Source organism: Mesorhizobium sp. L103C131B0 (assembly GCF_000502275.1).
Taxonomy (GTDB): domain Bacteria; phylum Pseudomonadota; class Alphaproteobacteria; order Rhizobiales; family Rhizobiaceae; genus Mesorhizobium.
Genome location: NZ_AYXC01000025.1, coordinates 1 through 54,656, shown reverse-complemented (window position 1 = coordinate 54,656; position 54,656 = coordinate 1). Strand labels below are relative to the sequence as shown.

Below are 54,656 nucleotides of genomic sequence, written 5' to 3'. Positions count from 1 at the left end.
AAATAGGGCGCCAGATCCTCGAAACAGCCGAGCACAAGTTCGCCCCCGACATCGGCGTCGCGCGTCCCGAGCCCAACCAGTTCGTCCGCTTCGGCCAGCACCTGCTTTGCCTTCGCCACCGCGCTGCGGCCGAACGAGGTCAGCGCGATGCCGCTGCCGCGCTGGCGCACGAACAGTTTCTGGCCGAGCGTCGCTTCGACATTGTCGATCGCCACCGAGATCGACGGCTGCGAGACGTTCAGCATCCGCGCGGCCGCGGTGACGCTGCCATGCCGTGCGACGGCGACGAGGTAACGCAGCTGGGTGAGGGTCAGATTCATAGTCTAAAACTATAAGAGAGATGAGAAGTTATTATTTTACGCGATGTGCGGCGGCTGCGATAGTCGGTCATCGAAACAGGGAAGACATGAGATGGCCGCCAGACATATTGATGCCGCAGCGATTGCCGACTACCAGCGCGACGGCGCGGTCTGCATACGCGGCGCCTTCAAGGACTGGGTCGGCACCATCGCCGCCGGCATCGAGCGCAACATGCAAAACCGCAGCGCCACGGCTTCGGACATCGCCAACGGCAAGGGCAGCTTCTTCGACGATTACTGCAATTGGGAGCGCATTCCCGAATTCGTCGACGTGGTGCGCAATTCCCCGGCCGCGGAACTCGCGGCAGCGGCGATGCAGTCGCGCAGCGCCCAGTTCTTCCACGACCATGTGCTGGTCAAGGAACCGGGCACGCAAAAGCCGACGCCTTGGCACCAGGACATCCCGTATTACTTCGTCGATGGCACCCAGACCGTCAGCTTCTGGATTCCGATCGATCCGGTCAAGGAAGCGACGCTGCGGCTGATCGCCGGCTCGCACAAATGGGACAAGATGATCCTGCCGGTGCGCTGGCTCGATGACAGCAATTTCTATGCCGGCGAGGGCGACTACCTCCCCGTGCCGGATCCAGACAAGGACCCGTCGCTGAAGGTGCTCGAATGGGAGATGGAACCGGGGGACGCCATCCTGTTCGACTTCCGCACCGCGCATGGTGCGCGCGGCAATCCGACCGCGGCGCGGCGCCGGGCGCTGTCGATGCGCTGGGTCGGCGACGATGCGCGCTATGTCGAGCGCCCCGGCCGTACCTCGCCGCCCTATCCCGGCCATGACATGAAGCCCGGCCAGAAACTGCGCGAGGACTGGTTTCCAGTGGTCTTCCAGAGCTGATACCGGCCGGGGACGCCGTGCTCTCGGCGCGACGTTCCCGTGCGCAACCGGTATGGCGCAAGGTAAAACTCTTGACCCGCGCCGCCCGGGGCAATAGCGCAGTCCCTGTCGTGAAATGACAAGGGACATCGGCATGCGCGTTTTTTTGATCGGCTCCGGCGGCCGCGAACATGCCCTGGCCTGGAAGATCGCGGCCTCGCCGCTTTTGACCAGGCTCTATGCCGTGCCCGGCAATCCGGGCATCGCCCACGAGGCCGAACTGGTCAAGCTCGACATCGCCGACCATGCCGCTGTTGCCAGCTTCTGCCAGGACAACGCGATCGATCTCGTCGTCGTCGGGCCGGAAGGGCCGCTGGTCGCCGGCATTGCCGACGATCTGCGTGAGCAGGGCATCCGCGTCTTCGGCCCGTCGAAGCGGGCAGCGCGGCTCGAAGGCTCGAAAGGTTTTACCAAGGACCTTTGCGCCAAATACGGCATCCCGACCGCCGCCTATGGCCGCTTCACCGATCTTGCCTCGGCGAAAGCCTATGTCGAAAAGGTCGGCGCGCCGATCGTCATCAAGGCCGACGGGCTTGCCGCCGGCAAGGGCGTCACCATCGCCATGACGCTGGACGAGGCGCGCGCCGCCCTCGATGCTTGTTTCGACGGCGCATTCGGTGACGCCGGCGCTGAGGTAGTAGTCGAGGAATTCATGACCGGCGAGGAGGCGAGTTTCTTCTGCCTGTGCGACGGCACGACCGCACTTCCCTTTGGCACCGCGCAGGACCACAAGCGCGTCGGCGATGGCGATACCGGCCCCAACACCGGCGGCATGGGCGCCTATTCGCCGGCGCCGGTGATGAGCCCCGAAATGGTCGAGCGCACCATGCGCGAGATCGTCGAGCCGACCATGCGCGGCATGGCCGAGCTTGGCGCGCCGTTCGCCGGCATTCTGTTTGCCGGGCTGATGATCACCGACAAGGGGCCGAAGCTGATCGAATACAACACCCGCTTCGGCGATCCCGAGTGTCAGGTGCTGATGATGCGGCTGAAGGACGATCTGCTGGTGCTGCTCAACGCCGCCGTCGACGGCCAGTTGGCGCACAGTTCGATCCGCTGGCGCGACGATGCCGCGCTGACCGTGGTGATGGCGGCACAGGGCTATCCCGGGACGCCGGAAAAAGGCTCGGTCATTCGGGGTCTCGACGAAGCCGCTGGCGAAGGCGTTGAGATTTTCCATGCCGGCACTGCCATCAATGGCGGCGCGCTGGTCGCCAATGGCGGCCGCGTGCTCAACGTCACGGCATCAGGCAAGACGGTGGGCGAAGCGCAAAGCCGCGCTTACGCCGCGCTCGACCGTATCGACTGGCCGCAAGGCTTCTGCCGCCGCGACATAGGCTGGCAGGCGGTGGCGCGGGAAAAGGCCAGCGCCGCCACATAAGCCTCAGCGCTCGCGAACCAGTTCCGTCGAAGCGGTGCTGACCGGGTCGGCGGCCTGCGAGAAGGCGGCCTCGAGCAGAGCCTCCGAACTATACGTGGTCCGCTTCCAGGCGACATACTCGGCAATGCCGAAGCGCGCGCGGCGCGGCACCGTCTTGACCACCGGCATGCGGAAGGCGGCGCGGAATGTCTGCCAGCGCGCGCCGAGCACCGCCACCATTTCCTCGACCGTCGGTGGCGTCGCCACATCGGCGTATGTGATGGTGACTTTGCCGGCGAGCCCGGCCGCGCGCGACACCGGCACCGGTATTGAGGCGAGGTAGTCGGGCGGCACGTCGATCAGGCCGCCGAAGGGCCATTGCTGGCGCAGTGCCGCCGCGTCCATCGGCGCGACGTTGACGTCGATGTCGTTGGGCGTGCCGGCGACGCGGTAGGGGCAGCGCAGGCGCCCGCAATTGGCCTGCGCCGAGAACTGCCACAGCGCATAACCCTGCCAGTTGCCCATCGGAAAATGCACGTCGATGTCGGGCTTGTAGCGCGCATACCAGAGCGGCAGCCGCGACAGCAGACGGTATTGGTAGCGGTTGTCGGCGATGTACTGGGCGGTCTTGCCGTTGGTGTAGAGGATCGGGAAACGGCCGAGCCGCCGGTGCACCTGGCGCACGAATTCCTCGGCATCCTCGAGCGACATCCATTGCGAGGGGTCGTTGCCTTCGAGATCGAGGGCGAGCAGATCGTCAGGGGCTGGCTCGGCGAAATCGATGAAACTGTTGGCCTGCTCGAGCGGATTGCCGGGGCGGGCAAGATGATACGCGCCCCATTTCAGGCCGAGCGCCTTGGCCACCACCTTGCGCGTCTGAAACAGCTCGCGCGTCACCGCAAAGCGTTTCCACAATGTCTTGCAGAGTTTGACCGTAGGCTCGTCGCCGTAGCAGAAATAGGGCGGCGGCAGCCCGTCGGAGGCCTTGTTGATGAAGCCGACAATGCGCTTGTCGGTGGCAAGCTGCGCCCAGTCGACGGAATTGTATTCATAGGCGTCGACCACCAGCGCGCGGTCGCCATCCCGCCAAGGCTCGGAAAAGTCCGAGGCTGTAGCCGCTGACGTCAGCGCCATCATCGCCGCGAGAGCGATCGCTGAGCGGCGAAGAAGATGCGCCGGCGTTTTCAAACAGGGGACCCCCGCTGACCAAACACCGATGGTGGACCGGTATGGTTAAGGAAGCGCTTTCGGGCAGGAGTCCTGTCGCTCTCGCGACTTCTTCATTCTATGGCGAAGCAAGGAGCGAAGCGACGCGGCGCGGACCATAGTATGCATTCCGCGACTTCGAAGCGTTGCCACGGCGCAGAATTCTGCACCGTTGCGCCCCTAGCGCGAGGTCGCGACATGGTACTCGGCGTCCGCTACGCTCCCGCTCCACCCGTGGACGACGGAGTTCGCTACAAATCCGCGTGACAAAGTTTGACGTTTACGTAAAAAAAGGTCGGAGGCCGCCCAGAGGCGGATGGTTTTGCATCGGCCCGGGTCCTAGGATCGAGCGATCGGAGCAGCGGAGGAGAAGCGGCATGTACAAGGCCCCGGTCGACGACATTTCGTTCACGCTCAAGCATGTCGCCGGGCTCAAGCCGGCACTCGACAGCGGCGCGTTCGGGGACCTCGGCGAAGACCTTGTCGACGCCATCCTGTCCGAGGCCGGCCGCTTCGCCAGCGAGGAAGTGGCGCCGCTCTACAAGATCGGCGACGAGCACGGCGCGGTGCTGAAGGATGCAGCCGTGACCACGCCGCCCGGCTGGAGGGCGCTTTACCGCAGCTGGATCGGCGGTGGCTGGAACGCGCTGTCCGGACCGGAAGAATTCGGTGGCCAGGGCCTGCCGACCATGCTCGGCGTTGCCGCGCTCGAAATGTGGAACTCCGCCGCCATGGCCTTCGGCATCGGCCCGACGCTGACCATGGGCGCCGTCGAGGCGCTGGACAAGCATGCCTCCGAAGCGCTGAAGGCAAAGTATCTGGCAAAGCTCGTCTCCGGCGAGTGGATGGGGACGATGAACCTGACCGAGCCGCAGGCCGGTTCCGATCTCGCCGCTCTGCGCACCCGCGCCGAGCCTGCCGGCGACGGCACCTACCGCATCTTCGGCCAGAAGATCTTCATCACCTATGGCGAGCATGATTTCACCGACAACATCATCCATCTGGTGCTGGCGCGGCTGCCGGATGCGCCGGCCGGCACGCGCGGCATTTCGTTGTTTTTTGTGCCGAAATTCCTGGTCAATGATGACGGCTCGCTCGGCGCCCGCAACGACGTCTTCTGTTCGGGCCTCGAGCACAAGCTCGGCATCCNACCATGATCTATGGCGACGGGTTCCAGGGTGCTGCGCCCGGCGCCATCGGTTGGCTGATCGGCGAGGAGAACAAGGGGCTCGCCTGCATGTTCACCATGATGAACAACGCGAGGCTTTGCGTCGGCATGCAGGGCGTGGCAGTGGCCGAAGCCGCGACGCAGAAGGCGATCGCCTATGCCAATGAGCGCCGCCAGGGCAAGGCATCGGACTTTTCAGGCGCCGGGATGGCGCCGATCGTCCATCACCCCGACGTGCAGCGCAATCTCTTGACCATGAAGGCTTTGACCCAGATCGCCCGCGCCATCTCGTATTCCTGCGCCTATGCCATCGACTTCGCGCGTGTGTCGACAGGCGAGGAGGCCGCGCATTGGCGCGATCGCGCCAATCTGCTGACGCCGCTGGCCAAGGCCTTTTCCACCGATATAGGCGTCGATGTCGCATCGCTCGGCGTCCAGGTCCACGGCGGCATGGGCTTCATCGAGGAGACGGGCGCGGCCGCGCTCTATCGCGACGCCCGCATTGCGCCGATCTATGAAGGCACCAACGGCATCCAGGCGATCGACCTTGTAGCCCGCAAATTGCCGCTTGGCGGCGGCGAGCATGTGCATGGCTATATCGCCGAACTGAAGGCCATCGCCGACGAGGTGCGGACCTCGAACCTGCAGGGCTTCGGCCGCACCGCCGAAGCGCTTGACCAGGCGTTCGACGATCTCACCGAGGCGACGCGCTTCCTGCAGAAGCTGCTGGCCGACGGCCGTCTGGACGAAGCGCAAGCCGGTGCGACCCCCTATCTCAGGCTGATCTCGCTTGCTGCCGGCGGCGCTTATCTGGCGCGTGGCGGACTTGCCCAGCAGAGCCGCATCGCCCTTTGCCGCTTTTTCGCCGAAAACCTGCTCGGCGAAGTCAGCGCCTTGAAGGAACGCGTCATCGATGGCGCCGAGAGCCTCGCTACCGCCGGCAAGGCGCTGATAACGGCCTGAATACCAGAGCGCTCACCAGGGAAGAATGACCGTGACAGACCATATCCTCGTCGAGCGCCAGGGCGCCATCCAGATCATCCGCATGAACCGTCCCGACAAGAAGAACGCACTGACGCGCGCCATGTACGCGACAATGTCCAAGGCGCTGGCCGATGGCGATGCCCACCCGGCGGTTCGCGTCCATGTCTTCCTCGGTGTGCCTGGCGCCTTCTCTTCCGGCAACGATCTCGCCGATTTCCTGGTCATCGCCACCGGCGGTGAGGGCGGCAACGAGGTCTGGGACTTCCTGATGGCGCTGGCCAAAACGGAGAAGCCGATGGTCTCCGGCGTCGACGGCATTGCGGTCGGCATCGGCACCACGCTCAATTTGCATTGCGACCTGACTTTCGCTACGCCGCGCACTGTGTTCCGCACACCCTTCGTCGACCTCGGCCTGGTGCCGGAGGCGGGCTCCAGCCTGCTGGCGCCGCTCATCCTCGGCAGGCAGGGCGGCTTCGCGCTGCTTGGGCTCGGCGAAGGTTTTTCCGCCGAACGCGCCAAGGCCGCCGGCCTGATCTATGAGGTGGTCGAGGAGGACGGGCTAGAAGCCGCGGTACTCGCAGCGGCCGGCGCGATCGCCGCCAAGCCGCCGCAGGCGCTGAAGATCGCTCGTGACCTGATGCGCGCCCCGCGCGACGAGCTTGTCGCCCGCATCAAGGTGGAGAGCGAGCATTTCTCCGAGCGGCTGAAGTCCGACGAAGCGCGCGCCGCGTTGACGGCCTTCATGACACGCAAGAAGGCCTGAACCTCTCCTCAGGGATAAAGCCGTGTCTTGTCCCAGCCGCCTTCGGCGTTGCGCGAAAAGACCAGCCGATCGTGCAGCCGGAACGGCCGGTCGTGCCAGAACTCGATCGCCTGCGGCACGATGCGGAAGCCCGACCAGTGCTTTGGCCGCGGGATTTCGCCGATAGGGTAGCGCGCCGTGTATTCGGCCACCGCCTTCTCCAGGGCAAAGCGGCTTTCCAGCGGCCGCGACTGTTTCGAAGCCCATGCGCCGATCCGGCTGCCGCGCGGCCGCGTCGCGTAATAGGCGTCGGCTTCAGCGTCGCTGACGATCTCCACCGGACCGCGTATGCGCACCTGGCGGCGCAGCGATTTCCAGTGGAAGCACATCGCCGCCTTCATGCTGCCAAGAATCTCGCAGCCCTTGGCGCTCTCGAAATTCGTGTAGAAGACAAAGCCGCTTTCATCGAAGCCCTTGAGCAGCACCATCCGCACATCCGGCATGCCGTCGGCATCGACGGTTGCAAGTGCTACGCCGTTGGCGTCGTTGATTTCGCTTTTCTTGGCGTCCTCCAGCCACTCAGCAAAGAGCCGGAACGGCTCGGCGGCTTTGGTAAAGTCACTACTTGTTAACTCAGTGTCACTCATAGTTTTTCTCAAATTGTCTCGAGCTTCAGGAGGTTGCCGATTGTCGCGTATCGCGCAAGCTTTTGACAGCGGGCAATGGAGCGTTATCGCTTCGGCCAGTTCGAAAGCCGTGATCGTGATTATCGCACTGCCGCTTGCCGCCTGCGGCGCCGGCGGCTTCAGCCTAGAAAAGGCCGAGGTCGATCGTTCCATCGTCACCTCAAGCGCGCCGGCCAGGGTGACATCGACGGACGCCGACAGCGCTTCCGACCAGACCACGATCGGCAATGCGGTGTCTTCGGCCGACATCGAGGAGCTTCGCGGCCAGGCCGTGCCGTGGGCGAATGCCGACACCGGCTCGCGGGGCTCCATCACCGAACTCGCCGAAGTGCAGGACAACGGCCAGGCCTGCCGCAGCTTTACCGCCTCGCGCGAAAGCTTCGACGGCGTCGCTTTGTTCAAGGGGCAATTGTGCATCGCCGCGGCCGGCGGCTGGCACATGCAGGACTTCAAACCGCTCTGATTTTCGAGGTTTGCGGGCATCGCAATTTCAACCCTCGATAAGCCTGCGCGCCACTGGAATTTCTTCCTATGGGAGCGCATATAAGGGCCAACGTGGATTTAACTCATTTTCCAGGGCAGGACGCATGCGCGACCCCTATGAGGTGCTGGGCGTTGCCAAGAACGCATCGGCCAAGGACATAAAATCGGCTTACCGCAAGCTCGCCAAGAAGTATCATCCGGACCAGAATCCGAATGATCCCAAGGCCAAGGACCGTTTTGCCGCCGCCAATCAGGCCTATGAGGTCGTCGGCGACGAGAAGAACCGTGCGGCCTTCGACCGCGGCGAGATCGACGCCGACGGCAAGCCGAAATTCCAGGGCTTCGAGGGCGCAGCCGGCGGCGGTGATCCGTTTGGTGGCTTCCGCCGCCAGCAGGGCGCCGGCGGCTCGCGCTTCGAATTCCGATCCGGGCGTCCGGGCGGCGATCCGTTCGACGGCAACAGCGATATCTTCAGCCAGATTTTCGGCGACGCCTTTTCAGGCGCGCGTGGCGCCGGAACAGGCGACCGCCGCCAGCAGGCGACCGCCGCCGATCTGAACGTCACGCTCGACGTCACCATCGAAGAGATAGCGACCGCCGAAAAGGTGACGGCGATGTTCCCCGACGGCCGCAAGATTGCGGTCAAGCTGCCGGTCTATGTCGAGGACGGACAGACCATCCGGCTGAAGGGCCAGGGCGAGCAGGGGCCGGGACAGCCGGGCGATGCGCTGGTCAAGATCCGTATCCGCAGGCACCCGCGCTACCGCATCGAGGGCCGTGACTTGCATGCCGATCTGGAGGTAGCGTTGGCCGACGCGGTGCTGGGCGCCAAGGTGCCGGTCGACACGCCGACCGGCAGGCTGGCGGTCAACATTCCGGCCTGGTCGAGTTCCGATAAGGTGCTGCGCCTGAAGGGCAGGGGCTTGCCGGAAAAGGCCGGCGGCCATGGCGATCTCTACGCCCATGTCCGCATCATGCTGCCGGAAGGCGGCGACAGCGAACTCGAAGCGCTGATGCGCAGCCGCAAAGGCTGACGCGGCTCGACTTCGCTGGCTAACTGCCGGGCGCCACTTCCTCCATCCGCCGGATGGTTTCGCCGAAGCGGCGCAGCGCCTGCCGTACCGGGACATGCGGGCTCTCGATCTCCAGCAGGATCATCGTCTCGCTGCCGAGGAAGGCGGCGCTGACCAGGCTGGTCACTTCGGCGGCGGAGAATGGCCCGAGGCCGCCGAACCGCCGCTCCGCCTCTTGCGCCAGTCCGTCCAGCAGTTCGAACCAGCCGCGCAGGTCGCGGCGCACCGCCTTGGCGATTTCGGGGCTCGACAGGCTTGCCGCGATCATCTCGTGCAGGATCCGGACATAGCCGGACGCCAGATCATCGTCGAGGAAATCGCAAGCGCGCTCCCAGCGTTGCCACAGCGGCATAGGTGCCGCAAAAGTCTCCGCCTGGCGCTTCAGCAGGCCCTCGTTCAGATGGTCGAGCAGCGCCAGGAACAGCCGTTCCTTGGAGCCGAAATGGTAATGGATCTGGCTGAGCGGAACGCCGGCGATCTCGGCAACGCGGCGCGTCGACAGATCGGCATAACCGCCTCGATGGAGGCATAACTCGGCAGCCGAAATCAGTTCGGCGCGCGTGTCGCGCTTTTGCTTGTTCTGCGGCGGGGTAACGGCTTGGGCAGCGTCCGTCATGCGGCGTGGCTGCCGCTGGTAGCGGTGCAATCTGGGCGGATCATAGCTTCTCCTGTCCGGGGCTGGACGTCCCTCCACTCTATCTCGGTCGAGCGACCGATCAAGTTGACTCGCTAGAAAATTTATGGTTTTTGACGCTGAATTCGGTCGACCGACCGAATCCTGATGCTTGCATGGAGGGGCAGTCATGGCGGGCGTAATCACCCTTATCTACGGCGTTGCCGCATACCTGATTTTTCTCGGTTCGTTTCTCTATGCGGTCGGTTTCGTCGGCAACATGGTCGTGCCGAAATCGATCGATTCCGGAGTCGCTGGAAGTCCGGTCGAAGCCGTCATCGTCAATGCACTGCTGCTCGGCCTTTTCGCCGCCCAGCACAGCATCATGGCGCGACCGGTTTTCAAGCGCTGGTGGACACGGATTGTCCCGCACGCGGCCGAACGCAGCACCTATGTGCTTTTGGCCAGCCTCATCCTGCTGCTGCTCTACTGGCAATGGCGGCCGATTCCCGGTCTCGTCTGGACGGTCGAGAACCCGGTCTGGGTCGCCGTCATCCATGGCGTGTTCTGGCTCGGCTGGGCGGTATTGTTGACCAGCACCTTTCTGATCAACCATTTCGAACTGTTCGGCCTGCGCCAGGTTCTCGCCGCTTTGCGCAAGAGCGAACCGGCGCCGCCCGTGTTCAGGACGCCACTGTTCTACAAATGGGTCCGGCACCCGCTCTATGTCGGCTTCCTCCTGGCCTTCTGGGCGACGCCGTCCATGACATGGGGCCATCTCCTGTTCGCGGCGGGCAGCACCGGCTACATCTTGCTCGGCATCTTCCTCGAGGAACGCGATCTCGTCGCGATGTTCGGCGATCAGTACCGAAGCTACCGCAAGCAGGTGGGAATGCTCATTCCCTGGCGCAAAATGGCTGGATAGGGCCGATGCGTTGCCGGCCAGCCGATTCGGCTGGTCGGGCGGGCCTGGGCCATCAAGGCGCGCTGGCCGCAGTGAGGCGTTCAAATCTCACAACAACGTTATTATCCCCCATTCGTTGTCACGCCGAGTGTCTGAATTGAACGCGCGCCCCGTCTGCGCTTGATGCGCCTTTCTGCCTGTGCGATAGGCACTCCAAAGCAGAAAATCTTTCGGAGAGCGCTGACATGGCGGGTGGACAGGGCCTTATGGCCGGCAAGCGCGGCCTTATACTGGGCGTCGCCAACAACAGATCGATTGCCTACGGCATCGCCAAGGCCTGCGTCGACCATGGCGCCGAGATCGCGCTGACCTATCAGGGCGAGGCGTTCAAGAAGCGCGTCGAGCCGCTGGCTGCGGAATTGGGCGCCTTTGTCGCCGGTCATTGCGATGTCACTGATCCGGCGAGCCTCGACGAGGTGTTTGCCAATGTCGCCAAGCATTGGGGCGGCAAGCTCGACTTCCTCGTCCATGCCATCGCCTTTTCCGACAAGGACGAGCTGACCGGACGCTATGTCGAGACGACGCGCGACAATTTCCTGCGCACCATGGACATTTCGGTCTATTCCTTCACCACCATCGCCAAGCGCGCCGAAGCGTTGATGACCGATGGCGGCTCGCTGCTGACGCTGACCTATTACGGCGCCGAAAAGGTCATGCCGCATTACAACGTCATGGGTGTCGCCAAGGCCGCGCTCGAAGCCAGCGTGCGCTATCTCGCCGTCGACCTCGGCGGCAAGAAGATCCGCGTCAACGCTATCTCGGCCGGGCCGATCAAGACCTTGGCTGCTTCGGGCATCGGCGACTTCCGCTACATCCTCAAGTGGAACGAATACAATTCGCCGCTGAAGCAGACCGTCACCCAGGAAGAAGTCGGCGATTCCGCCGTCTATTTCCTGTCGGACCTGTCGCGTGGCGTCACCGGCGAGGTGCACCATGTCGATTCCGGCTATCACGTCGTCGGCATGAAGGCGGTCGACGCGCCGGATATTTCGACCGTCAAGGAATAGTTCTGCCGCGGTTTCCGCCCGCCTGTCCTGATTTCCGGAAGACCTGATGGTTCCGCTCGTCTACATCGTGCGCCATGGCCAGACGCAGTGGAATGCCGAGTCGCGGCTGCAGGGCCAGGCCGACACCGATCTCAACGCGCTCGGCCGCGAGCAGGCGACCCGCAATGGACGGCGGCTGGCCGAACTGATCCAGAATCCTGAGGATTTCGACTTTGTCGCCAGCCCGATGAAGCGGACGCGCGAGACGATGCAGCGGCTGCGCTTGGCGATGCAGCTCGATCCCGATGCCTACCGCACCGACCCGCGTCTGGTCGAGGTGCACTTTGGCGACTGGCAGGGCTTTACCTATGCCGAACTCGACGCGCGAATGCCGGGCTCGGCGAAGGCGCGACGACGCAACAAATGGAATTTCCAGCCGCCGGGCGAGGGCGCCGAAAGCTACCAGATGCTGCTCGAACGGGTGAAGCCGTGGTTCGAGGCGCTCGACCGCCAGACGGTCTGCGTCACGCATGGTGGCGTCGTGCGGACTCTGTTTCGGATGGTCGAAGGTGTTTCCGAACATGAAGCGGCAAACCTGGAAGTGCGGCAGGACCGGGTGCTCAGGCTGCAGGACGGGCGTCTGGATTGGCTTTAGGTTCGAGCAGATAAAAACAGGACGACCGTCCTGTTTATCCGGGCAGGGCTCCGCCGAGCGGCAAGACCCTGTTCGGCGTCGGTGTTACTCGGTGTCGGGCAGTTCCATGTCGGTGACGACGTTCTCGCCATTCGTCACGTCATAGGCAATGACGATATCCATGCCCGGCTTCAGCGAATCGAGATCGGTCTCGGCGTTGAGCTTGAAGGACTTGCCGTCCTCCAGCGTCAGCGTCAGCGCGTCCTTGTCGACCTTCTTGATCAGGCCTTCGGTCTGGCCGGCATAGGCGGCGGTGGAAATCAGCAACATGGCGGCAGCAGCGCCAATCAGGGTACGCATCGTCGTCCTCTTTGTCATTGCGCCTGCACGGATGGCGGCGAGCTTTCAACGGGCGGATGGAAGAGAGCAGAAACCAACCGAATGTGTCAAAACTAAAACCGCCGGATCACAGTTTGACCGCTGTGGAAAACGCCAATAGAACGCACCTTTGATCCGGTCCGCTGCCGGGCAGGGCTAAAATTCATGTCTCACAACACGTTCGGCCATCTGTTCCGCGTCACCACCTGGGGCGAAAGCCATGGCCCGTCGCTCGGCTGTGTCGTCGACGGCTGCCCGCCCGGGATCCGCTTCACACGGGCCGAAATCCAGGCCGAACTCGACAAGCGCCGTCCCGGCCAGTCACGTTTTGTGACCCAGCGCCGCGAGCCGGACGAGGTGAAGGTGCTGTCCGGCTTCATCCTCGACGAGGACGGCGAGACGATGATCACCACCGGCACGCCGGTCTCGATGCTGATCGAGAATGTCGACCAGCGCTCCAAGGACTATGGCGAGATTGCCCGCCAGTACCGTCCCGGCCACGCCGACTACACCTATGAAGTCAAATACGGCCTGCGCGACCATCGCGGCGGCGGTCGTTCCTCGGCGCGCGAGACGGCCGCGCGTGTGGCCGCCGGCGCGCTCGCCCGTAAGGTGGTGCCCGGAATGGTGGTGCGCGGCGCGCTGGTCTCGATGGGCGAAAAATCGATCGACCGCGCCAACTGGAACTGGAATTTCATCGGTGACGTCGAAAACCCGTTCTTCACCCCCGATCCGGCCTCCGTTCCGGTCTTCACCAGCTATCTCGACGGCATCCGCAAGTCCGGCTCCTCGGTCGGCGCGGTGATCGAGATCGTCGCTGACGGCGTGCCCGCCGGCCTTGGCGCGCCGATCTACGCCAAGCTCGACCAGGACATCGCGTCCGGCCTGATGTCGATCAACGCCGTCAAGGGCGTCGAGATCGGCAACGGTTTTGAAGCCGCCCGCATTACCGGCGAACAGAATGCCGACGAGATGCGCATCGGCAATGACGGCAAGCCGGTCTTCCTGTCCAACAATGCCGGCGGCATTCTGGGCGGCATCTCGACCGGCCAGGCGATCGTCGCCCGCTTCGCCGTCAAGCCGACCTCGTCGATCCTGACGCCGCGCAAATCCATCGACAAGGACGGCAACGACGTCGACGTCATGACCAAGGGCCGCCACGATCCCTGCGTCGGCATCCGTGCCGTGCCGATCGGCGAAGCCATGGTTGCCTGTGCCGTCGCCGACCATTATCTCCGGCACCGGGGACAGACAGGCCAGGGATTAGGCAGTAGGGATTAGGCAATAGGCCAGCCCATCCTTCCTTCCCTAACTCCTACTGCCCAACCCCTATTCCCTGCGAGCGAAGCGAGCCAATGCCATACGATCAGAAGAAAATCGTCGAAGCCATCCGCGCCTTCGAGCGCGGCGAGATCGTCGTCGTCATGGACGATGACGGGCGTGAGAACGAGGGCGACCTGATCGTTGCCGCCGTGCATTGCAGCCCGGAGAAAATGGCCTTCATCATCCGTCACACCTCCGGCATCGTCTGCACGCCGATGCCGCGCGAGGAGGCCAAGCGGCTCAATCTGCAGCCGATGGTCGCCGACAATGATTCCGCCCACACCACGGCCTTTACCGTCAGCGTCGATTTCAAGCATGGCACCACCACCGGCATTTCGGCCGAGGACCGCACGCTGACCGTGCGCAACCTGGCCAACGGCAATGTCGGCGGTTCGGATTTCGTGCGGCCCGGCCACATTTTTCCACTGATCGCGAGGGAAGGCGGCGTGCTGATGCGTTCGGGCCATACCGAAGCCGCCGTCGACCTGTGCAGACTTGCCGGCCTGCCGCCGGTTGGCGTGATCTCGGAGCTGGTCAATGACGACGGCACCGTCAAGCGCGGCCCGCAGGTTGCGAGCTTTGCCGAGGAACACGGCCTCAAGCAGGTCTCGGTCGCCGACCTCATCGCCTACCGGCAGCGCAAGGAAACGCTGGTCGAACGCGTCGCCTGCTCCGAAATCGACACACTCGGCGGCAAGGCACAGGTCTTTACCTACACGCTGNACGCGTCGCCTGCTCCGAAATCGACACACTCGGCGGCAAGGCACAGGTCTTACCTACACGCTGCCCTGGGATTCCATGCACCATGTCGCGGTCGTTTTCGGCGACATCCGTGACGGCGAGGACGTGCCGGTGCGGCTGCATTCGGAGGATGTGGTGACCGACGTGTTCGGCACCAGCCACCGGCTCGACGCCATTATGAAGGCGATGGGCGAACGCAAGCGCGGCGTCATCGTTTACCTCCGAGAGGGTTCGGTCGGCGTCGCCCATCAGGAGCGCAACCGGCCGATGAGTGCCGACCGTGAGGACCACGAAGAGGCCCGCCGCCGTGAGAACGAGTGGCGAGAAATCGGCCTCGGCGCGCAGATTCTCAAGGATCTCGGCATCTCCTCGATCAATTTGATCGCCTCGCGCGAACGCCACTATGTCGGGCTTGAGGGCTTTGGCATTCATATCGCCAAGACCGAGATTTTCTAGGGGACAGGGGGCGGTCGGATGAGCTTCGAGGCCTATCTCAATTGCTTTGAAGATGGCGAAGAGAGCTACTTCCCCACATCGATCGTCGAGGATGCCTTCGCGCCGTTCGTCACCAGGCGTGAACCTGAATTCACCTGCTGGGTCGTCGCCTATGACGATGCGTCGTCGGCCGACCTCTATCTCAATTTCGACCCCGGCGATGCCTCGCGATGTTCAGGCTTCACCGTCGCGCGGCCGCCCGACGATCCGCGCCTCTACGAAGCGCTGTGGAAAATCCTGCGTGTCACCAGCTCGGTCGTGTATTGCGCCGGAGAATGTCCGCCGATGGTCGGGCGCGCTGAAACCATACCCCATCTGAACCCGGATATGGTTGAGACACTGGGAAGTCCTGTTGTCGTTCTCGATGGAAACGAGATCCGCAAGAGGCTTGAACAGTCGTAGGGAGCCGCGCTCCTTTGGAGAAGCTGCGTCCGATCCGCGTTCCCGACCGGACGCTTGTGCGTTTATTCCGCGGGAACGGCGGCTGCACCGCAGCCGTCCAGCTCGCAGGCGCGGGTGGCCAGGCTGCGCTGGCCCACCAACACCGTGACCAGTGCGATAGTGCCTGAAACCACCGAGACCCAGAACCCGTTCCTGGCGCCGAACTCATCCACCACCGCGCCGGCGGCAAACGAACCCAGCGCCATGCCGATGCCGATGCCGGTCATCACCCAGGTGATGCCTTCGGTCAGCATCGCTTCCGGCACGTGGCGTTCGATCAGGCCGAAGGCGGTGATGAAGGTTGGCGAGATCGCCACGCCGCTGATGAAAACGGTCAGCGCCAGCAGCGGCACCGTGTCGGCGGTGAGCGGCAGCAATGTGCCGAGCGCAACGAGGGCGACCGCGAGGGCCAACTGGCGCTGCAGCGGCGCTTTCAGGTTGAGCGCACCGACGACGAGGCCGAGCACGAACGATCCCAGCGCATAGACGCCGATGACGAGGCTGGCGGCGCCCGGCTGGCCGAGTTCCTTGGTGATCGCCACCGTGCTCACTTCCGTCGTCGCGAAGGTGGCGCCGACGAAGATCAGGGCGAAGGTGATGATCTGCACCGGCCTGAGCCGGATTGCCGAGCCGCTCGAGACATGATTCACCGGCCGCACTTGTGGTTCGGTCGAACGCTGCAGGATGAAGGCTGCCGAGCCAAGGGCGAGGAATAGCGTGCTGACCAGGACACCGGCTTCCGGGAACAGAGCGGCACTCAAGCCCACCGACAGCGATGCGCCTGCAATGTAGACGAGTTCGTCCGCCGCCGATTCGAAGGCGAATGCGGTGTTCATCTGCGGCCGGCCGCGAAAAATCTCGGTCCAGCGCGCGCGCACCATCGCCGGCATGCTGGGCATGGCGGCGGCCGCCAGTGCCGACACAAACAGCGTCCACACCGGCCAGTCCTGATTGGCTGCGGCAATCAGCACCGCGAAGGCGAGCACGGTGAGGATGGTGGTCGGAATCACGATCCGCGTCTGGCCGAGGCGATCGACCAGCCGTGATATCTGCGGCGCCACGAAAGCGTTGCTCAGCGCGAACGTCGCCGAGACAGCTCCCGCCAGCCAGTATTCGCCACGTGTCTGCGACAGCATGGCCACGATGCCGATCGGCGCCATGGCGATCGGCAGCCGCGCGAGGAAGCCCGCGGCGGCAAACCCCTTGGCTCCAGGGGCACGAAAGATTTCCGAGTATGGGTTTTGCATGGCTGGTTCCTCGACAAAGGCCAATTCGACAATTACATACGGTGCGTATGAATATAGGTAGTCGATACGCCGCGTATGTCAATTGGCATACGAAGCGTATGTGAATAAGGCCAGAACCATGCACAGACCCCGCAAGGAGATGATTGCCGAAACGCGCGCCAAGCTGATCACGGCGGCCCGCCACGCTTTCGGCACGATCGGCTATGCCGACGCGTCGATGGACGACTTCACCGCCTCGGCCGGGCTGACCCGCGGCGCGCTCTACCATCATTTCGGCGACAAGAAGGGCCTGCTGCAGGCTGTCATCGCCGAAATCGATGGCGAGATGGCCGTCCGCATCCATGAGATTGCGTCGCGGGCGCCAAGCCGCTGGCAGCGTTTCGTCGACGAATGCACGACCTATATCGAGATGGCGCTGGAGCCGGAAATCCAGCGCATCATGTTTCGCGACGGTCCGGCTGTGCTCGGCGATCCGGCGCAATGGCCGAATGCCAATGCCTGCGTCGGTTCAATGACCGATCATCTGACGGCTCTGCAGCAGGAGGGGGTGGTCGTCCCCGGCGTCGACCCCGAAACCGCCGCCCGGCTGATCAACGGCGCCAGCAGCCAGGCGGCACAGCGCATCGCCAATTCGAACGACCCCGAAGCCACGTCGAAGACCGTGGTGGCGGCCTTCCAGCAGTTGCTTGAAGGCTTGCTTAAAAAGCAGGATCCGCAGCCGGCCTGAAATCTGGTCGGCCGAGACCCGGCATTTGCCGAGATTGACAATTCCCGGCCCGGGTTCATCCTCGCCGTCCATCTCTGAGGGGAGATTCGGGCGCATGTGGGATTTCGAAATCGGCAGGTCGGTGTCCATCATGATCAGGACATGGCCATTCATCGTCTTTCGCATGATCGTCTATTTCGGCATCACGCTCGCCTATATCGTGGCGACCGGCAGCGGCGCCTCGGTCGGCTATGGCGTCGGCCATATCTCCACCGATCCCGACGGGCCGCTTTCCTTTGCGCTCTGGGGCGGCATCGTCGGCATCGGCGTCGTTTCGATCGCGCTGTACTGGATCCGCGAATACATCCTCTATGTCGTCAAGGCCGGCCATATCGCCGTCATGGTGCATCTGATCGACGGCCGCGAGATTCCCAATGGCCAGGACCAGATCGCCTACGCCAAGGATGTGGTGAAGGAACGTTTCGCCGAGGCCAACATCCTTTTCGTGCTCGACCAGCTGGTCAAGGGCGCCATCCGCGCCATCACCGGCCTGATCGGCGGCATCGCCGCCTTCCTGCCCATTCCGGGCCTCGGCGGCCTGGTCGCTTTCATCAATACGGTGATCCGCCTGTCGCTGACCTATGTCGACGAGATCATCCTCGGCTACAATATCCGCATCAACTCGTCCTCACCGTTCGAAACCGCCCGGCAAGGCGTCGTGCTCTATGCCCAGAACGGCAAGACCATGGTCAAGAACGCCGTCTGGCTGGCGGTCATCATGTGGGGTGTGTCCTTCGTCATCTTCCTTTTGATGCTGGCGCCGGCCGCCGCCATCATGTGGTTCATACCGGGGCAGCTCGGCGGCTGGGCCTTCGTGCTCGCCATCCTCCTTGCCTGGGCCTTCAAGGCGGCTTTCATCGAACCCTTCGCCATCGCCTGCCTGATGCAGGTTTATTTCAAGACCATCGAAGGCCAGGTGCCGAACGCCGAATGGGACCAGCGGCTGGCCGAGGCGTCGTCCAAGTTCAGGGAACTCAGGGACAAGGCGGTGGCTTCCTTCGGCGGCTCGCGCTGGACGCAGCCCGCGCCCGGGGTGTAATCCCTGTTGAGCGTCGGGGCGGTGCGGCGTCAAACCATGGTCAAAGCGGCCGGGCGCGCCTATATCGGGTCATGGTCACCAGGCTCTATACCCATCCGATCTTCCTCGAACATCTGACGCCCCCCGGTCATCCGGAGCGGCCGGACCGCTTGCGCGCTATCGAGCGCGTGCTCGACGACGAGGCCTTCACCGCACTCGATCGGGTAACGGCGCCGCAAGGCGACGAGGCCACCATTCTCTACGCCCACCCCGAGGATTTCGTCGCCCGCGTCCGCGCCGCGATCCCTGAGAGCGGCATCGCCTCGATCGACGCCGACACCAGCGCCAGCCCGAAAAGCTGGCAGGCGGTGGTGACCGCCATCGGTGCCGCCAACGCCGCTGTCGACGACGTGTTCGAGGGCCGCGTCGCCAATGCCTTCGTCGCCTCACGTCCGCCAGGCCATCATGCCGAAAAGACCACGGCGATGGGCTTTTGCCTGTTCAACACCGCCGCAATCGCGGCCCGCTATGCGCAGAAGAAACACGGCGCCGAGCGTGTCGCCATCGTCGACTGGGACGTGCATCACGGCAACGGCACGCAGGACATTTTCTGGGATGATCCGTCGGTGCTCTATTGTTCGACGCACCAGATGCCGCTCTATCCCGGCACTGGCGCCAAGACCGAAACCGGCGCCGGCAACATCGTCAACGCCCCTCTGGCGCCGCAGACCGGCTCGGACATGTTTCGCGATGCCTTGCTGTCGCGCGTCCTGCCGGCGCTCGACAATTTCGCGCCCGATCTGATCATAATTTCCGCAGGCTTCGACGCTCACCATCGCGACCCGCTGGCCGAGATCAACCTCAGCGAGGACGATTTCGACTGGGCGACAGGCCAGTTGCTGGAACGCGCCGGGCGCCACAGCGGCAACCGGCTCGTCAGCCTGCTCGAGGGCGGCTACGATCTGCAAGGACTGGCATTTTCGGTGGCCGCCCATGTCGGGCGGCTGATGAAGGGGTAAAGTATGGCTGGCGAAGCAAATGAAGACGTCAAGGCGATGAGCTTCGAGCAGGCACTCGACGCGCTGGAGAAGATCGTCGATGATCTCGAACGCGGCGACGTGCCGCTCGACCAGTCGATCAAGATCTATGAGCGCGGCGAGGCGCTGAAGGCCCATTGCGACCGGCTGCTGAAGGCGGCCGAAGACAAGGTCGAGAAGATCAGGCTGTCGCGTGATGGCAAACCGGTGGGAACGGAGCCGCTCGACGCGGAGTAGTGGAATGGGGCGGGCATAAAGCAGATAGGAGTTCAAGCATGTGCAGAAACATCAAGACCCTGTTCAATTTCGAGCCGCCGGCGACCCATGACGAGATCCGCGACGCCGCCCTTCAATTCGTGCGCAAACTGAGCGGAACGACGCGGCCCTCGCAGCGCAACCAGGCGGCCTTCGACCGTGCCGTCGAGGCGATCGCCGAATCGGCGCATGAATTGCTGCATTCGCTGGAAACCACGCATCATCCGCGCAATCGCGAAGAGGTGGCGGCCAAGGCAAAAGCCAAATCGGCGCTCCGCTTCGCCTGAGGACATCCAGATGAGTTTCTTCCCCGGCAAGGACCCTGAGCCTGGCGATGCCTTCGCCAGCGACCAGATCGAGCTCATGGTCATTCCAAACGCCAAGGATATTGGCGGCTTCCAGGTTCGCCGCGCTCTGCCGACGGCAAAGCGGCGGCTGGTCGGTCCCTTCATCTTCTTCGACCGCATGGGGCCGGCGATCTTGCGCGCCGGCCAGGCGATGGATGTGCGCCCGCACCCGCATATCGGGCTTTCCACCGTCACCTATCTGTTCGACGGCAATATCAGGCACCGCGATTCGCTCGGCACCGAGATGGTCATCCAGCCCGGCGACGTGAATTTGATGACCGCCGGCCGCGGCATTGTCCATTCCGAGCGCACGCCCGAAGAACTGCGCGGCGCGCCGATGTCGGTCTCCGGCCTGCAGACATGGCTGGCTTTGCCCGACGGCAAGGAGGAAGTGGCGCCGGTGTTCGAGAACACGGCCGCGCTCCTTCTGCCCGAGATCGACGCCGAAGGTGTTTCCGGCCGCGTGGTGATCGGCGATTTCCAGGGACTGCGCTCGCCGGTAAGAGCCGACACCGAGACGCTCTACGCCGATCTGAGGCTGGCGCCCGGCGCCAGCGTCAAAATTCCCGCCGACGCCGAGGAACGCGCCATCTACACGCTGGACGGCGATGTCTCAATCTCGGGCGACCGTTTTCCGGCCGAACGGCTGCTGGTGTTCCGGCCTGGCGACGAGATCGTCGTGTCGTCCGAGCGCGGCGCCCATTTCATGCTCTTCGGCGGCGCTTCGCTCGGCTCCCCGCGCCACATCTGGTGGAACTTCGTCTCGTCGTCGAAGGAACGCATCGAACAGGCCAAGCAGGAATGGAAGACGGGCCGCTTCGATATCGTTCCCGGAGACGAGGAAGAGTTCATTCCGTTACCGGACAATTAACGTCAGCATCACCCGCGTCACTGACACGCATTTACATTCCGGCGACGCAGGCATATTTCGCCATGATCGACGCGCATCATAGCTGAGCAGGCCCTTTACCAGTGAACGCAACGCTGCATACGCCGCTTCTCGACAAGGTCCGCATTCCAGCCGACCTGAAGAAGCTTGACGAAAGCGAGCTGCCGCAGCTGGCCTCGGAGCTGCGCGCCGAGCTGATCGATGCCGTCTCGCATACGGGCGGGCATCTCGGCGCCGGCCTCGGTGTCGTCGAACTGACGGTGGCGCTGCACTATGTCTTCAACACGCCGGAAGACCGCGTGATCTGGGATGTCGGCCACCAGGCCTATCCGCACAAGATCCTGACCGGCCGCCGCGACCGCATCCGCACGCTGCGCCAGGAGGGCGGCCTGTCCGGCTTCACCCGTCGCGCCGAGAGCGAATACGACCCGTTCGGCGCCGCGCACTCCTCGACCTCCATTTCCGCTGGCCTCGGCATGGCCATGGCGCGCGACCTCTCCGGCGGCCACAACAATGTCATTGCCGTCATTGGCGACGGCGCCATGTCTGCCGGCATGGCCTATGAAGCCATGAACAATGCCGGCGCGCTCGATGCTCGCCTGATCGTCATTCTCAACGACAACGACATGTCGATCGCGCCGCCGACCGGCGCCATGAGCGCCTATCTGGCGCGGCTTGCCTCTGGCAAGACCTATCTTGGCCTGCGCGACTTCGGCAAGAAACTGACCTCCTATCTCGGCAAGCGTGCCGATCGCGCCATCAAGCGGGCGGTCGAGCATGCGCGCGGCTACGTCACCGGCGGCACGCTGTTCGAGGAGCTTGGCTTCTACCATATCGGCCCGATCGACGGCCACAATCTCGAGCATCTGATCCCGGTGCTGAAGAACGTCCGCGACCATGCCGACGGTCCGGTGCTGATCCATGTCGTGACCCAGAAGGGCAAGGGCTACGCGCCGGCCGAGGCTGCGGCCGACAAATATCATGGCGTGAACAAGTTCGACGTCATCACCGGCGCGCAGACCAAGGCCCCGGCCAATGCGCCGGCCTACACCAAGGTGTTTGCCGAAAGCCTGGTCCAGGAAGCCCGCCTGGACGACCGTATCGTCGCCGTCACCGCCGCCATGCCGAACGGCACCGGCCTCGATTTGTTCGGCGAAGCGTTTCCGACCCGGACCTTCGATGTCGGCATTGCCGAGCAACATGCCGTGACCTTCGCCGCCGGCCTCGCCAGCGAGGGCTACAAGCCCTTCGCCGCCATCTATTCGACCTTCCTGCAGCGCGCCTACGATCAGGTCGTCCATGATGTGGCGATCCAGAAACTGCCGGTGCGTTTCCCGATCGACCGCGCCGGTTTCGTCGGCGCCGACGGCGCCACTCATTGCGGCGCCTTCGACACCACCTTCCTGGCGACGCTGCCGGGCTTCGTGGTGATGGCGGCCGCCGACGAGGCGGAGCTTCGCCACATGGTGCGCACCGCCGCCTATTATGACGAAGGCCCGATCGCCTTCCGCTATCCGCGCGGCAATGGCGTCGGCGTCGACATGCCGGAGCGCGGCTCGGTGCTCGAAATTGGCAAGGGCCGCATCGTCAGGGAAGGCACCAAGGTGGCGCTTCTGTCCTTTGGCACAAGACTGCAGGACTGTCTGCTGGCGGCCGAGGAACTCGGCGCGGCAGGGCTTTCGACGACGGTTGCGGACGCCCGTTTCGCCAAGCCGCTGGACGAGGATTTGATCCGCCGTCTCGCCCGCTCGCACGAAGTGCTGGTGACGGTGGAAGAGGGGGCTGTCGGCGGTTTCGCCAGCCACGTGCTGCAGTTCCTCGCCCATGAAGGCTTGCTGGAAAGCGGTCTGAAAGTTCGGCCGCTGGTGCTGCCGGACGAGTTCGCCGACCACGCCAAGCCGGAAAAAATGTATGCCGATGCCGGGCTCGACGCGGCCGGCATCGTGCGCACCGTGTTCGTCGCGCTCGGCCATTCCGCGCGCGCGCAGCGCGCCTGAATCAAACCTCACGCAGCTGAAGCAGTTGCCTGTGCAAGCCTGACACTTTGTTAACGCTTCTCTTTGGCGTTTCGCTTACCGTCTCTTTTGGCCGTTTTTCAACGCCGCCCTGCTAGAACTGCCTCCAGGCAGGGAGTTAAAAACAATGCGAACGCTTCTGTGCGGCGCGGCCCTTTTGGCCGTCATCGCCGCGCCGGCCATGGCCGAGACGCGCTATGACAGCAAGCTCGAACAGGCGGTGGCAGGCATCGTCGCCCGCAAGATGGGCGATATCAGGGGCGCTTTTTCCTACAAGCAGGTGCCGCAGCTTGTCGTCGTGCCGGACGCACCAGTCGTTGCTGTCGAGCGCCCGCGCAAGCAGGCTTCAGATGACGGAAGCGACGGCCTGATGCCGGCCGTTGAACGGCAGGTCTCACGGACGATCTTCTAAAACCACATATCGCGCACGCAGCGCCCATCGCGCGGCAGGTCGTCATAAGTGTCCAGCCCGTCGAAATGGTCGATCGGCAGGTCGGCGACCGCCTCCGGCGGTGCCAGCCTGACATTGACGGCGATCCGCGTGCGGCCGCTGTCGCTGCGGCGCAAACCGCGCCAGGCAAGCACACAGGCACATGTCGGGCAAAACAGTATTTCCAGCGACGGCGTCTCCTTGCCAGCGCGGGTGTAGGACTGCACAGGCCCCACAAGCCGGATACGCTCGTCGACAAAGTCATAGGCCCAGAGTGTGCCATAGCGGCGGCAAAGCGTGCAATTGCAGGCCGTGATCGGGCCGGGATCGCCTTCCAGGGTCCAGTGGGCGGCGCCGCAATGGCAGGTTCCCGTCAGCATTCGTCTTCCTCCGCATTGCCTGAGCCTCTACATCTTGCCGGACTGGCTGCGCTATTCAACCGGGCGGACTGGCTTGCGGCCCGGGTCTCGACGTCCTCCTATGCCAATGTCCTTGCCTTCGCGGCCGGCTTTCGCCATGAAGGCCGATGAACTCCCCTCTGCCAGCCAGCACACGCCAGCGGCTCGACGAATTGCTCGTCCAGCGCGGCCTGTTTGCGAGCCGCTCGCGCGCCCGCGACGCGGTCGAGCGCGGCACCGTGACGGTCGACGGCGTGGTCGCCCGCAAGCCCGGCCAGACGGTTCTGCCGCACTGTCTCATCGTCATCGACGACCCGGCGCAGGGTTATGTCTCACGCGCGGCGCTGAAGCTGATCGCCGGGCTCGACCATTTCAGTCTCGATCCCGCGGGCAGTGAAGCCCTCGATATCGGCGCCTCGACAGGCGGCTTCACCCAGGTGCTGCTCGAACGCGGCGCGGCCCATGTCACTGCCATCGATGTCGGCCACGGCCAGATGCATCCCGGTGTCTCGTCCGACCCGCGCGTCACCGTGATCGAGGGCCTCAACGCTCGCGAGCTCGCGGCTGCCGATCTCGGCGGCCGTATCCCCGATTTCATCGTCTCCGATGTAAGCTTCATCTCGTTGAAACTGGCGATGCCACCGGCGTTGGCATTGGCACGGGACGGCGCTCGTGCGGTGTTTCTGGTCAAGCCGCAATTCGAGGCCGGCCGCGAGGCGATCGGCAAGGGCGGTCTTTTGAAAGACCCTTATGACGCCGCCCGTGTGGCCGGCTTGCTGCAGGAATGGCTCGAAGGCGTCCCTGGCTGGCGTACATTGGGCTTGCACATGTCGCCGATCGAAGGCGGGGACGGCAACCGCGAATTCCTGCTTGCCGGGATCAAGGATGCCGGGACCAAGGATGCCGGGACCAAGGACCGATGAGCACGGGCTTCACCATCAAGAGACTGGGTTCGCAGGGCGACGGCGTCGCCGAGACGGAAACCGGCGAGCTGTTCATTCCCTTCACCCTGCCCGGCGAGACCGTCACCGCCGCGCGCGAGAGGGATCGCGCCATGCTGATGGCGGTATTGGAGACGTCGCCGCTGCGTATCGATCCGGCCTGCCGGCATTTCACCGAATGTGGCGGCTGCGCCGTCCAGCATCTGCAAGCCGACGCTTACCAGCAATGGAAACGCGACAAGGTCGTGCATGCCTTGAAAGGCATTGCCGGCGACATCGGCGCCCTGGTGCCGTGTGCGCCACACACACGCCGCCGCGTCGTGCTTGCCGCCAGGCGCGCCGACACAGGCATGCTGCTTGGCTTCCATCGCCATCTGTCGCCGGAAATCATCCCCATCGAGGAATGTCCGATCTCGCTGCCGGAGATCGTTGCCGCGCTCGATCGCTTGAGGTCGGTCGCCGACCTGGTTTGCGCCACCACCAAATCGTTCCGGATGGCGGTCACTGTGACGGGCTCGGGGCTTGACGTCGCTGTCTATGAGTCGGGCAAGCTGGGCGAGAACCAGCGCCGGGTCGCCTCCAACTTCATCATGGCCAATGGCTTTGCCCGGCTTTCGATCGACGACGAGATTGTCATCGAGCCGAAAAAGCCGGTGGTCATGTTCGGCACCGTCGCTGTCGCCATACCGCCTGGCGCCTTCCTGCAGGCAACGCAAGCCGCCGAACAGACGATGGCCGATCTCGTTGGCGGACATCTGAAGCGTGCCAGGAAAGTCGCGGATCTTTTCGCCGGCTGCGGCAGCTTTGCGCTTCGGCTGGCGGCCAAATCCGAAGTCCACGCGGTCGAAGGCGACGCGGCAGCCCTTTCGGCGCTCGACCGCGGATCGCGCTTCGCCACCGGCCTGAAGCGGGTAACCGGCGAACGCCGCGACCTGTTCCGGCGGCCGCTGACGTTCAAGGAACTGAATGCTTTCGATGGCGTCGTCTTCGACCCGCCGCGCGCCGGCGCCGAGGACCAGTCGAAGCAGATCGGCCGCTCGGATGTGCCGTTCGTCGCCGCCGTCTCCTGCAATCCGGTGACGCTGGCACGCGACCTGCGCATCCTGATCGACGGCGGCTACATCTTGAAGAGCGTCACGCCGATCGACCAGTTCCTGTGGTCGCCGCATGTCGAGGCCGTGGCGCTGCTGGAGAAGCCGAAACGGCGACGTTAATCCGCCGATTTTCACAAGGCCGTGCTTGAGTTTGCCGCCCCCCGCAAGACGTAGCCGGCGGGCAAACTAGCCTTCGCGAACGCTTTCGTACCCTGCCGCTTGTGCGGCCTTGATGAACTTACGGTCGAAGGACACAAATGCTGAGCAGTGCGAGGACTTGCCCAGATGGAGCGCATCGGCGAAATCCATTCCCGTCTCGGCTAGATCGACCGCGGAAGAGACGATAGCAGCATCCTCTATCTCGACAGTGGGAAGCCCGCCGAACACCCGCAGTGCATTGACGATCGAGGCCTGATCATAACCATAGCCGCTGCGCAGCACCCACTCAGCCTCCAGGATCACCGTGACGGCGACGAAAACGGGCTGACCGTCGATCAGCCGCCGGGCTCGCGGGGACTGCTCGGGATCGTCGTTCGTCAGATACCTGACGACAACGTTGGTATCAATCGCGAGCATGGCGCCGCCGTGCTTCAGCAAGGACGGCCGCGTCCATCTCCTCCAAGGTCTTCGGTCTGCCACTGTGCGGCAGGACACCAAAGACATCTTCTGGTCGTGTCGGGGCAAAGGCAGGCGCCGGTCTCAAAAGTACACCGTCCGGTGTGTCTTCGACCTGCAGGCGCGTGCCCGCGCCCCAGTCCCTCCGTTTGCGGATAGCGCTGGGCAGGATGACTTGTCCCTTGGTCGAGACGGTCGTTATAAGCTTTTCTATTGCACCCATTGCGGTATTACCCTTGTGTAAGACAAAGGTAAGATATCCCTGTGAGGGGAACTATTCAAGCCCGCCGACGTCTCCTCGCTCAAACCCTGGTGCCGCCGACGGTCATCTGGTTCATCCTGAGATGCGGCTGGCCGACGCCGACCGGCACGCCTTGTCCGGCCTTGCCGCACATGCCGATGCCGGTGTCGAGTTTCATGTCGTTGCCGATCATCGAAACGCGGTGCATGGCGTCCGGTCCGTTGCCGATCAGCATGGCGCCCTTGATCGGCTGCGTCACCTTGCCATTTTCGATCATGTAGGCCTCGGTGCAGCCGAACACGAACTTGCCCGAGGTGATGTCGACCTGGCCGCCGCCGAAGGATACGGCATAGATGCCGTTCTTGACCGAGGCGATGATCTCGTCCGGCTCCATGTCGCCTGCCGTCATATAGGTGTTGGTCATGCGCGGCATCGGCTGGTGCGCATAGCCTTCGCGCCGGCCGTTTCCCGTGGCTTTCATGCCCATCAGCCGGGCGTTCTGGCGGTCCTGCATGTAGCCGACAAGCTTGCCGTCCTCGATCAGCACATTGCGGGCCGAAGGCGTGCCTTCATCGTCGACGGTCAGCGAACCCCGCCGCTCGGGCATGGTGCCGTCATCGACCACGGTAACGCCCTTGGCGGCGACCTGCTGGCCGAGCAGGCCGGCAAAGGCGGAGGTCTTCTTGCGGTTGAAGTCGCCCTCCAGCCCGTGGCCGACGGCTTCGTGCAGCATCACGCCCGGCCAGCCGCTGGACAAAACGATGTCGAACGTTCCGGCCGGCGCGGGAATGGCTTCGAGATTGACCAGCGCCTGCCTGAGGGCCTCCCTGGCAGCATGCTTCCAGGCGTCCTCGACCAGGAACTCGCCGAACGCCTTGCGCCCGCCCATGCCATAGGAGCCGCTTTCCTGGCGGTCGCCGTCGCCGACGACGACGGAAACGTTGATGCGGACCAGCGGGCGGATGTCGCGCACGATCTGGCCGTCGGCGCGCACGATCTCGACATGCTGCCAGGACGCCGCGAGCGAGGCCGTCACCTGGCGCACGCGCGGGTCCTCGGCACGCAGCCATGCGTCGATCTCCTGCAACAGCTTGGCCTTGACCTCGAAGGAAGGCGAGGGGATCGGGTTCTCCTCGCCATAGAGATGGCGGTTGGTGCGCGCGGGTGCCGCGGCAAGCGTGCCGGAATAGCCGCCCTTGACGGTCGAGACCGCGTCGGCGGCGCGCAGCAGCGACGCCTCCGAAAGATCGCTGGAATGGGCGTAGCCGCTGGCCTCGCCGGCCACGGCGCGCAGGCCAAAACCCTGGTCGGTGTTGAAATTGGCGGTCTTCAGCCTGCCATTGTCGAACATCAGCGCTTCGCTCTCGCTGTATTCGAGGAACAGTTCGCCGTCGTCGGCGCCGTTCAGTGTGTCGGCGACGATCCGCTTGATGCGATCATCTGAAATGTCGAATTGGCCGGTCAGGCTGTTCATGGCAGGTCCGCTCACAGGAGGAATGGTGTTGCCACGATGTAGGCGCGAAGACGCGCCTGCACAATCCGCAATGACGATCCGCAGCAGGTAGGAGCGGGTAACCCCGCCCCTGAACATGACATCCATCTTGAAGTTCGACCCGTCACCCGAAAAGGCCTTCACCCAGCGATATTTCTGGTTCCATTCATTGGCCTGGTCGGCCGTGAAGGGGTCGGTATAGCCCGAGGAGAACTGGATCGACTTGCACTTCTCATGGTTTTCGCAGCCATAGAAGTAGATGACATATTTCATGCCCTGAAGCCGGCCCGAGACCATCGGATCGCCCCGTCGTCCTTGTCCATCTTGGCCGAGCCATAGCCTTTCGCAAGCTCGAAAATGACGGCCGGATCGGGCGCCGTGATGATTTCGGAATCCTCGGCAAAGGCGACGGAAACGGCGCCGGTCAGGATTAGACCGGTCGACAAAAGCAAAGAACAAGCACGCATGATGACCCCCACAGCCAAAGATCAAACCCGTGGGAATTGTGAGGAAAGACGGTTTCGCAAGCATCAAGCTCAGGGCAGGGCGGCAAAACCGTCGGCGAAGCCCTTGAGGTCGACGGGGATGCCGATGCCTTCTTCCGGCGTCTGGAAGACGATGAAGGTGGCCGACGTCCCGGTCTTCAGCGTATCGAGCAGCGGCTTTTCGAGAATGACCTCGGCATAGCAGCCGTCTTGGAAGCAGCGCACGAAATAGGCGCGGCCAATATCCTTGCCGTCGACATTGAGGCCCAGGCCATTGGGCAGCAGAACGCCGAGCGGGGCCAGCACGCGCAGGATCTCGGCCTTGTTGTCGGCGGTGCGCAGGACGACGACGGACAGTCCCATTTCCGGGCGATCCTCGGCAACGACGTTCTGCATCATCACGCATTGTTCCGAGGTGGCGCCGGCCGGCGTGTCGCAGATGATCGACCACGCGCCATGCGTTGACTTGACCGTGCCGCTGGGCTGCGCTGCATTGGCGACGCCGGTTGCGGACGAGCCGATACCGATCAGGGCGGCGAGAAAAACGACCTTCGCCCCGCTTCTCGAAAGCCAAGCGCTTTTCGAATGCCAGGCGCTCTTCGAATGCCAGGCGTTTCTCGAAAGCCAAGAGGTCATGACGGCTCCATTGCGAATCACGGCACTTTAAGCCGCGCCAAGGCCAAGTAAAGGATAGGGCGACCGCCGGTCAGCCCCGGCAGGCGCAATAATGCGCTTTTCCCTAGCAAATTCGCCCGAATTGCGACCGTCGGGCGCATTCCTGACACAAGCCCGCATAGCCTGTCTGTCGACGACCCGCGCGGGCCACGAGGCCGTCGAAACAGCGCGGCAGCACTTGCGCGCAAAAATGCCGCACGGTTTCGCCCGCTCCTTTCTTGCGGAGGGAAATAGAGTATGGTTTGAACCACCCTTGGGACTGTCCGGGATTCCCATCCCGGCATTGTTCGATATTCTTGCGTCGCGATCGCGAGGAACCGGGAGATGAAGAGGGCGATGAGAAAATTCCCAGCAAGCGCCAAATTGATGGCAACGGCAGGCGCCGCCGCCGCATTTTTCGCCGGTGCCTCCGCCCATGCGGCCCAGCCGCAGCCGTGGGAGATGACTTTTCAGCCGCCGGCGACAGACATGATGCGGCAGATCGAGTGGTTCGGGAACTACACGATGTGGTTCGTCGTCCCGATCACTGCTTTGGTTCTGGCGCTTCTCGCCTGGTGCATCTTCAGGTTCCGCGCCAGCAAAAACCCGGTTCCGTCCAAGACCAGCCACAACACGCTGATCGAGATCATCTGGACAGTCGGGCCGGTCGTCGTCCTGCTGTTCATCGCCATTCCCTCGTTCCAGTTGCTGACGGCGCAGTACACGCCGCCGGAAGAGGCCAAGCTGACCGTCAAGGTAACGGGCAATCAGTGGAACTGGGACTATGAGTACCAGACCGAGAACACGCTCTCCTTCAACTCGGCCATCCTGCAGGACGCCGACCGCGCCGCGATCGGCAAGGAAGACCGCAAGGTCTATCCGCGCCTGCTGGCGGTCGACAACGAGCTGGTCGTGCCGGTCAACACCATGACGCGCGTCCTGGTTACCGCAGCCGACGTGATCCATTCCTTTGCCGTTCCGGCCTTCGGCATCAAGATGGACGCGGTTCCCGGCCGCACCAACGAGACGTGGTTCAAGGCGGAAAAGGAAGGCATCTATTACGGCCAGTGCTCGCAGCTCTGCGGCAAGGACCATGCCTTCATGCCGATCGCCGTCCGCGTCGTATCCGATGCGCAGTACAAGACCTGGCTGGCAGCAGCCAAGACCGACCTCCCCGGCGCCAACAAGGCGCTGATGGCCGAGGTCGACGGTACCAACAAGGTAGCGGCCGCCGGCAATTGATGCCGCGGGTTAGCAAGAATTAGGGAACGGAGCCGACCATGGCAGAAGCTGCAGCTCACGACGACCACGACCACAAGCCCTATCATGGCTGGGTCCGGTGGGTGTACTCCACCAACCACAAGGACATCGGCACGCTCTACCTGATCTTCGCGATCTTCGCGGGCATCGTCGGCGGCGCGCTTTCGGTCGTCATCCGCATGGAGCTGCAGGAGCCGGGCATCCAGATCTTCACCGGTCTGGCGCAGATGGTCTATGGCATGAACGGCGATGCCGCCATCGACGGCGGCAAGAGCATGTACAACGCCTTCGGCACCGCGCACGCGCTGATCATGATCTTCTTCATGGTCATGCCGGCGCTGATCGGCGGCTTCGCCAACTGGATGGTGCCGATCATGATCGGCGCGCCTGACATGGCCTTCCCGCGCATGAACAACATCTCGTTCTGGCTGCTGCCGCCGGCCTTCCTGCTGCTCATCGCTTCGGCTTTCATGCCGAGCGCGCCCGGCGCCTATGGCGTTGGCGGCGGCTGGACGCTCTATCCGCCGCTGTCGACCTCCGGCCAGCCCGGGCCGGCCATGGATCTGGCGATCCTGTCGATCCACATTGCCGGCGCGTCCTCGATCCTCGGCGCCATCAACTTCATCACCACCATTTTCAACATGCGCGCGCCGGGCATGACGCTGCACAAAATGCCGCTATTTGCCTGGTCGGTTCTGATCACCGCCTTCCTGCTGCTCTTGTCGCTTCCGGTTCTGGCCGGTGGCATCACCATGCTGCTTACCGACCGCAATTTCGGCACCACCTTCTTCGCCCCGGATGGCGGCGGCGATCCGATCCTGTTCCAGCATCTGTTCTGGTTCTTTGGTCACCCCGAAGTGTACATCCTGATCCTGCCGGGCTTCGGCATCATCAGCCACATCGTCTCGACCTTCTCGAAGAAGCCGGTGTTCGGCTATCTCGGCATGGCCTACGCCATGGTCGCGATCGGCGCCGTCGGCTTCATCGTCTGGGCGCACCACATGTACACGACCGGCCTGTCGCTCGACACGCAGCGCTACTTCGTCTTCGCCACCATGGTCATCGCCGTACCGACAGGCGTGAAGATCTTCTCCTGGATCGCGACGATGTGGGGCGGCTCGATCTCGTTCAAGACGCCGATGCTGTGGGCGCTGGGCTTCATCTTCCTGTTCACGGTCGGCGGCGTCACCGGCGTCCAGCTCGCCAACGCCGGCCTCGACCGCTCGCTGCATGACACCTATTTCGTCATTGCCCACTTCCACTATGTGCTGTCGCTGGGTGCGGTCTTCGCCATCTTCGCCGGCTGGTACTACTGGTTCCCCAAGATGACCGGCTACATGTACTCGCCGGTGATCGCCAACACCCACTTCTGGGTCACCTTCGTCGGCGTCAATTTGATCTTCTTCCCGCAGCATTTCCTCGGCCTCGCCGGCATGCCGCGCCGCACCATCGATTATCCCGACGCGTTCGCCGGCTGGAACATGGTGTCGTCCTACGGCTCCTATATATCGGCCGTCGGCGTGGTGATCTTCCTCTATGGCGTGTTCGAGGCCTTCCAGAAGAAGCGCGTCGCCGGCGCCAACCCGTGGGGCGAGGGTGCAACGACGCTCGAATGGCAGCTGCCTTCGCCGCCGCCTTTCCACCAGTGGGAACAGCTGCCGAAGATCAAGTAAGGCAGCCCGAATACGAAACCGCCGGCCCGCCGGCGGTTTTCGGCCAACGGAATGATTGGACTTATGTACGCATGGCCCTTGTCGACGACCCAATGATTGACGAAGCGGGCTTTCGCATGTCGGAAGCCACGTCGGGCGATTTCTTCGCCCTGCTGAAGCCGCGCGTCATGTCGCTGGTGGTGTTCACGGCCTTTGTCGGCATGGTCGCTGCGCCCGTGACCATCAACCCGCTGCTGGCGGTGATCGCCATCCTGGCCATTGCCATCGGCGCCGGCGCCTCGGGTGCGCTCAACATGTGGTACGACGCCGACATCGACGCGGTGATGAGCCGGACCGCCGGCCGCCCGGTACCGTCCGGCCGTATCCTGCCCGGCGAAGCCCTGAGCTTCGGCCTTGTGCTTTCGGTGCTGTCGGTGATGACGCTGGGCGTGCTGGTCAACTGGCTGTCGGCGGCGCTGCTTGCCTTCACCATCTTCTTCTACGCCGTCGTCTACACGATGTGGCTGAAGCGCTCGACGCCGCAGAATATCGTCATCGGCGGCGCCGCCGGCGCCATCCCGCCGGTCATCGGCTGGGCCGCGGTGACCGGAACGGTGAGCCTGGAAAGCCTCGTCCTGTTCCTGATCATCTTCCTGTGGACGCCGCCGCACTTCTGGGCGCTGGCGCTGTTCAAGTCCGACGACTACGCCAAGGCCGGCATCCCGATGATGCCGAACGTTGCCGGCCAGGCCTCGACCCGCCGGCAGATCTTTGCCTACGCCCTGATCCTGGCGCCGATCGGCGTGCTGCCCTGGGTGCTCGGTTTCGCCACCGCCTTCTATGGCGTCGCGTCAGTCGCTCTCGGCGCCGGCTTCGTCTGGTATGCCTGGAAAGTGCTGTGCATGACCGATAGCGACCGCGTCATGAAGCCGGCCAAGGCTCTGTTCGCCTATTCGCTGCTCTACCTCTTCGCCATCTTCGCCATCTATCTTGCCGACTGTGTCGTCGGTCGCGCTTTGGCCATCGGTGGAGCATGACCATGATCGACAAGAAGCTTGAACTGGTCACGCTGACCGAAAGCCAGAAGAAGGCGCGGCGCAACCGTTCGGCGGCGATCGGCGTCGCGCTGGCGATTCTGGTCGTCATCTTCTACGTCGCGACCATCGTGAAATTCGGCCATACCGGATGAGGCCGATGATGACCCGCCAGACCGTGACCGATCCCAGGAAGAAGAACACCAACCGCGTCGTCGCCGCCGTCTGCGTCGCCTTCTTCGGCGGCATGATCGGCATGGCCTACGCCGCGGTGCCGCTCTACAAGATGTTCTGCCAGGCCACCGGCTATGGCGGCACGACGCAGCGCGCCGAAAAGCAATATGCCGGCCGCATCCTCGACCGCGACATCACCGTGCGCTTCGACGCCAACACCAACGGCATTCCCTGGCAGTTCCAGCCGGTCGCCCGTTCGGTCACCATCAAGATCGGCGAGACCACGCAGGCGCATTACAGCGCCACCAATAAGTTCGACCGCGCCGTTACCGGCCGCGCCACCTTCAACGTGCAGCCGGAACTGGCGGGCCCCTACTTCAACAAGGTCGAGTGTTTCTGCTTCACCGACACGACGCTGAAGCCCGGCGAGACGCTGGACATGCCGGTCGTGTTCTATGTGGATCCCGATATCGTCAACGTGCCGGAACTGAAGGACTTGAAGACGATCACCCTGTCCTACACGATGTTCCCGGTCCAAAAGAACAAGCCGGTGGCGTCATCGACGCCGAACAGCAGCAGCAAAGTTTCAGATACCGAAGCAAATCTCGGGGGTTGATATGGCAGACGCGCACGCAAAACCACAACACGACTACCATCTCGTCAACCCGAGCCCGTGGCCCTTCCTGGGGTCGATCGGCGCGCTGGTGACTGCAGTCGGCGGCGTCGCCCTGATGCAGTATCTCAAGAACGGCGATTTTCCGATTTTCGGCCACAACATCGCCAATCCATGGCTGTTCTTCATCGGCCTGGTCATCGTCCTCTACACGATGTTTGCCTGGTGGTCGGACACCATCAAGGAAGCGCATGAGGGCCACCACACGCGCGTCGTGTCGCTGCATCTGCGCTACGGCATGATCATGTTCATCGCTTCGGAAGTGATGTTCTTCGTTGCCTGGTTCTGGGCCTATTTCGATGCCAGCCTGTTTCCGAGCGAAGTGCAGAATTACGCCCGCACCGCTTTCACTGGTGGCGTCTGGCCGCCGAAGGGTCTCGAAGTCCTCGATCCCTTCCATCTGCCGCTCTACAACACCATCATCCTGCTTCTGTCGGGCACCACGGTGACATGGGCGCACCATTCGCTCATCCATGGCGACCGCAAGGGCCTGATCAACGGCCTGGTGCTGACCGTCGGCCTCGGCATGCTGTTCACCATGGTGCAGGCCTACGAGTACATGCACGCTCCGTTCGGCTTCAAGGATTCCATCTACGGCGCCACCTTCTTCATGGCGACCGGCTTCCATGGCTTCCACGTCATCATCGGCACCATCTTCCTGCTGGTCTGCCTGATCCGCGCCTGGAAAGGCGACTTCACGCCCAAGCAGCATTTCGGCTTCGAGGCGGCTGCTTGGTACTGGCACTTCGTCGACGTGGTCTGGCTGTTCCTGTTCGCATCGATCTACGTCTGGGGATCGGTCGGCGCGGTGATCGAAGGCCACTGACGGCTTTCACCGAACCGACAAATCAGAAGGGCGGTCGCGGCAACGCGGTCGCCTTTCGTCTTTTCGGCGCCCATCAATGGCCAACGGATTCGGCTGGTCGGGCTGGCTGCTTCAATTGGTCGACTGGACCGAGGTTACCGACTGCGACATGGACCAAATCTGGACTATGGTGCCGGATGGAACGCTGATCGAAATCGAGCCGTAAAGCATGACTATCCATGAGTGAAGATAGGGCGATCTGGCCACCCATCGAGCCGATCTCGGCCGGCCTGCACGGACGCTGCCCGCGCTGCGGCGAAGGACGGCTGTTTTCCGGCTTCCTCACCGTCGGCAAGCGCTGCAACAATTGCGGCCTCGACTATTCCTACGCCGATGCCGGCGACGGCCCGGCGGTGTTCGTCATCCTGATCATCGGCTTCATCGTCGTGGGGCTGGCGCTGTGGGTGGAGGTCACGCTGAGCCCGCCGCTCTGGCTGCATTTCATCATCTGGATACCGCTGGCCGTGGGACTGTGCCTGACGGCGCTGAGGTTGATCAAGGGGGTGCTGCTGACCCTTCAATACGCCAACAAGGCGGCCGAAGGCCGCCTGGACCAGGGGCAATGAGCGAGGCGCTGACCAAGCCCGCCGGCCGCTCGCGGCCGAAGACGGCATTGCTGCTCGGCCTCGGCCTGGTGGTGTTCGTCATCCTGCTCGGGCTTGGCACATGGCAGGTGCAGCGCCTGTACTGGAAGGAAGCCCTTCTGCAGACCATCGACCAGCGCACCCATTCAGCGCCGCAGCCGCTGGCGGACGTCGAGAAGGAATTCGCCGCCACCGGTGATGTCGACTACACGCCGGTCACCGTCAGCGGGACGTTCCTGCACTCCGGCGAGCGGCATTTCTACGCCACATGGGACGGCGACGCCGGCTTCAACGTCTATACCCCGCTGGCCCTCGACGATGGCCGCTATGTCCTGATCAACCGCGGCTTCGTTCCCTATGATGTCAAGGATGCCGCCAAGCGCCCGCAAGGGCAGGTGACCGGCAAGGTCACGGTCACCGGCCTGGCGCGCAACCCGCTGCCGGCCAAGCCGTCGATGATGCTGCCCGACAATGACGTGGCCAAGAACATCTTCTATTGGAAGGACCGCGATGCCATGGCGGCGAGTGCCGGCCTGCCGGCGCGTGCCGTGCTGGTGCCGATCTTCATCGACGCCGACAAGACGCCGAACCCGGGCGGGCTGCCGGTCGGCGGCGTCACCATCATCGACCTGCCGAACTCTCATCTGCAATATGCCTTCACCTGGTTTGGCCTGGCGGCGGCTCTTGCCGCGGTTCTGATCGTCAGGCTGCGCCGTCCGGCAAAGACTGAATGATCCAGAGCATGATCCCGAAAACTGGGAACCGGTTTTTCGGACAAGATCATGCTCCAACAAAGAGTTGGATCAGGTTGACCATTCAACCTGATCTCAACTGCCCTTGACAGGGCAGGGGTGCACACCTCATTTCGCGTCACGATACGATCAACCGATCTGGAATCATGCTGCAGACCGCCACAAAACCACCGCTGACGATCCGGCTCTGCCAGCCGCGCGGCTTTTGCGCCGGCGTCGACCGCGCGATCCAGATTGTCGTGCTGGCGTTGAAGAAATACGGCGCGCCGGTTTATGTCCGCCACGAGATCGTTCACAACCGCTATGTCGTCGAAGGCCTGCAAAGCCTTGGCGCGGTTTTCATCGAGGAACTCTCGGAAATCCCGGCCGAGCACCGCAAGTCGCCGGTTGTCTTCTCGGCCCACGGCGTGCCGAAATCGGTGCCGGCCGACGCCAAGGCACGCGAGCTCTTCTATCTCGACGCCACCTGCCCGCTGGTGTCCAAGGTGCACAAGCAGGCGATGCGCCATCAGCGGCTCGGCCGCCATGTGCTTTTGATCGGCCATGCCGGCCATCCCGAAGTGATCGGCACCATGGGCCAGCTGACGGAAGGCGCCGTCACGCTGATCGAGACCGAAGCCGACGCTGGGACCTTTGCCCCCGCCGACCCGGAAGCGCTCGGCTTCGTAAGCCAGACAACGTTGTCGGTCGAAGACACTGCCGGCATATTGCGGGTGCTGCAGGAGCGCTTCCCGCAACTGCATGCACCGGCCGCCGAATCGATCTGCTACGCCACCACCAACCGCCAGGAAGCGGTCAAGGAAACCGCCGCCGGCGCCGATCTCTATCTGATCGTCGGTGCGCCCAATTCCTCCAATTCGCGCCGTCTTGTCGAAGTGGCGGAGCGCGCCGGCGCCACCATGTCGCTTCTCGTACAGCGCGCCGCCGAAATTCCGTGGAATGACATCACAAACATCTCGACGCTCGGCCTGTCTGCCGGCGCGTCGGCGCCGGAGATCATCGTCGACGAGATCATCGATGCCTTCCGCCAGCGCTTCGAGGTGACCATCGACCTGGCGATCACCGCCACCGAAACGGAGGATTTTCCAGTCATGCGGGTTCTGCGCGATGTCGAACTGACGCGGGCCGACATGGCCTTCGTCAACGGAGCCGTGTGAAACAGCCCATGGCGGTCTACACCGACGTCAATGAGGGCGAACTCGGCGCGTTCCTGAGGGCATATCCGGTCGGCGAACTCTTGTCCTACAAGGGTATCGCCGAAGGCACGGAGAATTCGAATTTCCTGCTGCACACCTCAAGCGGCTCTTACATACTGACGCTCTACGAGAAGCGCGTCGACAAGGCCGACCTGCCGTTCTTCCTCGGCCTGATGGGCCATCTCGCCCGCAAAGGCATTTCCTGTCCGCTGCCGGTGACCGCGCATGACGGCACCGTCATCGGCACGCTGGCCGGCCGTCCCGCGGTCATCATCACCTTCCTCGAAGGCCTGTCGCTGCGGCGGCCGACAGCGGCGCATTGCGCGGAGGTCGGCAAGTCCCTCGCCGCACTGCATTTGGCCGGGCAGGATTTTGCGATGACGCGTAACAACGCACTGGCCATCGAGGGCTGGCGCAAACTCTGGAATGCCTCGCGCGACCGAGCCGACGAGGTCGAGCCGGGACTGGCGGCCGAGGTCGACGCGGATTTCGCGGATTTCGAACGCCATTGGCCGCAGGGCCTGCCGGCAGGCATCATCCATGCCGATCTGTTTCCCGACAATGTCTTCTTCCTCGGCGAGAAACTGTCCGGCCTCATCGACTTCTATTTCGCCTGCCACGACCTCTACGCCTATGACGTCGCCACCTGTCTCAACGCCTGGTGTTTCGAGAAGGATTTCTCCTTCAACCTGACCAAAGGCACGGCGCTGCTGGCCGGCTATCAGAGCGTGCGGCCTTTGAGCGAGGGCGAGAAAGCAGCGCTGCCGATGCTTTCGCGTGGCTCGGCGCTGCGCTTTATGCTGACCCGGCTCTATGACTGGCTGACCGTTCCCGACGGCGGGCTGGTCATGAAGCGCGATCCGACCGAATATATCCGCCGCATGCGCTTCCACCGCGCGATCAAGTCGCCTTCGGAATACGGACTGACATGACCAAGCAGGTCGAAATCTTCACCGACGGTGCCTGCTCGGGCAATCCCGGTCCCGGCGGCTGGGGCGCCATCCTGCGCTTCAACGGCAAGACCAAGGAATTGTCGGGCGGCGAGGCCGAGACGACCAATAACCGTATGGAACTGCTGGCCGCCATCTCGGCGCTGAATGCGCTGAAGGAGCCGTGCGCCGTCGAGCTTCACACCGACAGCAAATATGTCATGGACGGTATCTCCAAATGGATCCACGGCTGGAAGAAAAACGGCTGGAAGACCGCCGACAAGAAGCCGGTCAAGAACGGTGAACTGTGGCAGGCGCTGGATGAGGCCAATCGGCGCCACAACGTGACCTGGAACTGGGTCAAGGGCCATGCCGGCCACACCGAGAACGAACGCGCCGACGAACTCGCAAGGGAAGGCATGGCGCCGTTCAAGAGGGGCTCAGCCAAACCTGCGGCGCCGAAATGGCGCTGAAGCCGGCGGCATCCGAGAAGCAGCCGGCGCCGCGGGCACGGCGCTCGACCCAGAGCTATTGAGCTCAAGCTATCGGCAGGAGACCTCACTCATGCCGATCGTATACTACATCACCCATCCCCAGGTTCAGATCGATGCCAACGTTCCCGTGCCGCACTGGGGGCTGTCCGAGATCGGACGAGCGACAGCATCAGCCATGCTCGATCAGCCATGGGTCGGGTCGATTCGCCGTGTCGTCTCGTCGGCCGAGCGCAAGGCGATCGAAACCGCCGAGATCCTTGGCAAACACCTCGGCCTCGCGGTCGAGGTGAGGGAGCGCATGCATGAGAACGATCGGTCGGCAACCGGCTTCCTGCCGCCGCCGGAGTTCGAGGTGGTCGCCGACCAGTTCTTCGCCGACCCGCACAAAAGCATCCGCGGCTGGGAACGGGCCATCGACGCCCAGCAACGCATTGTCAGCGAGGTCGAAACGGTGCTGGGTGCTGCCGACGGCGGCGACATTGCCTTCGTCGGCCATGGCGGCGTCGGAACGCTCTTGCTGCTCTCGCTCAGCGGCCGCGCAATCAGCCGCGCGGCGGATCAGCCGGCCGGCGGCGGCAATTACTTCGCCTATGATGTCGGCACGCGCCGCGTCGTCCACGGATGGCGGCCGATAGACAGTCTGGCGCCGCGCTAAAGCGGATGTCAGGAGATCATCGATACCGTAGCCGCGATGAAGCCGCTGGCGACCAGCGGATAGAACCTGTCCTCAGCGGATCAGCAGGGCCGTGCCGTAGAGGCCGAGCGCGAACACCGTGTGCGAGATCACGTTGAAGGCGCGGATCTGCATCGCGTTGGGGCGCTTTGACGCAGCCCAGCCGGCGCCCATGCCGGGCGCCAGCAGGAACCAGCCGGCGCCGATGGTGACCATGCCGAGGATGAAGGCCGGCAGGAAGGTCGGCGCGTCCAGCCATGCCGTGCCCACCAGCGCCACCAGGATGAAGCCGTAGACGATGCCGGTGACATAGTGGAAAGCCCAGCCCAGCGCCTGCTCATGCCCATAGGGTGCGGCTTGGGCGATATCGTCGTGGAAAACCTTGCCTTCCCTAAGGTGCCAGACCCAGCGGCCGGGCGGCCCCCAGTTCGGCCGCGGCTGGCTGAGCGCCAGATGCAGGAACAGCGCCCAAAGATCCATCAGCACCGTGGCGCCGATGCCAATCGCAATGCTGCGCCAGATGATGTCAAACATCGTCGATGTCCCCCAAAGCAGGCAATCCGGCTGGAAGCGCGTGGTGGTCAGGCCATGGCGTTCATGAGCCGACGCGGCCGCCGCGGTTTAGAGCTGGCTCAGAATGTGAGCGGCACCCGATGTGTCGACTCCTGGCTTGGTCTCGACATTGAGCGCCGTGACCTTGCCGTTGTCGACGATCATCGAGAAGCGCTTCGAGCGCAATCCCATGCCGCCGCTGGAATAGTCGGAGTCGAGGCCGATCGACCTGGCGAAGTCGCCATTGCCGTCGGCGAGATAGAGGATCTTGCCTTGACCGCCGGTGAAATTGGCCCAGGCGCCCATGACATGGACATCGTTGACGGAGACGACGGCGATGGTGTCGACGCCGCGGGCCAGGATGGCATCGTGGTTCTCGAGATAGCCCGGCAGATGATTGTTGCTGCAGGTCGGCGTGAACGCGCCGGGAACGCCGAACAGCACCACTTTCTTGCCCGCAAAAATCTCGGCCGAGGTGATCACCTTGGCGCCGTCGGCGGTCATTTCCTTGAAGGTCGCATCGGGCAGTTTGTCGCCAACGGCAATCGTCATGATGGTCCTCGTGTGAAAAGCAGGGAAGGTTTCTTGCGATAGCGAAATCGGGCATCTCCCGCAACCGCCGACAGGGCCTGGATCAAGGGAAAGCCTGGATCGGGTTCGGTATCAGGGAAACGGCAGAACGCCCTCGACCGCGCCTTCGGCACTTGTCAGGGTGTAATACAACCCGCCTTCGGTCGGTGTCGTCGACGGCCGGTCGAGGATCGGAATGGTAAACACAAGCCGGCCGTCCTTCTCGTTGCGCGCAGGCGCCCCGAACATATAGTCGCGTCCCCCGGCGACGAATAAATCCGCCGCCTCCGGATCGCCGGGAAAAGTCGCCTCGACGATCAGCGTCTCATGGTCGCCCGGCAGCACCTTGATCCCGAAATCGGGCTTGGCAGGCGCGGGCAAGGTGGCGAGTGCAGCCTTCACCAGCGCCGCATCCTCGGCATTGTCGGGATCGGCGGCGGGATCGACGCTCAGCCGCGTCTGCACCGGAATACAGATCGTCTCGCAGATGCCAAGAAAGATATCGGCATCGATGACGGCCGCATCCCCAGGCGACGACAAAGTGAATGTCACCGGCAGCGAGACCGGATGGTTGTAGCCGGCCCATTTGCCGTAGCCGTCGTCATGGCGCTGCGGCGGCGGGAAGGAAAACGCCGCATCGGTGATGTTGGTGCTGGCCGAAACGTCGATCTGCGGCGGCACGCCGGCGTCGCCCGGATCGCGCCAATAGGTCTTCCAGCCGGGCTTGAGCGCGATGTCGAGCACGCCATGGATGCGGCCTGCCTCGTCGGCCTTGCCTGATGTCACCAGCCGCACCCTGCCGCCTTCGCTGTTGTACCAGTCGGAAGACGAGGCGGCGGCGGGAAGGGCTACTCCGCATCCGATGGCGGCGCCGAGCAGCAGGATTTTCAAGCTTTGCATGGCGTTGATTTGATCGTCAGTTCATGGCCGCGCAATGTTTTCATGGCGCTCTGCGTATCATATTTGCGTGACCTTCGGGCAAGGAACAGTTGGGTTCAAGCAATCGGCCGAGCAAAGTTTACAGCCAGGAATCCGTTGTTCCAACCATCGGGCTTTGGCCGAATCCCACGCGGCGCATCTTTTCGGCGTCCCGGAAACGCGTTACGCTCCCGTCCATGGACTTGTTGCGCCACAAAAAGACGGCCGGTGGACGCGGCTTTCTTGACGACCAGTTTCTGATTGCCATGCCCGGCATGAAGGACGATCGCTTCACGCGCTCGGTCATCTACATCTGTGCGCACAGCGATGAAGGCGCCATGGGCCTGATCATCAACCAGACGCAACAGATGCTGTTTCCCGATCTTCTGGTGCAGCTCGGCATCATGAACGAGCAGGAGGCGATCAGGCTGCCGGCGCAGGCCCGCGACTTCGTCGTGCGCAATGGCGGCCCGGTGGACCGCAGCCGCGGCTTCGTCCTGCACTCGGGCGACTACCGGGTGGAATCCTCGCTCACCGTCTCCGACGATATCTGCCTGACCGCGACGGTCGACATATTGCGCGCCATCTCGTCCGGCCGCGGCCCGCGGCGCGCGTTGATGGCGCTCGGCTATTCCGGCTGGGGCGCCGGCCAGCTGGAAACCGAGATCGCCGAGAATGGCTGGCTGACCTGTCCGGCCACGCCGGAGCTGCTGTTCGACGCCGACATCGAGCGGAAGTACGACCGCATCCTGGCATCGATCGGGATTGATCTGGCGCATTTGAGCCTGGCCGCGGGGCACGCCTGAAGCCTCGCCTTCGCCGACGTTCCGCCGAACCTTCGCGACTAGCCGAAGCCGCCCGCCACTTTCGTCATCCTAGGGTCTGCGCCGCGTCGCTGCGCTCCTTGCTTCGCCCTAGGATGACGAAGGCGCGGTCGCTTCAGCTAATTTTCGGGGTTCATTCCAATGTAACCACGCGCCTGCACGACGCATGCCTCACCCATCACGCCTGCGTCATCGGGTACTGTTCTTTCAACGCCTTCAGCACCTGGTCGCCTGGCATCGGCGCGCCGAACATGAAGCTTTGCACATATTCGCAGCCCATCTGGCGCAATTCCAGCGCATCGCTTTCGTCGGAAATGCCCTCGGCCACCACCGACAGGCCGAGTTCATGCGCCATGTTGACCATGGATTTGAGCAGCACCGCCCGCTTCGGCGTCGCGTCGTCGACGAAGCTCTTGTCGATCTTGATGGTGTCGAAGGGGAAGCGGGTCAGATAGGCGAGCGAGGAATAGCCGGTGCCGAAATCGTCCAGCGACAGGCCGATGCCGAGCTGCTTGAGTTTGGTCAGCACATGCGAGGTCTGCTCTGGATTGTCCATGACCAGCGATTCGGTAAGTTCGAGCCGGAAGCAGCGCGGCTTCAGATTGGCGCGGGCGATGACCGAGCGGACATCGCTGACCAGGTCGCGGCGGATCAGCTGGCGGCTGGACAGATTGACCGACACCGACAGCGGGGTGTCGCCGATCTGCTTTTGCCAGCCGGCGAGATCTTCGGCCGCCTGCTGCATGGCAAACAGCCCAAGCTGCACGATCAGGCCACAGCTTTCGGCGACCGGGATGAAATCGCCCGGCGGGATCATGCCGCGGCGCGGATGGTCCCAACGCAGCAGCGCTTCGAAGCCGGCAATGCTGCCGTCCTCCAGCCGCACGATCGGCTGGTAGGCAAGGGTGAATTCGCGCCGCTCGATGGCGCGGCGCAGATCGGATTCGAATTGCAGCCGGTCGGTGCCGACGGTGCGGAAGGCCGGCCGGAACGGCTCGATCCTGTCGCCGCCGAAGCGCTTGGCCTGGTGCATGGCAAGCTCGGCGTCCTTGACCATGTCTTCTGCCGAAGTCTGCGCCGAGGTCCAGGTGATCAGGCCGATCGAGGCAGTCAGCACGATCTCGCGCTTGGCGAAGGTGATCGGGTTGTTGATGGCGTGCTTGATGGCGTCTGCCACCGCCGCGATGCGGGAGGGTTCCTGTTCGGAGAGCAGCATCAGGGCGAACTGGTCACCGGCAAAGCGCGACAGCGAATCCTTAGGTTTCAACAGCCGGTGCAAGCGGCGCGCAATGGTGAGCAGGATGGTGTCGCCGGCCGAGATGCCAAGCCCGTCATTGACCTGCTTGAAACGGTCGATGTCGATGACGAAGACGGTGGGGCGCACCTTCTCTTCGGTGCGCGCGATCGAGATGATGGCTTCCAGCCGGTTCATCAGAAGTTCGCGGTTGGGCAGGCCGGTCAGATTGTCGTGAACGGCATCGTGCAGCAGCCTTTCCTCGGACTTTTTCTGCTCGGTAACGTCGACCATGGTGCCGACGCAGCGAATCACTTCGCCATCCGAGCCGATCACCGGCCGCGCCCGAAGCAAGAACCAGTGGTAGTGCCCGTCGGCGCCGCGCAGGCGGAAATTCTGCGAGACCCGGCCGCGCCGATGTTCGAGCACCACGTCGAGGGTGGTGCGGAACGTGTCGCGGTCGTCGGCATGCAGCACCGGCAGCCAGTTGCGGGCCGCACCCCCCAGGCTGTTGGGCGCCAGGCCAAGCTGGATGCTGACGTCGGGCTTGGTGACGACGCGGTCGCGCAGCACGTCCCAGTCCCACACCGTGTCGCCGGAGCCGGCGACGGCCAGCGCCTGGCGCTCGAGATCGGAGAACAGGCCCTGATGCAGCGCGCCGCCGGCAAAGGCATGCTGCATGACGGTGAAGCCGATCAAAAGGATGATCAGGATCAGCCCGCCGCCCAATGCCGGCTGGGCGATGTCGTTGTCGAGCATGCCGGTGATCGCCATCCACGACCCGCACAGCCATAGCAGCACCATCACCCAACTGGGCACCAGCATGATCGCACGGTCGTAACCACGAAGACCGAGCAGGATGATGAGGCCGAGCCCGGTCAGCGCGGTGGCGGCAAAGGACAGCCGGGCAATACCGGCGGCGACGGCCGGATCGATGATGGCCACACCCGCGATCAGCACCAGGCCGAGAATCCAGACCAGCGCGCCATAGCTGAAATGCCCGTGCCACCGGTTGAGGTTGAGATAGGCGAACAGGAACACCACGAAGGTCGCCGCAAGCGCCACCTCCGTTCCCGCCCGCCACATCTGCTCGTTGCCGGGCGATATCTCTATGATCTTGTTCAGAAAGCCGAAATCGACGCAGATATAGGCAAGTACCGCCCACGCAAGTGCGGCTGTCGCCGGAAACATCGAGGTTCCCTTGACGACGAAAAGGATGGTCAGGAACAGCGCCAGCAGCCCGGCGATGCCGATGACGATGCCGCGAAACAGCGTATAGGAATTGACCGAGTCCTTGTAGGCTTCCGGCTCCCATAGATAGACCTGCGGCAGCTTCGGCGAGGCGAGTTCGGCGATGAAGGTGATCACCGTTCCCGGGTTCAGCGTCACCCGGAACACGTCGGCGTCGGAGCTTGACTGGCGGTCGAGCGCGAAGCCCTCGCTGGGTGTGATCGCGGCGATGCGGGTGGCGCCGAGATCGGGCCAGAAGATGCCGGAATTCACCAGCCTGAAATGCGGCGCCACGATCAGCCGGTCAAGCTGCTGGTCGGTGGTGTTGGCGAGCGCGAACACCGCCCAGTCACCGCTCGAGCGCGCGTCATTGGCCTCGACCTCGATGCGCCGGACGATGCCATCGGGGCCGGGTGCGGTCGACACCTGGAAGTTTTCGCCCTGGTTGCGGTAAATCTCGACGGCGCGCGACAGGTCGAGCGCGACATCGTCGCGGGCAATCTTGATCGGTTCGACGGCGAAGGCCGGGAGCGCCGCGCAAAGCGTGACGACAACCGCCAGAACAAAGGCCAACAGCGACCCGTTTCGCAGGAAATTCGTCAAAAATCAGTCCTTCGTTCCAGCGCCCGGCGGATCGTCCGCGATCCGGGCGTAGAGGTAGTGGTCCTGCCAGATGCCGTTGATCCTGAGGTAGGATCGCAGAAGTCCTTCGCGCCGGAATCCGGCTTTTTCAAGCACGCGGATCGACCGGACATTGTCGGGAATACAGGCAGCTTCGATCCGGTGCAACCTCAGCGTATCGAAGGCGAAGCGGCAGACCACCTTGACCGCGTCGGTCATCAGGCCGCGGCCGCCAAACCGCTCCCCGATCCAGTACCCGACATGGCCGCTTTGCGAGACGCCGTGGCGGATATTGCCGAGCGTAATGCCGCCGGCAAGCTTGCCGCTCGCCTTCTCGAAGATGAAGAAGGCGATGGCTGTCCCCTGCGCATAGTCTTCGCGGTAGCGGCCGATGCGCAGCCGCCAGGCGGTGCGGTCGAGTTCATCGGGCGTCCAGCGCGGCTCCCACGGTTCGAGGAAGGCACGGCTTTCGCCGCGCACCGCTGACCATTCGCGATAGTCGTTGGTGTAGGGCACGCGCAGCATGACCCGGTCGCCTTTCAGTGCCGGCAGGTCACGGCGAAAGAAAGGGAGCGCGAACACCGGCGCTTGAAGGCTTAGACGGCGAGCTTGCGGGCCGTGGTGTGCGTGCCCGCAAGCGAATCGAGAATCGCCTCATAGGGCGCGAGCGTACCCACCGGTCCAACCGCGGTCAGCGTCGGCTTGGTCGAAAACAGCCGGGACGAAAGGTCGGTCAGCCGCTCGACGGTCAGCGCCGACAGCCGTTCCATCAACTCCTCCTTGGCGATCGGCCGACCGAACAGAAGCAGCTGCCTGGCGATCTGCGAGGCGCGGCTGGCCGGGCTTTCAGCCGACATGATCAGGCCGGCGCGATATTGCGCGCGGGCGCGGTCGAGCTCTTCCTGAAGGATATTCTCGCCGGCCTTCTGCAGCTCGTCGATAATGACCGGCACCAGTTCGGCAATGTCGCTCTGCCCGGTCGCGGCATGAACGCCGAAGATGCCGGTATCGGAAAAACCCCAGTGGAAGGCATAGACCGAATAGCACAGGCCACGCTTTTCGCGGACCTCCTGGAACAGCCGGGACGACATGCCGCCGCCGAGGATCATCGACAGCACCTGCGAAGCGTAGAAATCGCGCACATGATAGGCTCGGCCTTCGAAGCCGAGCACGATCTGCGCGTCCATCAGGTCGCGATCCTCGCGGAAATCGCCGCCGACATACTGCGCATATTGCGGCATCGTGCTGTCGGACTTGCTGCGGAAACCGCCGAGCTGCTTTTCGACCTCGCGCACGAAATTGTCGTGCTTAATGTCGCCTGCCGCCACGATCACCATCTTCTCGGCGCCATACTGGCGCTCTATGAAATCATGCAGCTGTTTGGAGGTGAAGGATTTGACGGTTTCCGGCGTGCCGAGGATCGAGCGGCCGATCGTCTGGTGGCGGAAGGCGGTCTCGGTGAAACGGTCGAAGACGATGTCGTCGGGCGTGTCGTGCGCGGCGCCGATCTCCTGCAGGATCACATGCTGCTCGCGCTCCAGTTCCTCTGGGTCGAATTCGGACTCCTGCAGGATATCGGCAAGGATATCCACCGCCAGCGGCACATCGTCGGACAGCACCCTGGCGTAATAGGACGTCGTCTCGACTGATGTGGCGGCATTGATCTCGCCGCCGACATCCTCGATTTCCGAGGCGATCTCGAAGGCCGTCCGCCTTTTCGTACCCTTGAAGGCCATATGCTCGAGCAGATGGGCCATTCCGTGCTCGTCGTCACGCTCATTGCGGGCGCCGGACTTGACCCAGGCGCCAAGGGCAACGGATTCGAGGCTTGGAAGGGTTTCGGTGGCGACTGTCAGGCCGTTCGACAGACGGCTTACCTCAACACCCATATGGCAAGTACTCCCTAACGCGCTGCCCTTGAGTGGCGGCTCACGTAATCTTCCACCATTTTCAGGTCGGATGGAAGTACCGTGTACTTTTCGTCGGCTGACATCAAGGACCCCAGCCATGCGGGCAGGGCCGGCGACACGCCGCAGGCGGCTTCGACCGCGGCCGGGAACTTGGCCGGGTGCGCCGTGCCCAGCACCACCATCGGCACTGCACCGTCAGCCTTGCCGGCGGCGACATGCACGGCCGCGGCCGTGTGCGGATCGAGCAGATAATTGCTGGATTCGAGCGTTGAACGGATGGTGGCGGCAACCTCGTCCATATCAGCGCGTCCGGCGTCGAATTCGGACCGCATCCGGTCGATTTCTGCGGTCTCGATGGTGAAGGCGCCGGATTGCTTGAGGCCGGCCATGTAACGCCGCACCGTCTCTGCGTTACGGTCGCAGGCCTCGAACAGCAGTCGCTCGAAGTTCGACGATACCTGGATGTCCATCGATGGCGACGTCGTCGCAAACACACCCTTGGTGCGGTATTCACCGGTCGCGAAAGTGCGCGCCAATATGTCGTTGTCGTTGGTGGCGACGATCAGCCGCTCGATCGGCAGGCCCATCTTCTTGGCGGCGTAACCGGCGAAAATATCGCCGAAATTGCCGGTCGGCACGGTAAAGGAGACCGGCCTGTCCGGCGCGCCGAGCGAAAGCGCCGAGGAAAAATAATAGACGATCTGGGCCATGATGCGGGCCCAGTTGATCGAATTGACGCCCGACAGCGACACGCGATCACGAAAACCATGATCGTTGAACATATCCTTCAGCAGGCCCTGGCAATCGTCGAAATTGCCTTCGATGGCCAGCGCCTGGACGTTGGTGGCCGTCGATGTCGTCATCTGCCGCTGCTGCACCGGCGAGACGCGGCCATGCGGAAACATCACGAAAATGTCAGTTCGGTCGCGGCCGGCGAAGGCATCGATGGCGGCGCCGCCGGTGTCACCCGAGGTCGCGCCGACGATGGTTGCGCGCTGGCCGCGCTCAGTCAGTACATGGTCCATCAGCCGGGCAAGCAGCTGCATGGCAACGTCCTTGAAGGCCAGCGTCGGACCGTGGAAGAGTTCAAGGATGAACGTGTTGGCGCCGGTCTGCACCAGCGGGCAGACGGCCTGGTGGCGGAAGGTGGCATAGGCTTCTCGCACCAGGCGCTCGAAGACGGGTGCGGCGATCTCGCCGCCGAGGAACGGCGTCAGCACGCGGATGGCGAGGTCCGCATAGGGCAGGCCGCGCATGGCGCGGATCTCGGCTGCCGAAAACTGCGGCCATGTCTGCGGCACATAAAGCCCGCCGTCGCGGGCCAGCCCCGCCAGCACCGCGTCGGCAAATCCAAGCACGGGTGCATCCCCGCGGGTACTCACATAGCGCATCGTCAAGGTCCATTGCTGCCGCCGGTTCATCCACGGCAATTGGTTAATTTTCCGAGCCGGCTCAGTCGCATTTTTGCCGTGGCGTTGCTATACGTCACCAACTTTGCGAGAGGGAAGTGCAGTTTCATGGCGTTTCACAAGTTCAACCGTCGCTTTGTCGCGGGTCTGGCGCTCACCGGCTTTATGCTTGCCGCCGCCGGTTGCCAATCGAGCGACAATGGCATCCTCAATCTCGGTTTCGGCAAGAAGACCGACCCGAATGCGCCAATACCGCCGCAGGATCCCAAGGTTCTCGCCAGCCAGTTGCAGGCCTACTGCCCGAAAGTGACGGTGCGCGATGGCACCGCCTACTTCAATACCTACGCCAAGGGCGCGCCGCAGCCGAGAAAGAAAAAGGCTGATGCGGCACAGGATGCCGAGGCCGCTGCCGCCGCGCAGACGGCGCCTGACGGCTCCATCGTCGATCCGAACAAGGATCCGGCCAAGATCATCTACCAGGCCTCGATCAGCGATGTGAGCCGCGATTGCAGCCGTGCCAACGGCCAGTTGACGATGAAGGTTGGCGTTGCCGGCAAGATCGTGCCGGGACCGCTGTTCGCCCCCGGCACCATCACCATGCCGATCCGCATTGCCGTCATGCACGGCCCCGACGTGCTTTATTCGCAAATTCACCCCTATCAGATCCAGGTCAGCGATCCCTCGACCGCCACCCAATTCGTGTTCACCGATCCCAACGTCGTCGTGCCCGAACCCTCCGCCCGGGATTACACTGTCTATGCCGGCTATGACGACACCGCGCCGGCGGCGGCGGACAAGAAGTCCGGCAAGAAAAAGAAGCGCGCTCCCGCGACGAACTAAGCGCCTGGGCGCCGTCGCTGCTGCGACGGTGCCGGTCAACTCTTTGAAAGATCCAAACGATCCGATCGTAATCCTGCAGGCGTGCGCCTGCGGCAGGTCGCGTCTGCGCTTTAATCTCGATCCATTCCGCCAGCGCACTTGACTCATCCATATCCCGGCGGTTATACGTCAATCAATAGCTCGCAGGTTATTGATCCCGATGCCGGACGCCCACGATACTTTGTTCAGAACGCTTGCCGACCCGACTCGGCGGGCCATCTTCGAGCGCTTGTGCCGCCAGGGTGAGCAGACCGTGGGGGCGCTGACGGCGCAGTCCGGGGTCTCGCAACCGGCGGTGTCGAAGCATCTCGGCGTCCTGAAGCTGGCCGGCCTGGTGCGTGACCGCCACGCCGGACGCCAGACCCACTACAGCGCGCAGCCCGAGGCACTTGGTCCGCTGACCGACTGGACAGTTCAAATGACAGGATTCTGGGAGAGCCGCTTCGATGATCTCGAGAACCTGCTGAAAAGGATGGACCAGTGAGCAATCCCGAGCTGCGCACCGTCGTCGTCGAACGTGAAATATCCTGGCCGGCGGAGAAGATCTGGCGCGCGTTGACGCAGCCGCATCTGATGGAGGATTGGCTCATGAAGAACGATTTCAAGCCTGTCGTCGGCCACAGTTTCAATCTTCGCGGCGACTGGGGCGGCGTGCTCGACTGCGAGGTGCTGGCCATCGAGCAAAACAGGACGCTGTCCTACAGCTGGGATTTTGCGCATGAGGATGCCGCCTACAATCTGAAGAGCGTGGTGACGTTCACGCTCACACCCACGAGCTCGGGAACCCATCTGCGCGTCGAGCAGTCGGGCTTCCATCCGAGCCAGAAGCAGGCCTATGGCGGAGCCATGGCCGGGTGGCAGCAATTCCTCACCAAGCTGGAGCAGCTTCTGGCGAACCCGGATTGAAGCCTGTCGGTACCATGCCCTGATCGCGGGGCACCGAATGCAAAAAGGAGGAAATCGATGAAGATCAAGCTGACCAGCGTCTATGTGGACAACCAGGATAACGCACTGCGCTTCTACACCGACGTGCTGGGCTTTGCTGTGAAGGCCGACTTCAGCAATGGGCCTTTTCGTTGGCTGACCGTCATCTCACCCGATGAGCCCGAGGGAGCCGAGCTACAGCTGGCGCTCAACGACAACCCGGCCGCCAAGGCCTACCAGCAGGCCATCTTCAAGCAGGGGCAGCCCGCGCTCATGCTGTTCACCGACGACGTCAAGGGTGATTACGAGCGCATCAAGGGACGCGGCGGTGCGTTCGCCATGGCGCCGACAGAAGTGACCGGCTCGACCATCGCCCAGCTCAACGACAGCTGCGGCAATCTCATCCAGATCACCCAACTGGCGCGTTGGTAGGCGCTGGTTTCAAGAGGAAGTTGCAATGAACTTGAGCAAATGGATACGTCAAACCCATCGTTGGCTGTCGATCATCTTCACGCTGACCGTGGCAGCCAATTTCATCACCATGGCGTTCGGGCAACCTCCGGCCTGGGTGGTCTATTCGCCGCTGCTGCCGCTATTCCTGCTGCTGTTCAGCGGCCTCTATATGTTCGTGCTGCCTTACGTCGCGAGATCGCGTGGCGAGCAGGGCGCGCAAGGGTAGGACATGGCCAAGGCGCCGGGAAAATCGAAGGTCGCAAAACCGGCCCCAGACAAGCCGGAAAAGCCGGTCCTGCTTTCGGGCGGCAACCCGCAGATCCCGAAGGCCTATGGGGACGCTCCGGTGCAGGCGTATATTGCTGCCATGCCGGGCTGGAAAAGCGATGTCGGGCGCCGGATCGACGCACTTATCGTCAGCGCCGTCCCCGGCGTCTGCAAGGCGGTGAAGTGGAACTCACCGTTCTATGGCATCGAGGGCGACGGTTGGTTCCTCAGCCTGCATTGCTTCACCAGATACGTCAAAGTCGCCTTCTTTCGCGGCACGTCGCTCGATCCTGTGCCTCCCGGCGTTCCAGGCAAAAGGAAGTGCGCTATCTCGACATCCATGAAGGCGAAGAGATCGACGAAGCCCGCTTCGCCTCCTGGGTGAAGCAGGCCAGCCGATTGCCCGGCGAGAAGATGTGAACGGAGGCAGACCATGAAGATCAGCATGTCGAGCAAGGACGAGGGAGGCGCCTCCGCCTCCGAGCGGATAGATGCCCGAATCCGGGAGCTGGACGATTGGCGGGGCAAGACGTTGGCCAGCCTGCGCAATACCATCCTCGACGCCGACCCGGAAATCACCGAGGAGTGGAAGTGGATGGGCAGCCCGGTATGGTCGCGCGACGGCATGATCGCCGTCGGCAACGCTCACAAGGACAAGGTGAAGCTGACCTTTTCTCACGGCGCCAGCCTGCCGGATCCCGACAGGCTGTTCAACAACGGGCTCAACGGCAAGGTGTGGCGCGCCATCGATGTGTCGGAGGGCGACGAGATCGATGCGGATGCGCTGAAAGCGCTCGTCCGCGCCGCGATTGCCTACAACAGGGCTAAGAAGAAACCGGCCAGGTCGGCCAAAGCCAAGGACTGATCGGTTCAGGCGTCCGACCACTCCGACAGAGCGGCAATCACACTTTTCAGTTCGGCCCAGCGGCGGATGACGGTTTCGGCTCCGGCTTCGGTCAGCACATCGGCATGGCCGGGATAGCTGTGCGCGGCGCCGGTGAAGCCGATCACGCGCATGCCAGCGGCCCTGGCGCCGGTGACGCCGTGCACCGAATCCTCGATGACGAAGGTGTTTGCCGGATTGGCGTTGAGTTGCTGCGCCGCGATCAGGAACACATCCGGCGCGGGCTTGGTTTTCTTGCTTGGTATTTCCAGCGCTGAAAAAATCCGGCCGGCGAAGAACGGCAGCAAGCCCACTTTCTCGAGCATGAACTCGATCCGCTCCAAGCGTGAGTTCGAGCAGACGCAGCGCGGCGCGGTGACCGCGGCGACCGCCTCGCGCACGCCGTCGATGGCGCGCACGTCGCTGCGCAGTTTGCGGTCGACCAGCTCTTCGGCCCGGTCGATCATCGAGGCCTGGAACGGGATGGCGGATTTTTGCTCGACCCGCATCATGATGTCCTTGAAGGTCAGTCCGGCATAGGTTTCGGCGTATTCCTCGGCCGAGATTTCATATCCGGCCAAGGTCAGCAATTCGGCCTCGACGCGGGCTGCGATGATTTCGGAATCGACGAGCACGCCGTCGCAATCGAAGATGACAAGATCTGGCTGGGGCATGGCAATCCGAACGAGGGAGGGTGATGGAGGCCCGGCAAGGCTCAAGCGGCGCGACATACACCAACGGGCCGGGCTGCGCAAATTGACGACGTCAGGGCTGCCTGGCCTGTTGCGTCCTTCACCGAATATTTACGCTGATCGGTAACCATAACGGGGAGTAAACAGTAACGCGTGCCTTGGGTGTAAAAATGTCTGCCGTGCGTCTTCTCGCCGACCTCTCCCACGCCCCCCAGCAATCCGAGTGGCTGGACACGATCCTCAAGGGCGATTGTGTCGCCGCGCTCGACCGGCTGCCGGAAAAATCCATCGACGTCATCTTCGCCGATCCGCCTTACAATCTGCAGCTCGACGGCGATTTGCACCGGCCCGACCAGTCCAAGGTTGACGCCGTCGACGATGACTGGGACCAGTTCGAGAGTTTCGAGGCCTATGACGCCTTCACCCGCGCCTGGCTCCTGGCGGCACGCCGCGTGCTGAAGCCGAATGGCACCATCTGGGTCATCGGCTCCTACCACAACATCTTCCGCGTCGGCGCCAAGATGCAGGATCTCGGCTTCTGGATTCTCAACGATGTCGTCTGGCGCAAGACCAACCCAATGCCTAATTTCCGCGGTCGCCGCTTCCAGAACGCGCATGAGACCATGATCTGGGCCTCGCGCGACCAGAAGGGCAAGGCCTATACCTTCAACTACGAAGCCATGAAGGCATCGAACGACGACATCCAGATGCGCTCCGACTGGCTGTTCCCGATCTGCACTGGCGGCGAGCGGCTGAAGAACGACAATGGCGACAAGCTGCATCCGACGCAGAAGCCGGAAGCGCTGCTCGCCCGCATCATGATGGCCTCGACCAAGCCGGGCGACATCGTGCTCGACCCGTTCTTCGGCTCCGGCACCACCGGCGCCGTGGCCAAGCGGCTTGGCCGCCATTTCGTCGGCATCGAGCGCGAGCAGGCCTATATCGACGCCGCCAATGAGCGCATCGACGCCGTGCGGCCGCTGGAAAGCGCCGATCTCACCGTGCTCACCGGCAAGCGCGCCGAGCCGCGCGTCGCCTTTGTCAGCCTCATCGATACCGGGCTTATGCAGCCCGGCGCCACGCTTTACGATGCCAAGAAGCGCTGGTCGGCCAAGGTACGCGCCGACGGCACGGTTGCCATCGGTGACAGCGCCGGCTCGATCCACAAGATCGGCGCCGAAGTGCAGGGCCTGGACGCCTGCAACGGCTGGACCTTCTGGCACTATGAGCGCTCGGGCGGCCTGACCCCGATCGACGAACTGCGCCGCATCGCCAGGCTCGGCATGGAGCGGGCAGGGGCCTGACGCTACCACATAAAGGTCGGCGCCCTACGGCGCCCCCCTCTGGCCTGCCGGCCATCTCCCCCACGAGGGGGGAGATCGCGCGCTTCATTGTTTTCGCCAACCTTCAACGTTGTAAGAAAGAGCCGTCGGCGAGGCTGCCAAGGTAGTGTGCTGAGAGTTCTGCAAATTCGCTGAGAGGGGGCGGTCATGGCAGGCTGGTGATGTTCAACGTCACCGATTCCCTGGAAGGAACGCCACCATGACCAAGACAGAAG

At 63.4% G+C, this 54,656-nt stretch carries 61 protein-coding genes and 3 pseudogenes (1 of these 64 running past the window's edge); 44 read left to right on the top strand and 20 right to left on the bottom strand.

The genetic code is table 11. The features are described 5' to 3' along the window. Positions 1-320, bottom strand: partial view of a LysR family transcriptional regulator gene (locus tag X730_RS138070; RefSeq protein ID WP_023827485.1) — the 5' portion only. The gene continues 592 nt to the left of window position 1, outside the view; the window shows 320 of its 912 coding nt (coding positions 1-320); its start codon is at positions 318-320; its stop codon lies beyond the left edge, outside the window. A 91-nt stretch (positions 321-411) separates the two neighbouring features. Between X730_RS138070 and X730_RS138075 the strand changes: the two genes are divergently transcribed. Continuing rightward, entirely contained in the window at positions 412-1,206 is a 795-nt protein-coding gene (locus tag X730_RS138075; protein WP_023827484.1) for a phytanoyl-CoA dioxygenase family protein, read from the top strand. Positions 1,207-1,339: 133 nt separating this feature from the next. Further along, positions 1,340-2,626, top strand: a complete 1,287-nt coding sequence (purD, locus tag X730_RS138080) for a phosphoribosylamine--glycine ligase (RefSeq protein WP_023827483.1) — start codon at positions 1,340-1,342, stop codon at positions 2,624-2,626. 3 nt (positions 2,627-2,629) lie between these two features. Here purD and X730_RS138085 read toward each other — a convergent pair whose 3' ends face one another. Then, positions 2,630-3,742, bottom strand: coding sequence for a glycoside hydrolase family 25 protein (locus tag X730_RS138085; protein ID WP_032910358.1), 1,113 nt, complete (start codon positions 3,740-3,742; stop codon positions 2,630-2,632). Positions 3,743-4,188: 446 nt separating this feature from the next. On the opposite strand from X730_RS138085, the pseudogene X730_RS01000000164900 reads away from it, so the two are divergent. Together X730_RS01000000164900 and X730_RS138090 are read left to right on the top strand one after the other, a co-directional pair. Then, positions 4,189-5,942 (top strand): annotated as a pseudogene (locus tag X730_RS01000000164900) (acyl-CoA dehydrogenase family protein). Positions 5,943-5,973: 31 nt separating this feature from the next. Next, the gene (locus X730_RS138090; protein WP_031197384.1) at positions 5,974-6,726 is read left to right on the top strand and encodes a crotonase/enoyl-CoA hydratase family protein; all 753 of its coding nucleotides are present in this window, start codon (positions 5,974-5,976) and stop codon (positions 6,724-6,726) included. Between the two features lie 8 nt (positions 6,727-6,734). Here X730_RS138090 and pdxH read toward each other — a convergent pair whose 3' ends face one another. Beyond that, positions 6,735-7,364 carry a pyridoxamine 5'-phosphate oxidase gene (gene pdxH, locus X730_RS138095; RefSeq protein WP_081731661.1) on the bottom strand — a complete coding sequence of 210 codons (630 nt, stop codon included), beginning with the start codon at positions 7,362-7,364 and terminating at the stop codon, positions 6,735-6,737. A 28-nt stretch (positions 7,365-7,392) separates the two neighbouring features. Here pdxH and X730_RS138100 point away from each other — a divergent pair, with 28 nt between their 5' ends. Together X730_RS138100 and X730_RS138105 are read left to right on the top strand one after the other, a co-directional pair. Next, positions 7,393-7,854: an RT0821/Lpp0805 family surface protein gene (locus tag X730_RS138100; RefSeq protein WP_023687129.1), complete on the top strand. Its 462-nt coding sequence runs from the start codon at positions 7,393-7,395 to the stop codon at positions 7,852-7,854. 124 nt (positions 7,855-7,978) lie between these two features. Continuing rightward, complete coding sequence (locus tag X730_RS138105) at positions 7,979-8,908, top strand: J domain-containing protein (RefSeq protein ID WP_023692090.1); 930 nt, start codon at positions 7,979-7,981, stop codon at positions 8,906-8,908. A 19-nt stretch (positions 8,909-8,927) separates the two neighbouring features. On the opposite strand, the gene X730_RS138110 is transcribed toward X730_RS138105, so the two are convergent. Next, positions 8,928-9,563, bottom strand: coding sequence for a TetR/AcrR family transcriptional regulator (locus X730_RS138110; protein ID WP_023685402.1), 636 nt, complete (start codon positions 9,561-9,563; stop codon positions 8,928-8,930). Between the two features lie 187 nt (positions 9,564-9,750). Between X730_RS138110 and mddA the strand changes: the two genes are divergently transcribed. The 3 genes from mddA (at position 9,751) to X730_RS138125 (ending at position 12,165) form a co-directional block, all read left to right on the top strand. Next, positions 9,751-10,485: a methanethiol S-methyltransferase gene (gene mddA, locus X730_RS138115; protein WP_023685403.1), complete on the top strand. Its 735-nt coding sequence runs from the start codon at positions 9,751-9,753 to the stop codon at positions 10,483-10,485. A 224-nt stretch (positions 10,486-10,709) separates the two neighbouring features. Further along, on the top strand, positions 10,710-11,531 hold the full coding sequence (fabI, locus tag X730_RS138120; protein WP_023727494.1) for an enoyl-ACP reductase FabI: 822 nt from the start codon (positions 10,710-10,712) through the stop codon (positions 11,529-11,531). A gap of 46 nt (positions 11,532-11,577) precedes the next feature. Continuing rightward, complete coding sequence (locus X730_RS138125) at positions 11,578-12,165, top strand: histidine phosphatase family protein (RefSeq protein ID WP_023685404.1); 588 nt, start codon at positions 11,578-11,580, stop codon at positions 12,163-12,165. Positions 12,166-12,249: 84 nt separating this feature from the next. On the opposite strand, the gene X730_RS138130 is transcribed toward X730_RS138125, so the two are convergent. Beyond that, a complete protein-coding gene (locus tag X730_RS138130) occupies positions 12,250-12,504 on the bottom strand; it encodes a DUF1344 domain-containing protein (RefSeq protein WP_023685405.1) in 255 nt (84 codons plus the stop codon). Positions 12,505-12,687: 183 nt separating this feature from the next. Here X730_RS138130 and aroC point away from each other — a divergent pair, with 183 nt between their 5' ends. From aroC to X730_RS138140, 3 genes and pseudogenes are all read left to right on the top strand, one after another. Further along, positions 12,688-13,803 (top strand): chorismate synthase, encoded by a 1,116-nt coding sequence (gene aroC / locus X730_RS138135; RefSeq protein WP_023706652.1) that lies wholly within the window; start codon positions 12,688-12,690, stop codon positions 13,801-13,803. A 74-nt stretch (positions 13,804-13,877) separates the two neighbouring features. After that, a pseudogene (gene ribB, locus X730_RS01000000164895) lies at positions 13,878-15,042 on the top strand (3,4-dihydroxy-2-butanone-4-phosphate synthase). An 18-nt stretch (positions 15,043-15,060) separates the two neighbouring features. Next, positions 15,061-15,483 (top strand): hypothetical protein, encoded by a 423-nt coding sequence (locus X730_RS138140; RefSeq protein ID WP_023685408.1) that lies wholly within the window; start codon positions 15,061-15,063, stop codon positions 15,481-15,483. Between the two features lie 62 nt (positions 15,484-15,545). On the opposite strand, the gene X730_RS138145 is transcribed toward X730_RS138140, so the two are convergent. After that, positions 15,546-16,769 (bottom strand): MFS transporter, encoded by a 1,224-nt coding sequence (locus tag X730_RS138145; protein ID WP_031197382.1) that lies wholly within the window; start codon positions 16,767-16,769, stop codon positions 15,546-15,548. Between the two features lie 118 nt (positions 16,770-16,887). On the opposite strand from X730_RS138145, the gene X730_RS138150 reads away from it, so the two are divergent. The 8 genes from X730_RS138150 (at position 16,888) to X730_RS138185 (ending at position 23,508) form a co-directional block, all read left to right on the top strand. Continuing rightward, positions 16,888-17,496 carry a TetR/AcrR family transcriptional regulator gene (locus X730_RS138150; protein WP_023827474.1) on the top strand — a complete coding sequence of 203 codons (609 nt, stop codon included), beginning with the start codon at positions 16,888-16,890 and terminating at the stop codon, positions 17,494-17,496. Positions 17,497-17,590: 94 nt separating this feature from the next. After that, the gene (locus X730_RS138155) at positions 17,591-18,574 is read left to right on the top strand and encodes a hypothetical protein (RefSeq protein WP_023702022.1); all 984 of its coding nucleotides are present in this window, start codon (positions 17,591-17,593) and stop codon (positions 18,572-18,574) included. Between the two features lie 71 nt (positions 18,575-18,645). Continuing rightward, positions 18,646-19,572 (top strand): histone deacetylase family protein, encoded by a 927-nt coding sequence (locus tag X730_RS138160; RefSeq protein ID WP_023827473.1) that lies wholly within the window; start codon positions 18,646-18,648, stop codon positions 19,570-19,572. A gap of 3 nt (positions 19,573-19,575) precedes the next feature. After that, entirely contained in the window at positions 19,576-19,827 is a 252-nt protein-coding gene (locus X730_RS138165; protein ID WP_023668433.1) for an exodeoxyribonuclease VII small subunit, read from the top strand. A 38-nt stretch (positions 19,828-19,865) separates the two neighbouring features. Next, the gene (locus tag X730_RS138170) at positions 19,866-20,132 is read left to right on the top strand and encodes a DUF2277 domain-containing protein (RefSeq protein WP_023668432.1); all 267 of its coding nucleotides are present in this window, start codon (positions 19,866-19,868) and stop codon (positions 20,130-20,132) included. Positions 20,133-20,142: 10 nt separating this feature from the next. Then, a complete protein-coding gene (locus tag X730_RS138175; RefSeq protein ID WP_023685413.1) occupies positions 20,143-21,063 on the top strand; it encodes a pirin family protein in 921 nt (306 codons plus the stop codon). 101 nt (positions 21,064-21,164) lie between these two features. Then, positions 21,165-23,078 carry a 1-deoxy-D-xylulose-5-phosphate synthase gene (dxs, locus tag X730_RS138180; RefSeq protein WP_023668430.1) on the top strand — a complete coding sequence of 638 codons (1,914 nt, stop codon included), beginning with the start codon at positions 21,165-21,167 and terminating at the stop codon, positions 23,076-23,078. A gap of 145 nt (positions 23,079-23,223) precedes the next feature. Continuing rightward, a complete protein-coding gene (locus tag X730_RS138185) occupies positions 23,224-23,508 on the top strand; it encodes a hypothetical protein (protein WP_031197380.1) in 285 nt (94 codons plus the stop codon). Here the strand turns inward: X730_RS138185 and X730_RS138190 are convergent. Beyond that, the gene (locus X730_RS138190) at positions 23,505-23,906 is read right to left on the bottom strand and encodes a GFA family protein (RefSeq protein ID WP_023692079.1); all 402 of its coding nucleotides are present in this window, start codon (positions 23,904-23,906) and stop codon (positions 23,505-23,507) included. The two genes, X730_RS138185 and X730_RS138190, sit on opposite strands and share 4 nt — an antisense overlap. A gap of 146 nt (positions 23,907-24,052) precedes the next feature. Between X730_RS138190 and X730_RS138195 the strand changes: the two genes are divergently transcribed. Together X730_RS138195 and X730_RS138200 are read left to right on the top strand one after the other, a co-directional pair. Beyond that, on the top strand, positions 24,053-24,847 hold the full coding sequence (locus X730_RS138195; RefSeq protein WP_023702017.1) for a TlyA family RNA methyltransferase: 795 nt from the start codon (positions 24,053-24,055) through the stop codon (positions 24,845-24,847). Next, entirely contained in the window at positions 24,844-26,079 is a 1,236-nt protein-coding gene (locus tag X730_RS138200; RefSeq protein ID WP_023827471.1) for a class I SAM-dependent RNA methyltransferase, read from the top strand. Before X730_RS138195 ends, X730_RS138200 begins: the two co-directional genes overlap by 4 nt. Positions 26,080-26,145: 66 nt before the next feature. On the opposite strand, the gene X730_RS138205 is transcribed toward X730_RS138200, so the two are convergent. The 5 genes from X730_RS138205 to X730_RS138220 form a co-directional block, all read right to left on the bottom strand. Further along, the gene (locus X730_RS138205; protein ID WP_023692077.1) at positions 26,146-26,535 is read right to left on the bottom strand and encodes a type II toxin-antitoxin system VapC family toxin; all 390 of its coding nucleotides are present in this window, start codon (positions 26,533-26,535) and stop codon (positions 26,146-26,148) included. Further along, a complete protein-coding gene (locus tag X730_RS1000000166855; RefSeq protein ID WP_081725433.1) occupies positions 26,522-26,797 on the bottom strand; it encodes an AbrB/MazE/SpoVT family DNA-binding domain-containing protein in 276 nt (91 codons plus the stop codon). The genes X730_RS138205 and X730_RS1000000166855 overlap by 14 nt, the downstream gene beginning before the upstream one ends. A gap of 79 nt (positions 26,798-26,876) precedes the next feature. Beyond that, on the bottom strand, positions 26,877-28,580 hold the full coding sequence (gene tldD, locus X730_RS138210; protein ID WP_023827470.1) for a metalloprotease TldD: 1,704 nt from the start codon (positions 28,578-28,580) through the stop codon (positions 26,877-26,879). Beyond that, positions 28,577-28,774, bottom strand: a complete 198-nt coding sequence (locus X730_RS1000000168320; protein ID WP_155923284.1) for a hypothetical protein — start codon at positions 28,772-28,774, stop codon at positions 28,577-28,579. The genes tldD and X730_RS1000000168320 overlap by 4 nt, the downstream gene beginning before the upstream one ends. Positions 28,775-28,843: 69 nt before the next feature. Next, positions 28,844-29,428, bottom strand: coding sequence for an invasion associated locus B family protein (locus X730_RS138220; RefSeq protein ID WP_023668422.1), 585 nt, complete (start codon positions 29,426-29,428; stop codon positions 28,844-28,846). A gap of 375 nt (positions 29,429-29,803) precedes the next feature. Between X730_RS138220 and coxB the strand changes: the two genes are divergently transcribed. The 13 genes from coxB (at position 29,804) to X730_RS138280 (ending at position 39,714) form a co-directional block, all read left to right on the top strand. After that, entirely contained in the window at positions 29,804-30,688 is an 885-nt protein-coding gene (coxB, locus tag X730_RS138225; RefSeq protein ID WP_023687148.1) for a cytochrome c oxidase subunit II, read from the top strand. Positions 30,689-30,726: 38 nt separating this feature from the next. After that, positions 30,727-32,379, top strand: a complete 1,653-nt coding sequence (gene ctaD, locus X730_RS138230; RefSeq protein ID WP_023668420.1) for a cytochrome c oxidase subunit I — start codon at positions 30,727-30,729, stop codon at positions 32,377-32,379. A 71-nt stretch (positions 32,380-32,450) separates the two neighbouring features. Next, positions 32,451-33,395, top strand: coding sequence for a heme o synthase (locus X730_RS138235; protein WP_023827469.1), 945 nt, complete (start codon positions 32,451-32,453; stop codon positions 33,393-33,395). Between the two features lie 2 nt (positions 33,396-33,397). Next, positions 33,398-33,547 carry a hypothetical protein gene (locus X730_RS138240; RefSeq protein WP_023698516.1) on the top strand — a complete coding sequence of 50 codons (150 nt, stop codon included), beginning with the start codon at positions 33,398-33,400 and terminating at the stop codon, positions 33,545-33,547. A gap of 8 nt (positions 33,548-33,555) precedes the next feature. Then, on the top strand, positions 33,556-34,182 hold the full coding sequence (locus tag X730_RS138245; protein WP_023727487.1) for a cytochrome c oxidase assembly protein: 627 nt from the start codon (positions 33,556-33,558) through the stop codon (positions 34,180-34,182). 1 nt (position 34,183) lies between these two features. Beyond that, the gene (locus X730_RS138250) at positions 34,184-35,065 is read left to right on the top strand and encodes a cytochrome c oxidase subunit 3 (protein WP_023668416.1); all 882 of its coding nucleotides are present in this window, start codon (positions 34,184-34,186) and stop codon (positions 35,063-35,065) included. Positions 35,066-35,141: 76 nt separating this feature from the next. Further along, positions 35,142-35,270 (top strand): hypothetical protein, encoded by a 129-nt coding sequence (locus X730_RS1000000169135; protein ID WP_023827468.1) that lies wholly within the window; start codon positions 35,142-35,144, stop codon positions 35,268-35,270. Positions 35,271-35,283: 13 nt separating this feature from the next. Next, complete coding sequence (locus X730_RS138255) at positions 35,284-35,670, top strand: DUF983 domain-containing protein (RefSeq protein WP_023685423.1); 387 nt, start codon at positions 35,284-35,286, stop codon at positions 35,668-35,670. Beyond that, complete coding sequence (locus X730_RS138260) at positions 35,667-36,422, top strand: SURF1 family protein (RefSeq protein WP_023827467.1); 756 nt, start codon at positions 35,667-35,669, stop codon at positions 36,420-36,422. The genes X730_RS138255 and X730_RS138260 overlap by 4 nt, the downstream gene beginning before the upstream one ends. 164 nt (positions 36,423-36,586) lie before the next feature. Then, complete coding sequence (ispH, locus tag X730_RS138265; RefSeq protein ID WP_023827466.1) at positions 36,587-37,597, top strand: 4-hydroxy-3-methylbut-2-enyl diphosphate reductase; 1,011 nt, start codon at positions 36,587-36,589, stop codon at positions 37,595-37,597. 8 nt (positions 37,598-37,605) lie between these two features. Continuing rightward, positions 37,606-38,568, top strand: coding sequence for a homoserine kinase (locus X730_RS138270; RefSeq protein WP_023827465.1), 963 nt, complete (start codon positions 37,606-37,608; stop codon positions 38,566-38,568). Then, complete coding sequence (gene rnhA, locus X730_RS138275; protein WP_023827464.1) at positions 38,565-39,038, top strand: ribonuclease HI; 474 nt, start codon at positions 38,565-38,567, stop codon at positions 39,036-39,038. Before X730_RS138270 ends, rnhA begins: the two co-directional genes overlap by 4 nt. Positions 39,039-39,129: 91 nt before the next feature. After that, positions 39,130-39,714, top strand: a complete 585-nt coding sequence (locus X730_RS138280) for a histidine phosphatase family protein (protein WP_023827463.1) — start codon at positions 39,130-39,132, stop codon at positions 39,712-39,714. 72 nt (positions 39,715-39,786) lie between these two features. Here the strand turns inward: X730_RS138280 and X730_RS138285 are convergent, their stop codons facing one another. The 3 genes from X730_RS138285 to X730_RS138295 form a co-directional block, all read right to left on the bottom strand. Continuing rightward, positions 39,787-40,266, bottom strand: a complete 480-nt coding sequence (locus tag X730_RS138285) for a DUF2938 domain-containing protein (protein WP_023827462.1) — start codon at positions 40,264-40,266, stop codon at positions 39,787-39,789. An 87-nt stretch (positions 40,267-40,353) separates the two neighbouring features. After that, positions 40,354-40,836 carry a peroxiredoxin gene (locus tag X730_RS138290; protein ID WP_023698522.1) on the bottom strand — a complete coding sequence of 161 codons (483 nt, stop codon included), beginning with the start codon at positions 40,834-40,836 and terminating at the stop codon, positions 40,354-40,356. Positions 40,837-40,947: 111 nt separating this feature from the next. Next, positions 40,948-41,754 (bottom strand): protein-disulfide reductase DsbD domain-containing protein, encoded by an 807-nt coding sequence (locus tag X730_RS138295; RefSeq protein ID WP_023827461.1) that lies wholly within the window; start codon positions 41,752-41,754, stop codon positions 40,948-40,950. Positions 41,755-41,969: 215 nt separating this feature from the next. Here X730_RS138295 and X730_RS138300 point away from each other — a divergent pair, with 215 nt between their 5' ends. After that, on the top strand, positions 41,970-42,578 hold the full coding sequence (locus X730_RS138300) for a YqgE/AlgH family protein (protein ID WP_023668405.1): 609 nt from the start codon (positions 41,970-41,972) through the stop codon (positions 42,576-42,578). 196 nt (positions 42,579-42,774) lie between these two features. Here X730_RS138300 and X730_RS138305 read toward each other — a convergent pair whose 3' ends face one another. The 4 genes from X730_RS138305 to thrC are packed head-to-tail and all read right to left on the bottom strand — an operon-like array spanning position 42,775 to position 48,982. Continuing rightward, a complete protein-coding gene (locus tag X730_RS138305; protein ID WP_023754851.1) occupies positions 42,775-45,663 on the bottom strand; it encodes an EAL domain-containing protein in 2,889 nt (962 codons plus the stop codon). Between the two features lie 3 nt (positions 45,664-45,666). Beyond that, complete coding sequence (locus X730_RS138310; protein ID WP_023668403.1) at positions 45,667-46,263, bottom strand: GNAT family protein; 597 nt, start codon at positions 46,261-46,263, stop codon at positions 45,667-45,669. 14 nt (positions 46,264-46,277) lie between these two features. Continuing rightward, positions 46,278-47,570 (bottom strand): pitrilysin family protein, encoded by a 1,293-nt coding sequence (locus tag X730_RS138315; RefSeq protein ID WP_023668402.1) that lies wholly within the window; start codon positions 47,568-47,570, stop codon positions 46,278-46,280. 14 nt (positions 47,571-47,584) lie between these two features. After that, positions 47,585-48,982 (bottom strand): threonine synthase, encoded by a 1,398-nt coding sequence (thrC, locus tag X730_RS138320; protein ID WP_023709657.1) that lies wholly within the window; start codon positions 48,980-48,982, stop codon positions 47,585-47,587. Positions 48,983-49,108: 126 nt separating this feature from the next. Here thrC and X730_RS138325 point away from each other — a divergent pair, with 126 nt between their 5' ends. The 7 genes and pseudogenes from X730_RS138325 (at position 49,109) to X730_RS138350 (ending at position 52,388) form a co-directional block, all read left to right on the top strand. Beyond that, the gene (locus X730_RS138325) at positions 49,109-49,840 is read left to right on the top strand and encodes a hypothetical protein (protein WP_023668400.1); all 732 of its coding nucleotides are present in this window, start codon (positions 49,109-49,111) and stop codon (positions 49,838-49,840) included. Positions 49,841-50,039: 199 nt separating this feature from the next. Beyond that, positions 50,040-50,363 (top strand): metalloregulator ArsR/SmtB family transcription factor, encoded by a 324-nt coding sequence (locus tag X730_RS138330; protein WP_023687160.1) that lies wholly within the window; start codon positions 50,040-50,042, stop codon positions 50,361-50,363. Next, positions 50,360-50,785, top strand: a complete 426-nt coding sequence (locus X730_RS138335; RefSeq protein ID WP_023827459.1) for an SRPBCC domain-containing protein — start codon at positions 50,360-50,362, stop codon at positions 50,783-50,785. Before X730_RS138330 ends, X730_RS138335 begins: the two co-directional genes overlap by 4 nt. A gap of 57 nt (positions 50,786-50,842) precedes the next feature. Beyond that, a complete protein-coding gene (locus tag X730_RS138340; protein ID WP_023668397.1) occupies positions 50,843-51,235 on the top strand; it encodes a VOC family protein in 393 nt (130 codons plus the stop codon). Between the two features lie 25 nt (positions 51,236-51,260). Then, positions 51,261-51,482: a hypothetical protein gene (locus tag X730_RS138345; protein ID WP_023668396.1), complete on the top strand. Its 222-nt coding sequence runs from the start codon at positions 51,261-51,263 to the stop codon at positions 51,480-51,482. A gap of 3 nt (positions 51,483-51,485) precedes the next feature. Then, positions 51,486-51,943, top strand: a pseudogene (locus X730_RS03070) (DUF1801 domain-containing protein). Positions 51,944-51,956: 13 nt separating this feature from the next. Beyond that, a complete protein-coding gene (locus X730_RS138350; protein WP_023716122.1) occupies positions 51,957-52,388 on the top strand; it encodes a DUF1801 domain-containing protein in 432 nt (143 codons plus the stop codon). Positions 52,389-52,393: 5 nt separating this feature from the next. Here the strand turns inward: X730_RS138350 and X730_RS138355 are convergent, their stop codons facing one another. Continuing rightward, on the bottom strand, positions 52,394-53,080 hold the full coding sequence (locus X730_RS138355; RefSeq protein ID WP_023698533.1) for an HAD family hydrolase: 687 nt from the start codon (positions 53,078-53,080) through the stop codon (positions 52,394-52,396). Between the two features lie 188 nt (positions 53,081-53,268). On the opposite strand from X730_RS138355, the gene X730_RS138360 reads away from it, so the two are divergent. Continuing rightward, positions 53,269-54,402: a site-specific DNA-methyltransferase gene (locus tag X730_RS138360; RefSeq protein WP_023709860.1), complete on the top strand. Its 1,134-nt coding sequence runs from the start codon at positions 53,269-53,271 to the stop codon at positions 54,400-54,402. Positions 54,403-54,656: the final 254 nt, after the last annotated feature.

Bases quoted from the DNA above. Each gene is read 5' to 3' on its own strand.
- aroC (WP_023706652.1), top strand. From the start codon at position 12,688: ATGTCTCACAACACGTTCGGCCATCTGTTCCGCGTCACCACCTGGGGC.
- purD (WP_023827483.1), top strand. From the start codon at position 1,340: ATGCGCGTTTTTTTGATCGGCTCCGGCGGCCGCGAACATGCCCTGGCC.
- X730_RS1000000166855 (WP_081725433.1), bottom strand. From the start codon at position 26,797: ATGGGTGCAATAGAAAAGCTTATAACGACCGTCTCGACCAAGGGACAA.
- X730_RS138245 (WP_023727487.1), top strand. From the start codon at position 33,556: ATGACCCGCCAGACCGTGACCGATCCCAGGAAGAAGAACACCAACCGC.
- X730_RS138220 (WP_023668422.1), bottom strand. From the start codon at position 29,428: ATGACCTCTTGGCTTTCGAGAAACGCCTGGCATTCGAAGAGCGCCTGG.
- X730_RS138350 (WP_023716122.1), top strand. From the start codon at position 51,957: ATGAAGATCAGCATGTCGAGCAAGGACGAGGGAGGCGCCTCCGCCTCC.
- fabI (WP_023727494.1), top strand. From the start codon at position 10,710: ATGGCGGGTGGACAGGGCCTTATGGCCGGCAAGCGCGGCCTTATACTG.
- X730_RS138125 (WP_023685404.1), top strand. From the start codon at position 11,578: ATGGTTCCGCTCGTCTACATCGTGCGCCATGGCCAGACGCAGTGGAAT.
- X730_RS138255 (WP_023685423.1), top strand. From the start codon at position 35,284: ATGAGTGAAGATAGGGCGATCTGGCCACCCATCGAGCCGATCTCGGCC.
- ctaD (WP_023668420.1), top strand. From the start codon at position 30,727: ATGGCAGAAGCTGCAGCTCACGACGACCACGACCACAAGCCCTATCAT.
- X730_RS138315 (WP_023668402.1), bottom strand. From the start codon at position 47,570: ATGGGTGTTGAGGTAAGCCGTCTGTCGAACGGCCTGACAGTCGCCACC.
- X730_RS138085 (WP_032910358.1), bottom strand. From the start codon at position 3,742: ATGATGGCGCTGACGTCAGCGGCTACAGCCTCGGACTTTTCCGAGCCT.
- X730_RS138295 (WP_023827461.1), bottom strand. From the start codon at position 41,754: ATGCAAAGCTTGAAAATCCTGCTGCTCGGCGCCGCCATCGGATGCGGA.
- X730_RS138160 (WP_023827473.1), top strand. From the start codon at position 18,646: ATGGTCACCAGGCTCTATACCCATCCGATCTTCCTCGAACATCTGACG.
- X730_RS138195 (WP_023702017.1), top strand. From the start codon at position 24,053: ATGAACTCCCCTCTGCCAGCCAGCACACGCCAGCGGCTCGACGAATTG.
- X730_RS138105 (WP_023692090.1), top strand. From the start codon at position 7,979: ATGCGCGACCCCTATGAGGTGCTGGGCGTTGCCAAGAACGCATCGGCC.
- X730_RS138235 (WP_023827469.1), top strand. From the start codon at position 32,451: ATGGCCCTTGTCGACGACCCAATGATTGACGAAGCGGGCTTTCGCATG.
- X730_RS138110 (WP_023685402.1), bottom strand. From the start codon at position 9,563: ATGACGGACGCTGCCCAAGCCGTTACCCCGCCGCAGAACAAGCAAAAG.
- X730_RS138240 (WP_023698516.1), top strand. From the start codon at position 33,398: ATGATCGACAAGAAGCTTGAACTGGTCACGCTGACCGAAAGCCAGAAG.
- X730_RS138325 (WP_023668400.1), top strand. From the start codon at position 49,109: ATGGCGTTTCACAAGTTCAACCGTCGCTTTGTCGCGGGTCTGGCGCTC.
- X730_RS138200 (WP_023827471.1), top strand. From the start codon at position 24,844: ATGAGCACGGGCTTCACCATCAAGAGACTGGGTTCGCAGGGCGACGGC.
- X730_RS138155 (WP_023702022.1), top strand. From the start codon at position 17,591: ATGTGGGATTTCGAAATCGGCAGGTCGGTGTCCATCATGATCAGGACA.
- X730_RS138360 (WP_023709860.1), top strand. From the start codon at position 53,269: ATGTCTGCCGTGCGTCTTCTCGCCGACCTCTCCCACGCCCCCCAGCAA.
- X730_RS138175 (WP_023685413.1), top strand. From the start codon at position 20,143: ATGAGTTTCTTCCCCGGCAAGGACCCTGAGCCTGGCGATGCCTTCGCC.
- X730_RS1000000169135 (WP_023827468.1), top strand. From the start codon at position 35,142: ATGGCCAACGGATTCGGCTGGTCGGGCTGGCTGCTTCAATTGGTCGAC.
- X730_RS138150 (WP_023827474.1), top strand. From the start codon at position 16,888: ATGCACAGACCCCGCAAGGAGATGATTGCCGAAACGCGCGCCAAGCTG.
- X730_RS138330 (WP_023687160.1), top strand. From the start codon at position 50,040: ATGCCGGACGCCCACGATACTTTGTTCAGAACGCTTGCCGACCCGACT.
- thrC (WP_023709657.1), bottom strand. From the start codon at position 48,982: ATGCGCTATGTGAGTACCCGCGGGGATGCACCCGTGCTTGGATTTGCC.
- X730_RS138165 (WP_023668433.1), top strand. From the start codon at position 19,576: ATGGCTGGCGAAGCAAATGAAGACGTCAAGGCGATGAGCTTCGAGCAG.
- mddA (WP_023685403.1), top strand. From the start codon at position 9,751: ATGGCGGGCGTAATCACCCTTATCTACGGCGTTGCCGCATACCTGATT.
- X730_RS138280 (WP_023827463.1), top strand. From the start codon at position 39,130: ATGCCGATCGTATACTACATCACCCATCCCCAGGTTCAGATCGATGCC.
- X730_RS138355 (WP_023698533.1), bottom strand. From the start codon at position 53,080: ATGCCCCAGCCAGATCTTGTCATCTTCGATTGCGACGGCGTGCTCGTC.
- X730_RS138270 (WP_023827465.1), top strand. From the start codon at position 37,606: ATGGCGGTCTACACCGACGTCAATGAGGGCGAACTCGGCGCGTTCCTG.
- X730_RS138075 (WP_023827484.1), top strand. From the start codon at position 412: ATGGCCGCCAGACATATTGATGCCGCAGCGATTGCCGACTACCAGCGC.
- X730_RS1000000168320 (WP_155923284.1), bottom strand. From the start codon at position 28,774: ATGCGTGCTTGTTCTTTGCTTTTGTCGACCGGTCTAATCCTGACCGGC.
- rnhA (WP_023827464.1), top strand. From the start codon at position 38,565: ATGACCAAGCAGGTCGAAATCTTCACCGACGGTGCCTGCTCGGGCAAT.
- X730_RS138170 (WP_023668432.1), top strand. From the start codon at position 19,866: ATGTGCAGAAACATCAAGACCCTGTTCAATTTCGAGCCGCCGGCGACC.
- X730_RS138300 (WP_023668405.1), top strand. From the start codon at position 41,970: ATGGACTTGTTGCGCCACAAAAAGACGGCCGGTGGACGCGGCTTTCTT.
- X730_RS138285 (WP_023827462.1), bottom strand. From the start codon at position 40,266: ATGTTTGACATCATCTGGCGCAGCATTGCGATTGGCATCGGCGCCACG.
- X730_RS138260 (WP_023827467.1), top strand. From the start codon at position 35,667: ATGAGCGAGGCGCTGACCAAGCCCGCCGGCCGCTCGCGGCCGAAGACG.
- X730_RS138190 (WP_023692079.1), bottom strand. From the start codon at position 23,906: ATGCTGACGGGAACCTGCCATTGCGGCGCCGCCCACTGGACCCTGGAA.
- X730_RS138345 (WP_023668396.1), top strand. From the start codon at position 51,261: ATGAACTTGAGCAAATGGATACGTCAAACCCATCGTTGGCTGTCGATC.
- X730_RS138205 (WP_023692077.1), bottom strand. From the start codon at position 26,535: ATGCTCGCGATTGATACCAACGTTGTCGTCAGGTATCTGACGAACGAC.
- X730_RS138185 (WP_031197380.1), top strand. From the start codon at position 23,224: ATGCGAACGCTTCTGTGCGGCGCGGCCCTTTTGGCCGTCATCGCCGCG.
- X730_RS138290 (WP_023698522.1), bottom strand. From the start codon at position 40,836: ATGACGATTGCCGTTGGCGACAAACTGCCCGATGCGACCTTCAAGGAA.
- coxB (WP_023687148.1), top strand. From the start codon at position 29,804: ATGAGAAAATTCCCAGCAAGCGCCAAATTGATGGCAACGGCAGGCGCC.
- X730_RS138140 (WP_023685408.1), top strand. From the start codon at position 15,061: ATGAGCTTCGAGGCCTATCTCAATTGCTTTGAAGATGGCGAAGAGAGC.
- X730_RS138340 (WP_023668397.1), top strand. From the start codon at position 50,843: ATGAAGATCAAGCTGACCAGCGTCTATGTGGACAACCAGGATAACGCA.
- ispH (WP_023827466.1), top strand. From the start codon at position 36,587: ATGCTGCAGACCGCCACAAAACCACCGCTGACGATCCGGCTCTGCCAG.
- X730_RS138250 (WP_023668416.1), top strand. From the start codon at position 34,184: ATGGCAGACGCGCACGCAAAACCACAACACGACTACCATCTCGTCAAC.
- tldD (WP_023827470.1), bottom strand. From the start codon at position 28,580: ATGAAATATGTCATCTACTTCTATGGCTGCGAAAACCATGAGAAGTGC.
- X730_RS138130 (WP_023685405.1), bottom strand. From the start codon at position 12,504: ATGCGTACCCTGATTGGCGCTGCTGCCGCCATGTTGCTGATTTCCACC.
- X730_RS138145 (WP_031197382.1), bottom strand. From the start codon at position 16,769: ATGCAAAACCCATACTCGGAAATCTTTCGTGCCCCTGGAGCCAAGGGG.